This window comes from Proteus sp. TJ1640, assembly GCF_003144445.1.
Lineage (GTDB): Bacteria > Pseudomonadota > Gammaproteobacteria > Enterobacterales > Enterobacteriaceae > Proteus > Proteus penneri.
In genome coordinates this window covers 57,672-115,342 of record NZ_PENY01000024.1, presented here as the reverse complement: position 1 = coordinate 115,342, position 57,671 = coordinate 57,672, and the positions used below count along the sequence as shown (strand labels likewise).

Genomic DNA, 57,671 nt, shown 5'->3' with positions numbered 1-57,671 from the left:
TATGTTCCTTTTTGCTTATTCATTATATTGATAAAGGAAACCAATAAATAAATTTAGCATTTAAGGTTATTAGATAGAGCTAACAGGTCTTTAATTCACCTTCTAGTCGTGGGATACCCTCTCAATATTAGAAATATTATCGAAGAACAATAAAGCACAGATAAGTGCTTCGCTTTTTTAAGGCAGGATAAATGAGCAATCAACCTCCATTATTATCAATGCTTCCATTAACACCGGAGCAATTGAGTAAATTACAGGACGCAACAAAAGATCTCTCAACAGCGCAAATTGCGTGGTTATCTGGCTATTTGTGGGGGCAACTTAATCCTTCTGTCGTATCTGCATCGACAACGGTTACTCCCGTGCAAGTACCAGAACAGGAAACTATTACCTTGATCTCTGCTTCTCAAACCGGTAATGCACGTCACCTTGCAGAACAGTTACGAGATCATCTGGTTGCTCATAAATTGAATGTAGAACTATATTCTGCAGGTGAATATAAATTTAAGCAGATCCATAAAACAACAACCTTGATCATTATTGCATCGACGCAAGGTGAAGGTGATCCTCCCGAAGAAGCGATTGCTTTCTATAAATACCTGCACTCTAAAAAAGCATCTGAAATGAAGGAAACGTCTTATGCGGTATTCGGTTTAGGTGATACCTCTTACGAACATTTCTGCAAAGCAGGTAAAGATTTTGATGAGCGAATAGCACAACTGGGCGCAACACGTTTATTACCAAGAGTTGATGCCGATGTTGAATATCAAGCCGTTGCAGATGAATGGATAAAACAGCTTACTGAACTCTTAAAAGCAAAAGTACCAGCACAAAGTACACAAGTTTTACAACAAACACAGTCAGGTACGACGGATACGATTGAGGCTTCTATTTATCATCGAGATGCGCCTTTTACTGCCACATTACTGACTAATCAAAAAATTACAGGTAGAAATTCAGATAGAGATATTCGCCATATTGAAATCAGCCTTGAAGGTTCTGATTTGCAATACCAACCGGGCGATGCGCTGGGCGTTTGGTTTAATAACTCGCCTGAAAAAGTCGATGAACTTATTGCGTTATTGTGGCTAAAAGGTGATGAACCTGTCACATTAAAATCTCAAACATTCACCTTAAAAGAAGCCTTATTACATCATTGTGAATTGACTCAAAATAGTGCACCTATCGTAAAAGCCTATGCGCAATTGACGCGCCATGAAGATTTATTGTCATTAGTGTCTGATAAAATCAAGCTTCAGCAATATGCAGATAAATACCCTATTAATGAGATGGTACGCCAATATTGTGCTCAACCCACTGCACAAGATTTTGTTGATATTTTACGTCCACTAACTCCTCGCCTTTACTCCATTGCATCGTCACAACAAGAAGTAGAAGACGAAGTACATCTTACTTTAGGGGTTGTGCGCTATGACGTTAACTCACGTGCTTATACTGGTGGAGCCTCTGGTTTTTTAGCGGATAGCTTAAAAGAAGGCGATAGCATCAATGTCTTTATCGAAAAAAATGCACATTTTCGCCTGCCTAAAGATAACACAGCACCTGTCATTATGATTGGCCCAGGTACAGGTATTGCACCTTTTAGAGCCTTTATGCAACAGCGCGAAAATGACGGTGCAACAGGTAAAAACTGGTTATTTTTTGGTAATCCTCATTTTGTTGAAGATTTTCTCTATCAAGTGGAATGGCAACGCTATGTCAAAAGCGGTTTGTTAACTCATATCGATTTAGCATGGTCACGGGATCAAGCACATAAAATTTATGTACAAGATAAATTGCGTGAGCGTGGTAATGAGATTTGGCGATGGTTACAACAAGGCGCTTATCTTTATGTCTGTGGTGATGCATCACATATGGCAAAAGATGTTGAACAGGCGTTGTTAGAGATTGTGATGGAGTATGGCAATAAAAATAGTGAAGAAGCAGATGAATATTTAAGTGAGTTACGCCTAGAACGGCGTTATCAGAGGGATGTCTATTAAATGAAATCACATACTCAAGCGCCCTTAGTGGTTGAAGGGAAACTGGCTGATAGTGAACGCATGAAAAAAGAGAGTCACTTTTTACGCGGCACTATTACAGAAGACTTACAAAACGGTTTAACGGGTGGGTTTGAAGGTGATAACTTTCTATTGATCCGCTTTCATGGCATGTATCAACAAGATGACAGAGATATTCGTGCTGAACGTGCAGAACAAATGTTAGAGCCTCGTCATGCCATGATGCTACGTTGTCGCTTGCCTGGTGGTATTATTTCGCCTAAACAGTGGCTTAGTATTGATCAGTTTGCGACTGAAAATACGCTTTATGGCAGCATTCGTATTACTAATCGTCAAACATTTCAATTTCATGGCATCTTAAAAGGCAATGTAAAACCCGCACATCAAATGCTAGCAGCAACAGGGCTAGATTCTCTAGCAACAGCGAATGATGTAAACCGTAATGTGTTATGTACTTCAAACCCAGTGCAGTCTTCATTACATCAAGAAGCGTATGAGTGGGCGAAAAAAATATCAGAACACTTATTACCGCGCACCCGTGCTTATGCAGAAATTTGGTTAGATAAAGAGAAAGTTACAACAACAGATGAAGAGCCTATTTTGGGAGAAACCTATTTACCGCGGAAATTTAAAACCTCGGTGGTGATCCCGCCTCATAATGATGTTGATCTTCATGCTAATGATATGAACTTTATTGCAATTGCTGAAAACGGGCATCTAATTGGGTTTAACGTGCTGGTGGGGGGCGGTCTTGCAATGACGCATGGCGATAAGAATACCTTCCCTCGCTTAGCCAGTGAGTTTGGTTATATCCCTATTGAAAAAACCTTAGCAATTGCTGAGGCGATTGTGACGACCCAGCGTGATTGGGGAAATCGTACTGAGCGTAAAAATGCAAAAACAAAATACACATTAGAACGTGTTGGAATAGAAACATTTAAGCAGGAAGTTGAACGTCGTTCTGGTGTTATTTTTGATGCTATTCGACCTTATGAATTTACCCATAGAGGTGATCAAATTGGTTGGTTAAAAGGTGTTGATGATAAATGGCATCTTACTTTATTTATTGAAAGTGGCCGATTAATTGATAAACCTGATGCTCAGTTAAAAATGGGGGTTGCTGAAATTGCTAAAATTCATCAAGGTGATTTTCGTCTTACAGCTAATCAGAATTTAATTGTGGCGGGTGTACCTGAAAATGAGAAAGCAAATATTGAAGCTATTGCTCGCCGATATGGATTAATTGATGACAAGGTGACCCCACTGCGCGAACATGCAATGGCCTGTGTTTCTTTTCCAACATGCCCATTGGCGATGGCAGAAGCTGAGCGCTTTTTACCCTCATTCACCGACACACTAGATAGCTTAATGACAAAACATGGTGTGAGTGAAGAGCATATTGTTGTTCGTGTAACAGGATGCCCAAACGGTTGTGGTCGAGCTATGTTGGCAGAAGTTGGGCTGGTGGGTAAAGCCCCCGATCGTTATAACCTACATTTAGGCGGTAATCGTATTGGGACACGTATCCCTAGAATGTATCGTGAAAATATTACTTCGCAAGAAATTATAGCAATACTTGATTCATTGATTGGTGATTGGGCCATTTCTCGCCATAACAATGAAGGTTTCGGTGATTTTCTTATTCGCACTAATGTTGTTAAACCTGTACTAAATTCAGCAATTGATTTTTATGAAGTACAGGAGGCAGTATGAATCTATTTCAGCTTGCTTCGCTAAAACAGTTATCGGTTGAAGAGCAGACACATGCTTTGAGCCAGATTAATCAACAGCTAGAGCAATTAAGTGCCATTGAACGGGTTACTTGGGCTTTAGCATATTTGCCTAAAGCCTATGTATTAAGCTCTAGTTTTGGTATTCAAGCAGCAGTATGCCTGCATTTAATCACTCAGCAATATCCTGATATTCCTGTGATTTTGACCGATACGGGTTATTTGTTTCCTGAGACGTATCAGTTTATTGATACATTGACGCAACAGTTACAACTTAATTTAAAGGTGTATCGAGCTGAATTATCTTCATCTTGGCAAGAAGCGCGTTACGGAAAACTTTGGTTAGAAGGGATTGACGGTATTGAGCGTTATAACCAGATAAACAAAGTAGAGCCAATGGAAAGGGCACTAAAAACATTACAGGCTCAAACATGGTTTGCAGGTCTTCGCCGACAACAAGCTAAAAGTCGTGAACATTTACCTGTGCTTTCAATCGCAAAAGGGATCTTTAAGTTTTTACCGATAGTAGATTGGGATAATAAGCAAATTCATCAATACCTTAAAGAAAACAACTTACCTTATCATCCTTTATGGGAGCAAGGATATCTCTCTGTGGGAGATACTCATACAACCCGAAAATGGGAAGAAGGTATGAGCGAAGAAGAAACACGATTTTTTGGCTTAAAACGTGAGTGTGGGTTACACGAGTAACGTTATTATCTACCAATAAATAATCGGGGGAATAGCGCTTGTCTATTGCCCTTTTTGTCATTTAAAAAAATTAACTATTTGAAATTATTTGTTTTTCCCTTATTCCTTTCTGTTCCATCACATAGCTTTTTGTCATTTCATAACCCCTAAAGCACCTTTTATAGTCGTTAGTTACAAAGTGAACAACGAAGGTGAAATGCGCGTATGGATTACCTACCCTTATTTGTGGAATTAAAAGAACGCCCAGTGTTATTGGTGGGTGGTGGCCATGTTGCTGCGCGTAAAGCTTTGCTGTTGTTAAGAGCCGGCGCTCGCTTAAGAGTGATTGCACCTCATTTATGTGATGAATTACATCTTGCTTATCAGCAAGAGAAAATTGAATGGGTATCAGCCAAATATCAATCTGAACATTTATTAGGAATGATGCTGGTGATTGTTGCAACTGATGACAGTGCACTTAATCAGCAAGTTTATCTTGATGCACAAGTTCGACATATTTTTGTCAATGTGGTGGATTCACAGCCTCAATGCTCATTTATCTTTCCTGCCATTATTGACAGAAACCCTATTTTGATTGCGATTTCCTCTGCGGGAAAAGCACCCGTTTTAGTGCGTATGATCCGTGAGAAATTAGAAGCCTTATTACCAAATTCATTAGGTACAATGGCGACAATAGCAGGAAAATGGCGCCATAAAGTGAAACAACACTTAGATACGTTTCAAGCGCGTTGTCGTTTTTGGGAGCAAGCCTTCGGTGGTAAATTTGCCACTTTAGTGGCGAGTGATCAATTGGTTCAAGCAGAGGCCCAACTTGAACAACAACTAAAACAAAAAGAGAGCCAACAAGGTGAACTCGCATTAGTTGGGGCTGGCCCAGGTGATGCTGGTCTATTAACACTGCGTGGTTTACAGGTTATTCAACAAGCTGAAGTTGTTCTGTATGACAGTTTAGTGAGTCCAGAGGTTTTAGAGCTTGTACGACGCGATGCTGACACTATTTGTGTCGGTAAAAGAGCGGGGCACCCTAGTGTTTCTCAAGAAAAAATCAATGCACTGATCGTGAAATATGCGCAATTGGGTAAACGTGTTGTCCGATTAAAAGGCGGCGATCCCTTTATTTTTGGCCGTGGTGGCGAAGAGCTAGAGATTGCAGTACAACATGGTATTTCATTCCAAGTTATTCCCGGTGTTACTGCGGCAAGTGGCGCAAGTGCATACGCTGGTATTCCATTAACGCATCGTCAATATGCCCAAAGTGTCACCTTTATGACTGGGCATTGTAAAGCTGATGGAATTGAACCGGATTGGGCATCATTAGCACAAGCTAATCACACTCTCGCGATTTATATGGGAACGACAAAAGCAGAGTTTATTAGCCAGCGTTTAATCAAACTCGGACGTTCTCCACTAACGCCAATTGCGGTGATTAGCTGTGGTACACGTCGTGAGCAACAAGTCTTCACGGGAAATCTAACGCAATTAGCGCAATTGGCAGAAAAAGCACCGACTCCAGCTCTATTGATTGTGGGGGAGGTGGCTGCATTACACCATCAACTTGCGTGGTTTGGCGATAGACACGCATATCCGTCTTTACCTTCGCACCATTCATCTTTGGTTCATTTTGCCTAAACGAGGTTGCTATGAATGAAACACAATTAACCCATCTTCAGCAATTAGAAGCAGAAAGCATTTATATTCTGCGCGAAGTCGTCGCTGAATTTGAAAATCCCGTCATGCTTTATTCAATAGGCAAAGATTCCTCGGTGATGTTGCATTTAGCACGCAAGGCGTTTTATCCCGCTAAATTACCTTTTCCTTTGCTACATGTTGATACTGGCTGGAAATTTCGAGAAATGTATGATTTTCGAGATAAAACAGCTAAAGAATATGGTTTTGATCTTAAGGTTTATCGCAATCCACAAGGTGAAGAGCTTGGAATTAATCCGTTTATTCATGGTAGTGCAAAACATACGGATATCATGAAAACAGAAGGGCTAAAACAAGCCTTAGACAAATATGGTTTTGATGCGGCATTTGGTGGTGCGCGCCGTGATGAAGAAAAATCACGAGCTAAAGAGCGTATTTATTCGTTTAGAGATAGAAAGCATCGCTGGGATCCGAAAAATCAACGGCCTGAATTATGGAAAAACTATAACGGGCAGATTAACAAAGGTGAAAGTATTCGCGTATTTCCACTATCTAATTGGACGGAACTCGATATTTGGCAATATATCTATTTAGAGAATATCGACATCGTTCCTCTCTATTTTGCCAAAGATAGACCTGTTATTGAACGTGATGGCACCTTAATTATGGTAGATGACGACAGAATTGATCTAAAGCCGGGTGAATTGATCGCTCAGCAAAAAGTGAGATTTAGAACTTTAGGATGCTGGCCATTAACGGGTGCGATACCTTCACAAGCAGAAACGCTACCCGCCATTATTGAAGAAATGCTGATTTCCACCAGCAGCGAACGACAAGGGCGTTTAATTGACAGTGATCAGTCTGCCTCGATGGAACTGAAAAAGCGCCAAGGTTATTTTTAATCGGAGGAAATATGGGACTTTTAGCCGTAAAAACGAATCAACTTGTCGCGGGAGAAATCGCACAACAGGGTGGCGTCGAGCGCTATCTTAAAACTCAACAAAACAAAGGATTACTGCGATTTCTAACTTGTGGGAATGTCGATGATGGAAAAAGCACATTAATAGGACGTTTACTTCATGACACAAGGCAGATCTATGAAGATCAGCTTTCTACATTACAAAATGAAAGTAAAAAGATCGGTACCCAAGGTGAAAAGCTCGATCTGGCTTTGCTGGTGGATGGATTAGCGGCAGAAAGAGAGCAAGGGATCACTATTGATGTTGCTTACCGATATTTTTCAACATCAAAGCGTAAGTTTATTATTGCTGATACACCTGGGCATGCGCAATATACCCGTAATATGGCGACAGGTGCATCAACAAGTTCACTTTCTATTCTGTTGATCGATGCTCGAAAAGGCGTACAAGAACAAACACGACGACACAGTTTTATCAGTACACTTCTTGGGATCCGTCACTTGATTGTTGCAATTAATAAAATGGATCTGATGGATTACCAGCAAGCGATCTTTGATTCGATCCAGCAAGATTACCTTCATTTTGCTGAGCAGCTTCCAACGGATCTCACTATTCAATTTGTCCCTATTTCTGCCCTTGATGGTGACAATGTGGTTTCTCCCTCATTGAATATGCCTTGGTATCAAGGAAAAACATTGCTTTCATTATTAGAGGATGCGCCTGTTAAATTGGGTTCAGATGTTCAGGCACTGCGTTTCCCGGTGCAATATGTGAATCGCCCAGATTTAGATTTTAGAGGATACAGCGGTACAGTGTCTTCAGGTGTGCTTTATCAGGGGCAGCAAATCAAAGTATTACCTTCAGGAAAACATACAACGATTAAACGTATTGTCACGTTTGATGGTGATTTAACGCAAGCCAAAGCAGGGCAAGCAATCACACTGGTTCTGGCAGATGAAATTGATATTAGTCGTGGGGATATTATCGTTGATGATAACGATACAACCGCCAAGATTAGCACTCATGCATTAATTGACGTGGTGTGGATGTCAGAGCAACCTTTAGTCCAAGGTCATACTCTAGATATCAAGATCGCAGGTAAAAAAAGCCGCGCCAAAATAGAGAATATTCATTATCAAGTAGATGTAAATAAACTCACTCAACAAGTAACAGATAATTTAAATTTAAACGCGATTGGTAGTGTCGAAGTCTCATTTGAAGAGCCGCAGGTGCTGGATAACTATCAAATTAATGCTGATACTGGAGGCTTAATTCTTATTGATCGACTAAGCAATGTTACCGTAGGCGCTGGTCTTATTCGAGAAACGAGAGATAACGCGATACAAACTATGACACAATATGATGCTTTTGAAGTCGAGTTAAATCAGCTTATTCGTCGCCACTTTCCCCATTGGGGAGCGAGAGATCTTCTTGGAGGAAAATAGTGGTAATTAGCAACGATATTGTTTGGCATCCGCATAAAATTGGATTAAGTGAACGTGAATCACAACAAGCACACAAAGGATGTGTGCTTTGGTTTACGGGGTTATCTGGCTCAGGTAAATCTACACTTGCCGATGCGCTAGAACAAGCGCTTTATCAGCACTCACAAAAGCATTCTCCCATTCATAGCTACTTATTAGACGGGGATAACTTACGCCATGGATTATGTTGTGATCTTGGATTTAGTGCAGAAGATAGGCACGAAAATATTCGCCGTGTGGGGGAAGTGGCTAAATTGATGGTAGATGCGGGACTTATTGTCTTAACGGCTTTTATCTCGCCTTACCAAAAAGACAGACAACAAGTTAGAGATCGCTTTGAGAAAGGAAGATTTATTGAGATCTTTGTTGATACCCCACTTTCTATTTGTGAATCCCGTGATCCGAAAGGGCTTTATCAAAAAGCAAGGCGGGGTGAGATAAAGCAATTTTCAGGTATAGACTCGCCTTATGAACAGCCTATTGCTCCTGAATTACATTTAGACGGCACTCTTTCTATAAGTGAACTCATCCAACAAATCCTCGCATATCTACGGCAAAAACAAATTTACTGCTAATTTTATGATGACATTAAATTATCTCTGCACGAACCCTCCATAAAAGGGGGGGAATGTGTAGAGATAATGTATGCAACAGAGGAAAAAATAGTTATTTCGGTATGCCTTTTAAAATACAAATCACGCTTTAATTGAGCATTCATTTATTGATAAATGAACCCCATAGCATTACCTCTTAATAAGAAAAAATCAAACCTTTGTCTGAATTTTACAGAAGTTGCCCACGTTTATAGTGAGGAGAATAGGAATAATAATGTAATATATTCCAGCACTTTTGTGGCGTCTGTGGTTGAGTTGTGGGATGATTAGCCCATTAATCTTGGGGGTGGTAATGGGGAAATTAACAGTCTTACTTCTGATTTTACTTGGCTGGCTACAATATTCATTGTGGTTAGGTAAAAATGGTATCCATGATTACAATAAAGTAACTCAAGAAGTTGAATCTGCATTGGCGCAAAATACGCAGTTAAAAGAGCGTAATGATCGTCTATTTGCAGAGATTGATGACCTCAATGGCGGGCAAGAAGCGTTAGAAGAACGCGCTCGTAGTGAATTAGGAATGATAAAGCCTAATGAGACATTTTTCCGTATTGTGAGCGATAAATCTCAACCACGTCGTTAATTTATTGAATTAATAGTGTGTCCTGATACAAATATCATAATGAATATAATAAACTCTACTCTTCCTATTGTTGCTGTTATTCCTGCGGCCGGTATTGGAAGTCGAATGCGATCAGTCCGTCCAAAACAATATTTGAAGATTGGCGGATTGACTATTCTTGAACATACCATTAATGCCCTATTAAAACACCCACGCATAATGCAAATTATCGTGGCGATCAGTCCTAATGACAGCTATTTCCACACTTTACCTTTAGCGCAAGATGAAAGAATAATTACGGTTAATGGTGGAGGTGAACGCGCTGACTCTGTATTGTCAGGTTTAGAGTATGTCACACAACATTTTTCTGAAAATACATGGGTGTTAGTTCATGATGCAGCAAGACCTTGCCTGCATTTTGGCGATCTTGATCATCTTATTAAATTAATCGATGAAAACGTTATGGACCCACAATTTTGTGGTGGCATTCTTGCAACACCCGTTCGCGATACAATGAAACGTAGTCATCAACAAGATAATCATATTGAACAAACAGTAGAAAGAACAACTCTATGGCATGCTTTAACGCCACAATTCTTTCCTGCCTTTTTATTAAAACAAAATATAGAAAATGCACTCTCACAAAAAGCCATGATCACGGATGAAGCCTCTGCGATGGAGTTTGCAGGATATGAACCTTTATTAGTTAAAGGTCGTGCGGATAATATCAAAGTTACTCAGCCAGAAGATTTAGCGCTTGCAGAGTTTTTCCTCTCACGTCAAATCACCAGTATAAGGAACACATAATAAAATGAGAATTGGACACGGTTACGATGTACATAAATTTGGCGGTGAAGGCCCTATTATTATTGGTGGCGTTAGAATTCCTTATGAACAAGGTCTGATAGCTCACTCTGACGGCGATGTTGTATTACATGCGGTTACAGATGCAATTCTAGGCGCTATTGCTATGGGTGACATTGGCACATTGTTTCCTGATACTGATCCAGCATACAAAGGCGCAGATAGTCGTGTACTCCTTCGTGAAGCGTTCTCACGTGTAAGAGCAAAAGGTTACCGAATTGGTAATTTAGATGTCACGATTATTGCTCAGGCCCCCAAAATGCTACCTCATACACCGCAAATGCGCGTCAATATTGCAGAAGATCTTCATTGTCATATTGATGATATCAATGTGAAAGCGACCACAACAGAAAAGCTTGGATTTGTTGGTAGAAAAGAAGGCATTGCCTGTGAAGCAGTTGTTTTATTAATCAAAGAGTCATTATCTGAATGAGTGATTTACCTGAACTCTACTGGTTACATGGAAAACCACAAGCAACAGGTTTATTAAAGTCAATTCCTGAAGATTTTATTGTCTGTGAAGATCTTGGTTTCACTCTTGATGGTGAAGGCGAGCATGTCATGGTAAAAATCAGAAAAACAGGTTGTAACACGGCTTTTGTTGCTGAAAAACTGGCAAAATTTGTGGGTATTCACCCTAGAGATGCAAGCTATGCTGGACTAAAAGACAGAAATGCTGTCACCGAACAATGGTTTTGTCTGCGTATGCCGGGTAAAGAGATGCCCGATTTTAGTCAGTTTGTTTTAGACGGTTGTGAAATTCTAGAAACAACTCGTCAACAACGTAAACTACGCATAGGAACGCTAAAAGGTAATCACTTTACATTGGTGTTACGAGAAATTTCTGATCGCAATTTTGTTGATGCTCGATTAGCGCAAATAAAAGCGAAAGGTATTCCTAACTACTTTGGTGCTCAACGATTTGGGCGTAATGGTGAAAACTTACGCCAAGCGATGCGTTGGGCAACCGATGAAATTCGTGTTAAAGAGCGTGGTAAACGCAGTTTTTATCTTTCAGCAGCACGCAGTGCGATGTTTAATCATATCGTCAGCAAAAGATTAGAATGTGATTTATATTCAAAAGTGATTCTCGGTGATGCAATGCAACTTCATGGAAGAGGTAGCTGGTTTGTTGTTGATGAGGCAGAACTGGCTCAAACACAAACTCGTTATGAAGAGCATGATGTTCATATTACGGCTCCTTTACCAGGTAAAGGTGATTTAGGTACACAATCACAAGCATTGGATTTTGAGACTAAAAATCTGGCAGAATATGAAGCCTTCTGGTCGTTAGCTAGACAAGAACGAGTTGATAACACAAGACGCGCTATCAATCTATTACCAGAAAATATGTCATGGAATTGGTTAGACGACACCACTGTTACTCTGTCATTCTTTTTACCCGCAGGGAGCTTTGCAACTAGCGTTGTACGTGAATTAATTTTATTAGGGAATGATGATGCTGAAAATATTGGTGAGTAATGACGATGGTGTGATGGCAAAGGGGATACAGACTCTCGCTAAAGCATTGCGCCAGCGTTATGATGTACAAGTTGTTGCACCCGATCGCAATCGTAGTGCTGCATCTAATTCTTTAACAATTGACAGACCTCTACGTAAGCAAGAACTTGAGAATGGGGATATTGCGATTGTTGAAGGGACACCAACAGACTGTGTTTATCTTGGGGTAAACCATTTAGTACGTCCTCGTCCTGATATTGTGGTTTCTGGTATTAATCATGGCCCTAATTTGGGCGATGATGTTATTTATTCAGGTACTGTTGCTGCGGCAACAGAAGGGCGTTTTTTAGGCTTACCTGCCATTGCTGTTTCACTTGATGGCGAAACGCATTTTGAGACTGCCGCTCAAGTGACTTGTGACGTTTTGGCAATGTTACAACAAGTACCTTTAAGAGCAGGAAATATTCTCAATATTAACGTACCTGATATTCCTCTTAATGAAGTAAAAGGTTTTCGTATTACGCGTTGTGGTAGTCGTCATGCTTCACAACATGTTTATACACATACCGATCCTAGAGGAAATAGTCTTTATTGGATTGGGCCTCCAGGTGAAAAAAATGATGTAGGTCCTGATACAGATTTCGCTGCCGTTGACGAAGGTTATGTTTCGATAACTCCATTACATGTCGATTTAACAGCCTATAACGCACTCGATTTATTACAAAATTGGTTAAATAAAGCAGAGGTCAAAAAAACATGTTAAGTCGGTCAATGAAAGACTTACTGACAATGTTAAAACAGCATGGCATCAAGGATGAGAGCTTGCTGGAAGCAATGAGTAAAGTACCAAGAGAGCTTTTTATTGATGAAGCGCTTTCTCATAAGGCTTATGAAAATACGGCTTTGCCTATTGGCAATGGGCAAACTATTTCACAGCCTTATATTGTTGCTAAAATGACAGCACTACTGGAATTACAAAGCTCTGATTCTGTATTAGAAATTGGTACAGGCTCGGGATATCAAACGGCAGTATTAGCAAATTTAGTCCATCATGTTAGTTCCGTTGAGCGTATAAAGATATTGCAATGGCAAGCTAAACGACGTTTTAAACATCTTGATTTACATAATATATCGACACGTCATGGTGATGGATGGGAAGGGTGGTCATCAAAAGCCCCTTTTAATGCCATAATAGTGACTGCATGTGCAGCAGAAGTACCTCAACAGTTATTGATGCAGTTAGCCGATGGTGGCAGGATGATAATACCTGTTGGTGAACAACAACAAATACTGAAGTTTATCCGTCGTTTAGGTAATGATTTTCACTATCAATCTATAGAAACTGTTAGATTTGTTCCTTTAATCGCAGGTGAGTTAGCATAACTTCCAGATAAATCTGACCGTTTTTTATTACTGCTTTTTAATAGCTTGTCGTAATCTGCACTAATAAATGAAACATTTTCAAAAAATTGCAGTCTTTTTGTTTAACTCGACAAATTGCTAGACGCTAATGCCTTTTTAAAGGGAGAAGGAAGTATGAATTCAGAAAGCCCAATTAAGCATGTCCGCTGGGCAATCATGTGTTCGGTAATTGGATTTGCATTAACAGGCTGTGCAGATACACCTTATCGTCCTGCACCCATTACCTCTGTAAATGATAGCTCTTCAAATAACACGGTTTCAACCGCGCCTGTGATGACTAACAGTAATGCGACACCGGTTGAAAGAACGACACCTTTACAATCGTCACCTCCTCCTTCAATTAAGGTGAATAGTGCTTCATCTAATGGAGGCACATATCAGCCTCAAAATCAGCCTCGCCCACAAACATCAGTAGCGACTCAAAATGTGAGCACAGATGGCTCTGGTCGCATTGTGTATAACCGTAACTATGACAGTATTCCGAAAGGAAACTACAATGGTAACACGTACACAGTAAAACGCGGTGATACCATGTTCTATATCGCTTGGATAACAGATAGTGATGTAAAAGAACTAGCATCAATGAATAACATCCCAGAGCCTTATAGTTTAAACGTAGGGCAGGTGTTGAATATCGGTAACCGTCAGGTCAACACGGGCACTAATACTAATGTCAACACATCAGTTATTAATCAATCAAGTAGTGCGGGTGTTCAAACGGCACACACCAAACCAACAAACAATGGCGCTATGGGACCATTGATTACTAAACCAACAACACAACCAAAGGCAACAACTCCGCCATCAACAACAAATACGAATACTACAACTTCGGCAACGCCGGCACCAACTGCGGCTTCTGGTAAGTGGATTTGGCCTGCTCAAGGTAAGATCATCGAAAGCTACTCAAGTGCTCCTGGTGGCAATAAAGGCATCGATATCGGTGGTACAAAAGGCTCACCAATTGTTGCAACAGCTGCGGGTAAAGTGGTTTATGCGGGGAGTGCATTACGTGGTTATGGCAATCTCGTTATCATTAAACATAATGACGAATACCTCAGTGCATATGCACATAACGACACTATTTTGGTGCGTGAACAACAAAATGTGAATGCGGGGCAGCAAATTGCCACAATGGGTAGCTCTGGAACCAGTTCTGTCCGATTACACTTTGAGATACGCTATAAAGAAAAATCACTTAACCCAATGAGTTATTTACCTAAGAAATAGATAAGTGGTTTTTTACATGTATAGCGAATAATCCTAAAGTTAAGCCCTCTTCTTTACAAAAAGAAGAGGGCTTTTTTTATCTGTAATTAATTAATATATTGAAAAAAAATAAATTTAATCTAAGTACAACTGCTTATTTGAAGGTCATTAAAAATGAGAGGTCAATATAAAATCATAGATAACGTAAAATTAGACAGTTGATTATCAACCAATGAATGCGTATGCTAAAAATTGTTATATAAAAAATGAATAAAGACTCACTGTTATTAAAAGATGGACTATAAAATAACCCTTTGTTTAGGTGGTATTTTTTTATTCGATTATCTTTTTAATAATGGTATGTAATATTAATTATTAGATATTATCATGGGTTTTTGTTTGTTTTTTTTAGATGTAAATAGTCACAAATAGTACATCAAATAGAGTACTTTCACGTATAGATAAATATACGTGGAATATAATAAAAAAACTGTTAATAACCTACACTCAATAGTTAAGTTATATATTGAGTAAAGAAAGAATAAATTAACAGTAAAATAGATTATGTTATCTTTTATTTTGTAATTCGTTACAAGGGAAAATCAGTAAACCCGTTGTGTCGTGACACAGCGATAAACTGGTAAATAGACTTTAGTCATGAGTCGTTTACCTAAATTATCAAGGGTAGGAGCAGCTGATGAGCCAAAGTACGCTAAGAGTAGACGAGTTATATACAGATGAAATTGAAGAGAACATGGAAGAGTTCGATGAAGTTGCTGCAAAAGAGGAAGAAAGTGAGTCTGATGCTCAAGATGAAATTGAACTTATTGAAGGAGTCAACCAGCGTGCGCTCGATGCAACTCAGCTTTATTTAGGAGAAATTGGTTATTCTCCGTTGCTGACTGCTGAAGAAGAAGTTTTCTTTGCTCGTAGAGCGTTGCGAGGTGATATTCCTTCAAGACAACGAATGATAGAAAGTAACCTACGTTTAGTTGTTAAGATCTCTCGTCGTTATACAAACCGAGGTCTTGCCCTGCTTGATTTAATTGAAGAAGGGAACTTAGGACTTATTCGTGCTGTTGAAAAATTCGACCCTGAAAAGGGTTTCCGTTTTTCAACTTATGCGACATGGTGGATACGTCAAACTATTGAACGTGCCATTATGAACCAAACTCGTACTATCCGTCTTCCCATTCATATCGTTAAAGAGCTGAATGTTTATTTAAGAACGGCAAGAGAGTTGGCACATAAACTCGATCATGAACCGAGTGTTGAAGAAATCGCAGAATCACTTGATAAACCCGTTGAAGATGTGAGTAAGATGCTACGTTTAAACGAGCGCATTACTTCTGTTGATACTCCAATTGGTGGTGATTCAGATAAAGCATTACTCGATATTATCTCTGACGAAAATGAAGAAGGGCCGGAAGCAACAATTCAAAATAATAACCTCAAGGAAAATATTATAAAGTGGTTATTTGAATTGAATCCAAAACAGCGTGAAGTATTGGCACGTCGTTTTGGGTTATTAGGCTATGAAGCAGAAACTTTAGAAGATGTTGGTAGAGAGATTGGTCTGACAAGAGAAAGAGTTCGTCAAATTCAAGTTGAAGGACTACGTCGCTTAAAAGACATTCTACAAAGTCAGGGGTTATGTATTGAAGCTCTTTTCAAAGCATAACTAGCCTTTATTTCTGTCTACAGCTTCCGTCTACTGTTATTACCAAAGCCGATTAGTAAGTTGCTAATCGGCTTTTCTTTATCTTGTATTATGTCATTTAACAAGATAAAACAAGCGCGTGGTGTTGCATCTTGTTAATTGGGTAAAAAAGATAAAGGAAGATATGAAAGATTATTTTTTAAACGTCAAATTAGAGAGTTGCCATTTTGACCCAAATAAAACCTCACCGAAAGGAATGGTGAGATTAATAGCATCAGGCAAAGTGTTTTATCTTAATGAAGATGATTTCACTCACTCTCATGATTTTCTGAAGCGTTTAAAACAAGGTGATGAGCTTAAAATTTGTGCCGAATCATTGAAAGATGGCAGTTTATGGGTGCAATGGATTTATCATAATAGCAAAGGAAGGCTTGAGCCAGAAAGAACCTTTAAACTTACCACTAAACAGAAAAAATGGTTATTGCTTGCATTTATTCTGACGTTTGTTGGCAGTTATTGGAGTTATTTTTCGATTCTTCATCTTGACGTGAATTTTTTTATCGTTGTTTCCACGGTTATTGCATTCGGTGCAATGATGATGGGTATTAGTTATATCGGAGAAAAGGCTTATCGTTACTTTCAGCGTATCAGGCCTAAACATAGAAAGAGAATAAAGGCGTTAGATAAAGTCATTGCCAAACAAGATATTATTGCTTCAGATGGTGAACAACTGATTATTCCCGAAATAAAAACAATACCACTGTTAAAGCATATAACACGTAAAACCCCAACCTTCCATATCAAACAAAGTAAAGTACAGCGAGTACGAGGGAAAATAAAGCTTCATCATGTTGATAGAATTAAAATACACACCCGTAATGCAGAGAGTGTGGTGATGCAAATATCTTGTCAGATTGATAAACATCCTTTTATATTTAGTTATAAAGAACGTTTATTTTATTCTGATCATAATTTATTTTTGACTGATGGTGATGATATTGAATTGTTCTTTTGGCAAGCAGAAGATAAGAACTCTGGGCCTGTTGTCTTAGGGGTTTATAATCATACAGATAATGGCGCTTATTCAATTTCAGGACAAATGTATATTGGGCATCAACGTACTAAGCGATTATCGTTGTTAATTACAGGCTTGATCAGTGCCTTTATTTTTTCTATTTTTGCCATTTTATCTATTTCGGATGTTTATGATAATGGTAATTATTGGGATAAATGGGATTGGTTCTTTATTGGTGATACCTTTTTAGGAATGGGGATTATCTTCAGCTTAATTATCACTGGATTTGCTTTTTTAATTGCCTTATTTTCAAATCTTTATATTTTGTTATCAAAAAAAGGTAATAGTAGTTATCAAACCTATTTTTTGCTTCAACAGCAATGTGTTGAAAATAACAAAGTGGGTTATATTACGGAGTTAAGTCAATGAATCCTTTTTTCCGTAAGCCTTTTATTATTATCACTAGCTTATTTATTTTAAGCTTAGTACTTTTTTATGGTGTACTTTTTCATGGTTTTGCCTCTAAGTGGCAATGGAAAAATGAAAACGCCTCGGTGTTATCATCATACCCCTATTCTCGTTATGATTGGCGTAAAACCTTTAATTCATCAAATGGTATCCTAATTAAAACTGAATCTGATAGTGGGCGATATGATGTAGATATTTATGGTCGACTTTATCGCCAAGATAATCAGAGAAAATATACGCTGTACTATTCTGATAAAGAAGGCGTACGATTTGTATTACAAGGGCAAGGTAGCTTTTACAACGCTTATTGTGCTTTTGATAAATGTGTTTTATTTACAGAGCAGGGACGTCAACATATAGATTTAGCAGAGTTTACAGTAGCAGATTTAATTCCTTGGCAAGAGACTAACGATGGTTATTATCGTTTCCCTTTAGCATTAATTGGCGGAAAATTACTCTTTTCACAAACAACATCACAATTAATTTTAGTTGATAATAAGACGATACTGACAAGTTTAGATGAAGGTGAAAGTTGGGAATACTCAGTTAATACCGAAGATCTGGTAAAGCAGTATTACGCTGAAGATTTCGGTGAATTTACACAATTTCATTATGCTCTTTCAGGTGATTCTCTTATTATTTTTTATAATCATCATTACACAACAAACACGTTAGAAATTACGTTAAATTTAGTGAATAAAGAAGTAACAAAAACACGCTGGCTTCCATTGCGTGTTAAAGAGGTTGCTCAAAATGATAAAGGTGAGATTTATTTAATTGCTCAACAAGCATCTCGTGATCTCTATTCTGTTGTTCAACGTAAATCTGATGGAAATTTAGAAACTTTCTATGAAAGTGGTTATAAATATTTGAGTGATTTGATGATAAGTAATGATGATCTAATTTTAAATAAAGGTCATAACGATGATAAAGTTACGCTAGTTTTTGCATTAAAAACAAAAAAGTATACTTCTTATGAGAAAATTAATGACGATATGATGTTTAATCCAGCTTTATCTTCATTTATTCGTTTATTTGACAATTACAGCGATGAAGACACTTTACTGTTATTGGGCGAAAGGCTGAAATATAGCCATGCTTTAATTAAGTAGAGTTATATTTATCTTTGATTGAACTATTATTAAAATGGCGCTGTGAAAATAAACATAGCGCCATTTTTCATATTTATGCCTTATTTGGCCATCTCTTTTAAACGATAGAGTTGTTCTAACGCTTGTCGTGGTGTTAAGGCATCAGGATCAATTTTATCTAACGCTAATTCAATAGCAGAGGGTTCAGCTTCTGTTAATAACATCAGTTGTGAAGTTTCAACATGACCAGCGCCAGTGTGACCTGATAGCAATTCAAGCTCTTTTAACTTCTGTTTAGCACGGCGGATCACCTCTTTTGGGACACCCGCTAACGATGCTACAGCTAAACCATAGCTTTTACTTGCTGCACCTTCTTGAACACTGTGCATAAAGGCAATGGTGTCACCATGTTCAACCGCATCCAAATGAATGTTTGCAGTACCTTCAAGTTTTTCAGGCAGTGTGGTTAATTCAAAATAGTGGGTTGCAAAGAGTGTCATTGCTTTAATGCGATTTGCTAAGTTTTCAGCGCAAGCCCAAGCTAGAGATAATCCGTCATAAGTTGATGTACCTCGACCAATTTCATCCATTAAGACTAAGCTGTTTTCCGTCGCATTATGCAAAATATTGGCTGTTTCGGTCATTTCCACCATAAAGGTAGAACGACCTGAAGCAAGATCATCAGAAGCTCCCACACGGGTAAATATACGGTCAACAGGGCCAATTAATGCCTTTTCTGCGGGAACAAAGCTACCAATATAAGCAAGTAAAGTAATTAATGCTGCTTGGCGCATATAAGTACTTTTCCCGCCCATATTCGGGCCAGTAATGATTAATAAACGGCGTTGAGGTGCCAATTGTAATGGGTTAGAAATAAAGGGTTCGCTAAGAACTTGTTCAACAACAGGGTGACGTCCCCCTATAATTTGAATACCTGTTTTTTCACTTAATTCTGGGCGTGTGTAATTTAATGATTCTGCACGCTCAGCAAGGTTCGCGAGCACATCTGTTTCTGCTAAAGCTTCAGCACTAATTTGTAATGCCGTAAGGTGAGGTAATAGCTTTTCAAAAATCTCTTCATAGAGCATTTTTTCGATAGCTAATGCCTTACCTTTAGAAGTTAATACTTTATCTTCATACTCTTTTAATTCAGGAATGATGTAACGTTCAGCATTTTTCAATGTTTGACGACGAACATAGTGCATAGGTACTAAATTACTTTGCCCACGACTGACTTGAATGTAATAGCCATGTACACCATTAAAGCCAACCTTAAGTGTATCAATACCCCATTTTTCTCGTTCACGAATTTCAAGTTTATCAAGGTAATCATTTGCGCCATCGGCTAATGCTCGCCATTCATCTAATTCAGCATTATAGCCTGAGGCAATAACGCCACCATCACGGACTAATACAGGTGGTGTTTCAACAATGGCATTTTCAAGTAATTCACATAATTCATCAAACTGACTAATACGCTTTTGTAATTCTTTAATATAAGGCATATCAGTTTGTTCAAGTACTTGATGAATATCGTAATACTGCTGAAAAGCATGACGCATACGAGAAAGATCACGAGGGCGTGCTGAACGTAATGCTAAACGAGCTAATACACGTTCTAAATCACCGACTTGGCGTAAAAAAGGCTGTAACTCAAAATAGAGAGGTTGTAATGCACTAATTGCATCTTGTCGTTTAACGAGTTGTTCACGTTGGCGTAATGGTGTGTGTATCCAACGTTTTAGCATACGGCTTCCCATTGGGGTAACGCAAAGGTCAAGTACAGATGCCAGCGTGTTATCAGTACCTCCAGCAAGATTTTGTGTTAATTCTAGATTACGACGAGTTGCCGCATCTAAAATAATTGAATCTTGAGGGCGTTCCATAGTGATGTTACGAATATGAGGCAATGCAGTCCGTTGTGTATCTTTCACATATTGTAATAAGCATCCAGCAGCGCAGAGTGCTAAATATGCATTCTCAACACCAAAGCCCGTTAAATCACGAGTACCAAATTGCAGATTCAGTTGTTGCCTTGCAGTTTCTAGTTCAAATTCCCAAATAGGGCGGCGACGCAAGCCTTGCTGGCGCTCAATCAGTGCCATTGATTCAAAAGTTTCTGGGTAGAGTAATTCAGCGGGATGGGTGCGTTGTAATTCAGCAAGCATACTTTCACTATCGGGCATTTCCGTAACACGAAAACGTCCTGATGTGATATCTAATGTTGCATAGCCAAATGCGCCATTTTTATCTTGCCAAATAGCAGCTAAAAGATTGTCTTGGCGTTCTTCAAGTAAGGCCTCATCAGTGACAGTACCCGGTGTAACAATACGAATAACTTTGCGTTCAACTGGGCCTTTACTGGTTGCAGGGTCGCCTATTTGTTCACAAATAGCCACGGATTCCCCTAATTGAACTAATTTAGCGAGATAGTTTTCAACAGCATGATGTGGAACCCCTGCCATGGGGATCGGTTGGCCTGCGGACTGGCCCCGTTTAGTTAATGAAATATCTAATAAGCGAGAGGCTTTTTTAGCATCATCAAAAAACAGTTCATAAAAGTCACCCATACGATAGAACAGTAAAATTTCAGGATGCTCTGCTTTAATTTTCAGATACTGCTGCATCATTGGTGTGTGGGAGTCTAAATGTTGAATGTCAGTCATGTTGTCGTCTGTCTTAACGTATTGAATTTTGGGTATTTGTGAAAATTTATTGTTACACTGAATGTCGTTTTATTTCACAAGCATTGTTCGATCATATCACAAGGTTTCGGTCTGTTGTTTTAATGATACAAATATCTTTTTAGACCAAAAGAGAAATAATTTTATTCACTATAATATCGTTGATTAACCGTTAATGACAATCTGCACTTTTTCTGAAAATTTTTTAGCTTTAATTTATTACATATTGATTTAAATAATATTTTATTACACTAATGGAAATGATCATATGGACATTATGGCAATCTGTTATTTTAAGCAGATAGTATATTGAGTGAGTGTCTTACTACAATTTAGAATTAGAAAATACTGACATGCACCAAGATGAAGACAATTATTACCATTGGAACCTGAATGATGTCAGTAAAACTATTTTGCTCAGTCAGAGAAGTTAATATTTGAGATGAATGATAATGAGCAAGAAAATCAAGCTATTTTTTTCTATGACGAGTGACAACCGGGTGCATGAAATACCCATAGTGATATTAACAAACAAAAAATCGAAGCATATTAATATCGGAGTTAAAGTTCGTAGGTTTTACTTAATAATGCTCTTAATACCAAAATATTAAATTCTATTGTTATCTTATTCTGACTGTTCACTCACTATATTGTTGCGAGGTAATTATTAGGTAAAATATTGAAAAATTTATTTTATCTTGTGAGCAAGGAAGAAATAATCAATATGAAAACTCGAATTCTAAAATTAACTTTATTAGGTGCATTAGCATTACCTTTAGTGGGATGTAGTGATGCAACACCTAACTGTAATAGTACTGAAGCCAAAAATTTAGTGATTGATATTACAAAAGATGAGTTACGCGATCAAAAAATGGCAGCATTGATCGATCAAATTAAGATCAAAGTAGAAAGCGTACGCACTCGTGAACATGATGAGAAAAGAGATACTTACTCATGTGCTGCTGAACTTTCTTTTGAAGGTAAAGGTGGCAAAAATTCAATTCCGATTACTTATACCATTGAAAGCACAGATGATGGCAAAGAATTTTACGTTAATGTTTTTGGCTTATAATTCTTCTAGATAAAAATCTATCATAAAAAAGTAGATATAGTAGATATATAAGTAGCAAGCCTATATATCTACTTTTAATAAATTACGCTATATCATCTAGAAATTCAGGTGATGGAACAAAGAATAATGTACCTGTTATAGGGGTACTGAATTTCAGTAATTTATCCGTATGGCCTTCAGGTGTGCCTGAAAACATATTTTCTAACATTCGATTAGTTGTTGAAAAATAACGTGCATAACCAATAAAGTAAGTGCCATATTCATTTTTTGATGGATTAGAAAAAGGCATGTTGGCTCTGACTATTTTTAAATCATTGCCGTTCTCATCTTGAATATTGGTTACAACATTATGTGAACCAGGTTCTTTTTCTTCATCGGTTAACTCCACATCATTGAATTTGTGTCTACCAATGACTTTTTCTTGTTCGATAAGAGGCTGTTTTTCCCATGCTTCCATATCGTGAATATATTTTTGTACAAAGGCGTAACTACCACCTGTAAATTCAGGATCTTCATCGCCAATAACGGCATAAGAAGCTCGCTCATCTTCATACTCTGGGTTTTCAGTTCCATCGACAAAACCAATAATAGAACGTCCGTCAAAATATCTAAATCCATGAACTTCATCAACGGGCACAACAATATTCTTTAGCTTTTGGCTGATAATAGATGCTAATTCGTAACAAGCCGAAACTTTGAGAGCCCGAATATGGAAAAAAAGATCGCCCGGAGTAGAAACTGCAGTATAAGTGTTACCTTTAATTTCTTTAAAAGTATTTAGCTCTTTAGGCTTTGGCTGGTTGGGAAATAACGTAGTCCATGCATTTGCACCGAACCCCATTACACAACTTGTTTCCAATTCAGGAAAACGAGTTTTCATACTACGTATTAGGCCAGAAAAATTATTACAAAAATCGATTAGAATATCGCGGTTTTCAGGTGAGTAGTTGAGGTTAAAAACTAAAAAATAAGCATTCTCACAAGGTGATTTAGTAACATCTTGGTATTTCATAGTGATCCCTAAATGACTAACAATAGATGAATAGTAATTAAGTCATATATACAAAATATTGTTTTCGTTTTACACCAAAACCCTCTTTATTACAAAGAGAGGGTGAGATTTTTATCTCTATTTTTAGTATGTTAATGTGATGTATCAATTTAATTGTTCATCTGAAATATCATATTTTACAACTACACTATTTTCATAAAGCAATTCTGATGTAATTAATTGAGGAAAAGCGCCCACATTGTTTTTAGTGTAAATATCTCGCCAAATTTCATTACAACGATATACATGCTCTCCCTTTTTGATAAAAGAGGATGACTTTTCATAAATATGATAACGATATTTTCTTTCTTCACTACAAAGGAGTTCACCTTCTAATTGATGTTCAGCGACATGTAATCTAATTTGGTAATTATAAGGCGTTGGATTATATAAGATTAGATCTACGTAGTTATAAAAAATAGCGGCTCCTGAGCCAAAAGGAAGTACTCTACCTTCATCAGGAAAGGGATCAAAACTATGATTTGCCTTTTCAATCACTTTTAATTCAGAGTGTAGTGCTAACCAATGTATTAAATTACTGGCCTGACAAATTCCACCACCTACGCCTTTTCTTGCTTCACCATATGAGAGTTGCATACCATCAATAAAACCTCGTTTATAGCTAGGTTTACCGACTAAATAACAAAAAGAGAAATACTCTCCAGGTTTTATTACGATACCATCTAACGCTTTTTCAACTAATTTAAGATTCGTTATCTTATTGTATTGTAATTGAATATCACTTTCGCCACGGCGACTAATTAATTTAGATGTATGTTTTAGGTAACGATATGAAAGTCGTTGTTCTGGTTGAACATTTTTGCTGTATTTTCGACCTGAAAATCGCCAACTAAGGGAACGAAATAAACGACGTTGTGCCACTCTCAAGGTATAAAGAATAGGGTGATAAGACGAGAATGTTCTACGCATAAAATCCTTTTAAACAATAGGGAATAGAAAGAGGTAAACGTGAGTATGATAACGATTTAATGATAATATTGATATGCTGATATCTTTAAAATAATAGGGATAAGAATTTGATCAATAAGTTTATTTATTGATTTTAATTCTGAAAAAGCACCAAAATTTGAAGCTTATAACATTGGCTCTTATCTGCCAGATAAGAATGTCGCAGATTAAGATTTAATAAGAAGTAATTTTTAAATTAATCTTAATATTCTATAAAGATATCTAAAAAAACTCCGATACTAAATCAGAGCAAGGGAAACTTTGCTCTTTTTTTGTATATAACAATGAAAAACAAAATCATATATTTTATATGCAATATTTCTCATCCATTTTATGTTTATTTTTCAACTAATAATTTAATTGAAACTTCATAAAAAACACATGCTAGCTCTTTAAAGTGATGAATTGATATAAGAGAGTGAAAATAGAGATTGATGATTTATTTGGTTTACACAATATGAGTTATAAAATAAGATAAAAAATCTCTTTATTATTAAAAATAGTATTTAAATTTTATTTTCACTTAACAATGTTGTATCTAAATATGAATAATACAATTAATTAAAAATAAGTTTTAATTATTAACTAATAAAGTGTTTAACCAGATTTAAATCCTGTTTTATTTTTTGTTTTCGTACATTATACCGCTATAACCAAAACTTGTTTATTTTAAAAAATAATATAATAATACTCATATATTGAGTTAATTGCTGATTTTCAATTGGTAAATAAATTAATCAATATATTAAAATAATATTAATAAATATATTAATAATGACTCTTTGGAGAAAAATAAATGAAGAAAAATTTACTTGCAATATTCATTGCTAGTGGTTCTATTTTTGCAGTTAATAACGCTTTAGCTGAAGATGGTACTATTGATTTTACAGGTGAAATTATAGATAACGCTTGTGAACTCGCATCGGGTTCTGATGCGTTAAAAGTGAATTTAGGTAAAGTATCTAAAACTGCATTACCAACTACTGGTAGTACGGCTTCGGCAACACAATTCACAATTAAGCTAATTAATTGCCCTGCAACAGCAAGTAGTGCAGCAGTAAAATTTGATGCAGATAATTATTCTGGTGATAATACTGTTATTGCTCTGAAAAATGAAGCTAACGTAGCAAAAGGTGTTGGTATTCAAATTACAGATGATACAAATAAGGTTATTCCGTTATTTACTGAATCGAAAAAATACCCATTAAAAACAGGGGCCAATGTTGTTAATAATTTGGACTTCCGTGCGCGTTATATTGCTAAATCCGATACCGTAACTGCAGGTCTTGCAAATGGTAATGCAACATTTACTATCAATTATAATTAAAGATTAATTAAAAAATAAAAAGGTTTAAAGGGATTTGAACCTTTTTACTCAATTAATGGTGGGGATATGAAGGCTATTATTTATTCTTTTATTTCTTTGTTTATTTTTTTAAATACCGCAAATGCGGGGGTTGTTATTGGTGGTACTCGTGTTATTTATGATGAAGGAAAAAAAGACGTCAGTATTAGTGTCGAAAATCCAGACAATATTCCCTATTTAATTCAGTCTTGGATAGATGATATTAATGAAAAAAAACAATCAAATTTTACTATAACTCCTCCATTATTTAGATTAAATGGCAGTAATACTAATACATTAAGAATATTTCTAACTGAAAATAATTTACCTAGCGATAGAGAATCTCTTTTTTGGTTAAATATAAAAACAATTCCTGCAACAGAGAGAACAGAGAATTCTTTGCAAATCGCATTTAAAACGCAGATGAAATTAATTTTTAGACCTAAAGAATTAAAGAATGTTAATTTTATTGAAGAACAGAAAAAGTTAGAGTGGTCAAAAGTAGGAAATAAAATAAATGTAAAAAACCCAACACCTTACTTTTTCAATTTTCAGACAATTAAGTTTAATAATAAGACTGTTGATGATGTTTCTTATGTTGCTCCTTACTCAATAAAATCATTTGATATTAATAGTGAGGAGCTACATGGCACTATTAATTGGGAAGTCATTAATGATTATGGTGCAGTTACTGATTTATCAGAGATCAAAATATAATCTTCTATAAATTTAGGTTTTAATATGAAAATGAATAAAATATGTATTAGCCTAATTTTATATTTAGGCTATACAGCCTCGCTGTATGCGGAAGGGTCTAATTTAGATAATCTTTACTTTGATCCTGATTTTTTAGAATTACCTAATAAAAGCTCAATTGATTTATCTCAGTTTGAAAATAATGAGCAGTTACCCGGTAATTATTATGTTGATATTTATGTTAATACTAATTTAATTGGTACTGAAAATATAAAATTTGAGAAAATAGATAATGGCAAGTTAATCCCCTGCTTATCAATATCCGATCTCACTAAATTTGGTGTTAAAACAAGTGAATACAATGGGTTAGAAGAAAAAGGAAATAACTGTGTTAATTTGTCAGCGATCCCTAATGCAACAAGTGAATTTAAATTTAATTCTCAACGCTTGTATTTAAGTATTCCTCAAATAGCGATGAATAAAAACCCTAGAGGATTTGTTGATTTAAATAATATAGATAATGGTATTACTGCACTGTTATTAAATTACAGTTATAGCGGTTCAAAAAATTATGATCGTAAGAGTAATGGCTCAAATACAACATCAAACTATATTAATTTAAGACCTGGAATCAATATAGGCCCTTGGCGTTTGAGAAATTATACAACTTGGTCTAATAGTGATGATAAATCTAGTAAATGGGACACTGTTTATACGTATTTATCGCGTAGCATCAATCAACTTAAAAGCCAATTAGTTTTAGGGGATGGAGTCTCACCTTCTTCTGTTTTTGACAGTGTTCCTTTTAGAGGTATTCAACTCGGTACTGATGATGATATGTATCCTGAAAGTGTTCGTGGGTATGCGCCTGTAGTACGTGGTATTGCGCGTAGTAATGCTCAGATTACGATTAGACAAAATGGTTATACCATTTATCAAACAGAAGTGGCAGCAGGCCCTTTTGAAATTAATGATCTTTATCCAACAGGAAGTAGCGGTGATTTATATGTCACAATCAAAGAATCAAATGGAAGTGAACAACACCAAATAATACCCTTTGCTTCTTTACCCGTTTTACAACGTGAAGGTTATGTTTCTTATAGTATTACAGGAGGGGAATATCGTGCTTATGATAAAGAAATTGAAAAACAGAAATTTGGTCAATTGACATTAATTTATGGTTTGCCTTATGGAGCAACGGCTTATGGTGGAAGCCAACTTAGCAACAATTACCAAGCGTATTCTATTGGTGTAGGACAAAACTTAGGTGCATTAGGCGCAATTTCAATAGATGTTACTCAAGCAAACTCAAAATTAAATAATGGTGATACATCGCGTGGGCAGTCTTATCGTTTCAGATATAACAAAAATCTAAATACGATTGGAACGAATATAGCCCTAGCAGGCTACCGTTATTCAACTGACGGATATTATAGTTTGGCGGAGGTTTTTGACGAATATCGAAATGGTATCAGTGCACCTGAAATAGAACGCCGTCGTAATCGAGCGGAAATTACGATTAATCAGAATTTGGGAGAGCAATACGGTTCTCTTTCTATCGGATATGTCAGAGAAAACTATTGGAATAGTGATAGAAAAACGCAGTCAGCCACTGTGGGATATAACAACAGCTGGCAGGGTATTAGTTACGGTTTAAATTATACCTATAATAAAAATACAAATAATTATTCTTATAGATCGAGCAGTTACTCTAAAAGTAGTGATGACCACCAATTAGCGCTATCGGTAAGTGTACCTTTTAGTGTTTTTGATGATACGTTTTATTATAACTTCAACACTAATAGCAGTAGTCAAAGTCCAAGTACAGGAAGTGTGGGGCTTTCTGCATCTCAATTAAATAATCGATTAAATTGGAGTCTACAACAAGCATTTACAAACCAAGATCAAGGATCTTCTGGAAATTTAAATGCATCGTATAAGGGTAAGTACGGTGAAATGACGGGAGGGAGTGGATATAGTAAAGATAATTATAATTTATATTATGGTGTTAATGGTAGTTTAGTCGCGCATTCTGGCGGTGTTGTCTTAGGTCAACAGCTTGGTGAAACCTCGGCGATTGTGAACATTCCTGAAGCTTCTGATGTTGCTGTTTTAAATCAGGCTGGGGTAGAAACTAACAGTTATGGTTATGCTTTAGTGCCTTATATTACACCATACCGTAAAAATACGATTGATATTGATACTTCAGCATTACCAGAAAATACGGAAATGGCGTTAACGAGCCAGACTGTTTCTCCTAGTCGTGGTGCATTAGTAAAAGCCAATTTTTCTGCAAATGTTGGTTATCGTGCATTAATTGCATTAACGTTGGAAAATGGTGAATTAATTCCTTTTGGGTCACAAGTTATTTTTAAAGATAACCCACAATTAAATAACATCGTAGGTAATGATGGTGAAGTTTATTTATCTGGGTTAGGTGAAAAAGGACAATTTATTGTTAAATATAATAATAAACAATGTAGTGCAAATTATAACTTATTAGGCGTCTCTCATTATTTAGGACTTTATAAAACTACCGTAGTTTGTCATAAATAAATGATATAAATACTTTATTAATTAATTGCATTATTACAGCTAATTTAAATATAGCTGTCGATATCTGCTACGCGTAGGAAATGAAAATGAAAAATATAATCAATAAGTTATTTTTGATAAATGTTCTAATAATAAGCCCAACATCGTGGGCTTCAGACAGCGTTAACTTAAATTTTACAGGCAATATTAGAGTGGCTACATGTAACATTTCTAATGGAGATAACGTTAATGTTGATTTAAAAAATATACCCGCTGCTAATTTTGAACAGGCAAATTCTGGCTCTAATTGGAATGATTTTTATATTACTTTTACAGATTGCTCTACAGCGATTAATCAAATTAGTGTTACTTTTTCAGGTATTTCTGATACGGCTGATATAAATAGTTTATATAAAAATCAAGGAACTGCTAAAAATATTGCAGTGCAACTAGAAAATGGGCCTGGTTCAATAAAGCTTGGAAACAAAAAATCATTGGTTGTTACATTAAATGGACGAAACGATGTCAGATTATGGTTACGAACCCGCGCTTTTAGTCCGTCAGGAAAAGGAATGCCAGGAACAATCTCAGCGAAAGTAACTGCAAATATCGTCTATTTATAGAAGAGAAATAATATGAAAACCACGATCTTTTTATTTTTGTTTTTTTCATCTATGGCCATGGCTAGCTCAGTTAATATCAATATTTATGGGAAAGTAACTATATCTCCTTGTGAGATCGAGAATAAGAACTATTTAATCGACTTTAAAAAAGTAAATATTAGAGATTTAAAAAATAACCAGAACACAGATTGGATCAATTTTTCAATAAAACTAAAAAATTGTCCAATAAGCACACAAAAAGCGACGCTAACGATAGCGGGAACAGCAGATCCTAATAATGGAAATTATTTTATTAATAATGGAACTGCAAAAAATATCGCACTAAATTTAGTTGAAAATAGAAATAAAACCATAATAAAGAATGGTAGTAAATTAGAGGCGATAATTAATAGTCAAACAAAAATGGCAGAATATCCATTAGCGGCAAGGTTAATTAAAACCGGTGATGGAATAAGTACGGGAACATTTAAAAGTCATCTTGAGTTTACATTAATTTATAATTAAAAACTACTTAACCTAGGAGTGGAAAGTGATTAATCGCTATCCAGTATCAAAAGCAATAGGTAGAAAAATTACTTATTATAGAAAAATGAAGGGGATTTCATTAGACGAATTGGCTGCACTAATTGGAGTTAGCCAACAACAACAATCAAGATATGAAAGAGGAGTTAATAGAATTAATCTGGATAGGCTTAATCAATATGCAGAAATATTTAATATTCATATAAAAGATTTTTTTATTTTAGATGAAAAAGATGATTATGAAATTAAAACTATCCTGTTAAAAAAGAGTGAGGCTAAAAATGGAAAATATAATAATTAAGCCATTATTATTAGGTGGAATATTAATTTACTCTACTTATTCTACAGCGGCATGTATACAAAATCCAAATTACAATAATGTGATAGTTGATGTACCAAATCGTGTTTTTAATATTCAATATGATGATTTGACGACAAGAACACTTGCTACAATTACACTTAATTATAGGCCGGCTAATATAACTTCATTTAAAGGAAATAGTGGTGAGTGCGGAAGAAATGCTTTTATTGAAGGTGATTTTATTAATGGATGGATACCTAATTCTAATCGGATAGCGGCAACTAATATTCCAGGAATTGGAATAAAAGTAAAAATGAATAATATGGGTTATATCAATCTTAAATATACTGGCGCTAACCAGCCTAGCAATGCAATTATAGAGAAATTTCAGATTATTAACCCTGCTTGGACGGTGGAAATAATAAAAACAGGCAGGGTAACTCAATCGGCTGTATTAAAGGGCGGAAATTTAGCACGAATGATACAACATAATACTTTACCTGCTAATCACCAATGGATTTTATCAACATTAAGAATTCCTGTTGGTGCAATAAAAGTAAACTCATTAAAATGTACAACAAAAGCAGCTAGCTACAATATAAATTTAGGTACGTGGTACGACACACAGTTTAAAAATATTGGAGATGTGAGTCAAAATGTTAATGTTCCTATTACGTTGAGTTGTGCCGCTGGAACAAATATTAAAGCAACGGTGACAAGTAGTGCAGGATATATTGATGCAAATACAGGAAAATTAAATTTATCGGGTTCTAACCGTGCAACAGGTATTGGCATCCAAATAGTTAATAGTAATAACAATCCAATTAAATTAAATACAAAGCTTAATTTACAAAATAATGTTCCTTCTGGTGATTATATTTTTAACTGGAAGGCGCGTTATATTAAGACTGGCAATAAAATAACTGCAGGTACAGCAAATTCAGTCGCAACAGTCAATATTTTATATGAATAATATATTGTATTTTATTTGTTTATGAGGAAGTTTGCTATGAACAAGAAAATATCAAAATTAGTTGGAAAAAAGATCCGAAGTCTGAGAGAGATGTATTGCATGACTGGGGATGAACTCGGTGCATTACTTGGTATTAGTCAACAACATCAATCACGTTATGAAAATGGGGAAACGAACATTCACGCTGAAACGCTCTATTGTTTATCTTATTTTTTTGATGTTGAACCTGAATACTTTTTAAGTGATTTGCTTATTGAAGATAATAAGCTTGAGAAAGATAAAATCGATAGTAAAAAGAATCGCTACATGGCTGAAGTGCTATTTATACAATGAAGCTTTTTTAAAATAATGCCTAAGATGTGACTCATCATTTGAATAATGGTGTGATCACGAATACTTAGGCATTAATATATTTTGGGAAATTTATTCCTACCAATACCCCAATACTTTCCACCATACGCTGCCAAGCGTGATCCAGATGATAAGATTAACTACACTCATTACAAAGCCTGTTTTCCACCATTCACCTAATGTGGCATAACCTGAACCAAAAATAATGGGCGCAGTACCTGTACCATAATGTGTTAATGACATCATTAATGAAGATGAGAATGCCAAAATCAGCCCTAATAACATTGGTGGTGCACCAAGGGCTAAACCTGCAGCATAAAAGGCGGCAAACATTGCCGTAATATGCGCGGTGGTACTGGCAAAGAAATAGTGAGAATAAACGTAAATTAGTACCAGTAATATCATGCCACTGACCCAACTTATTCCCATACTATCAATACTTGCCCCAACACTGAGTGACAACCATTTAATTAATCCTAATTTTCCTAAGAAGGATGCCATCATAACTAATGCAGAGAACCAAACTACGGTATCCCATGCACCTTTATTTTTTAAAATATCATCCCAGTTTAAAACGCCTGTACATAATAAAATCGACAAACCAATAAATGCTGCTGTTGTTGCATTAATGCTAAATCCATCACCAAATAATAATGCTGGGACACCAGCCCACATAATTAATAATAGGGCGAAGACTGCAAGGGTTATTTTTTCAGGTAATGAAATAGGCCCTAATTGCGCTAAACGCTCTTTAGCAAAATGAGGAGCATTCGGGGTACTGGTTATTTCAGGTTTATAAAGAAGGTAGATAACAATTGGCATTAATATTAATGAAACAATAGCGGGCACAAACGCAGCAATTGCCCACATAGACCAACTAAGCTCATGTGTAGGATCAGTTTCACTGATAATTAAACTTACAATAAGTGGGTTAGGAGCTGTTGCCGTAATAAACATGGCAGAAGTAATTGGATTTATATTGTAGTTCACTAAAGAGAGGTAACGACCTATTTTACCACTTGTACCATCTTCTACTTTAGAGTTAAAACTGTCTGAAATTGAACGCATAATTGGGTGAATAATACCACCACCCCGTGCAGTATTACTTGGCGTTACTGGTGCTAATATTGTTTCGGCAATGGCTAATGAATAGGCTATTCCAATCGTTTTTTTGCCAAATAGTGAAATAAAATAATAACCAATTCTGGCACCAAGCCCAGTTTTATTTAGGCTCATAGAGACCATAATGGAAATACCAATTAACCAGATAAGATCATTGGAAAAACCACTTAATGCATCACCGATAGCAGCTTTAGTTGAATTTGGATTAGTAACACCTGTAACAGCCACTAATGCAATAGCAATAATAGAAACAGCACCGATAGGAAGTGCTTTACCGATAATAGCAGCGATAGTACCGACAAAGAGTGCTAATAAATGCCAAGCATTGGGGTCAACACCTTGTGGTACGGGGATAAGAAACCAGATAATGAGGGTAATAGAAACGGCGATTAATGTAGAGATGGGACGTAATGGAGTTAATTTATTCATCAGGTTATTCCATTAAGTTGCAGGTTAAATAAATAATCAGAAGTAAAAAGTAAAGTTAATAAGTATTTTATTAAAGATAATCTTATTAACATATTATTAAATATTCATTGATTGGTGTCATAAAAACAAAATTATTTATTAACTTAATTTTAAAATAAGCGGGTTTATGTAACTTAATGTTATTAAAATATGGGGTGATTATAATGTTATTAACAATGGATGAATAATCGGAAATAATATTTTCTACTATTTTTTGACGTAATATCGGCACCTGAAACAATTCAGCAAAATATTGAAAATAACCTAATAGGTGATACACAATGAATGGTCTCTACTATTTTTGAAAGTCATTGGGTTGCTGATTTATTGTTTTGCATAATATTTTTCAACGCTATTTTGCCAAAATAATTAAGATGTAACTAAGTTAACTTTTTTAAAAGAATAAGCTATACAGTTTGTCTGTGAATGTTTTACTAACAATATGAAATTAAGAATTTAATTTAAAACTATTAAGCAGTAACTTAAATCATAAAATTTATATTCTTTTTATTTTAAACCCATGTTAAATACAAGGTTTTATCTTATGGATTTAAATAAAATTAAAAATAATGGATAATTTAAAAAGTTAAAATAAAAATATAGTTTTTTATTTGTTGATAATAATTTCTTACCATTGTATGTTATAAAATTGTAAACTCAATATCGTTTATATTTGTTTTAAATGAGCTTTTCATTACAATAAATGTTTCTTTTTTGTTAAATTCATCTCTTCGTTTTTAGGTTCTATTCCTGAATTAATAAACTTTTCTCATCATAATTTATTTAATAAATACCGTTCGATTAAATAAAAATTTTTTACAATAAATAAGTGTGACTTCTGTCACTCTACATTTCAATATTTCTTCAGTATGTTTATACACAGAGATTAGAAATTAATAAATCAGACATTTATTTATATTGCTTAATAATTTAAGCAAATAGGCTTCTTATTATCAAAAAAACGAAATGCAAATAGATATGTGCTGTTACATATATTAAATGCGTTAAGGATATCATAATGATCCATGCTTTTATTAAAAAAGGGAGCTTTCAGGATTCAGTAAGCCTGATGATTATTTCCCGAAAATTAAGTGAAGCCCCAGAGGTGGAAGAAATTTCCGTCATGATGGGAACACCAGCGAATAAATCTCTTCTCGATGTCACCGGTTTCTGGCATGACATGTTTAACGAAGCAACACCGAATGACATTTGTGTTTCGATTAAAGCGGAATCAGACGATCCTGCCATTATCGATATGATTTCTACAGCATTAGAAGAAGCTCTTGCAGAAATTGCAAGTGGTCAAAAAGGTGGTAACAAATTAACGACAGTACGTAGCTGGCGTACTGCTAAACAAAAAAGCACTAATGCCAATATGTTACTTATCTCTATTGCTGGTGAATATGCCGCGGAATTGGCTGACACGGGCTTAGAAGATGGTTGTAACGTTATGCTGTTCTCTGACAACGTTTCTATCGCAGATGAAAAAGCATTAAAAGAAAAAGCAGCTGCAAAAGGTCTGATTGTGATGGGACCTGACTGTGGTACGGCAAATATTGCAGGAGCTCCTCTTGCTTTCGCTAACATTGCACCGAAAGGCTCAATTGGTATTGTTGGCGCATCAGGGACAGGTATTCAAGAAATTACCTCTCAAATTGTTTTACAGCGCCAAGGTATTTCTCATTCAATTGGCCTAGGTGGCCGTGATTTAACAGAGCAAATTGGTGGTATCAGTGCGATCACTGCTATCAATATGTTGGCGGCAGATCCTAATACGCGTGTTATTGCTTTTGTTTCTAAGCCACCAGCGCCTGCTGTTCGCCAAAAAATTATTGCCGAAATGAAACGCCATAATAAACCGATTGTGGCGCAATTCTTAGGTACAACACCTGAGAAATTCCAAGACGACAATATCTATTTTACTCGCACGTTAGATGAAACGGCGCGCATTGCGGCTGAATTAGCACGTGTTGAAGATATCGCAGCGGAATTACCAAAAGTTACAGGTAAGAAAATCATTGGTCTTTATGCCGGTGGTACGTTAGCGGCTGAATGCGCCATGTTGTTATCTGAAAAACTTAATGTTGAAGTCGATAACGAGCATAAACAAGGCACGATGCTAGATGCTGATGGTCACAAAATCATCGATATGGGTGATGATTTTTATACACAGGGTAAACCACACCCAATGATTGACCCATCTACTCGTAACAAATTTATCAGTGAGCTAAGTAATAAAACAGAAGCTGGCGTGTTACTGGTTGATTTTGTTATTGGTTATGGTGCAACTCAAGATCCTGCCGGTGCGTTAATTCAAGAAATCAAAAAACTGAATGAAAAACGTGGCGAAGCTAATCCATTAATCACCATCGCAACTATCACTGGTACTGAAGACGATCCACAAAACCGCAGCGAACAGCAAAAACAGCTAAAAGAAGCGGGCATTATTGTCATGGATACGTTGCCAGAAGCGGTTTTATTAGCAAAAGAATTAATCCAGCCACATCCAGCAGAAGCACATGCTGAAGTGCCACAACTGCTTAACGGGATCTCTGTGATCAACGCAGGATTACGTAGCTTTGCAGACGATCTGCAATCAAGTGGCACCCCTGTTGTGCATTATCAGTGGGCACCTGTCGCAGGTGGCAATAAAAAACTGGCTGAAATATTAAAGAAATTGAAATAAGGAATTGCAGATATGTACTCAACTATCGAACAAGCGAATGAAGCAGTTATCGAACGTATCCGTGAAGCCCGTCCTCACTGGTGTGATGTTAGCTTAGCAAAAGAAGTTGTTCCTGCTTTAGAAACGGGTAAAAAATTACTTCACGCAGGTCCACCAGTAACTTGGGGTGAAATGAGTGGTCCTGTTCGCGGTGCATGTATCGGTGCTTCTTTATTTGAAGGCTGGGCAGAAACTGAAGAACAAGCATTAGCGATGTTAGAAGCGGGGGAAATCGAGTTTATTCCTTGCCATAACGTGAATGCAGTAGGCCCAATGGGCGGTATTACTTCTGCTCATATGCCAATGCTGGTTATCAAAAATCACATTCATGGTAACTACGCTTACTGCAACATGAATGAAGGTATCGGTAAAGTGATGCGCTTTGGAGCTTATGGCTCTGATGTGCAAGAGCGTCTACATTGGATGCAAAAAAGCTTAGCGCCAGTATTAAAAGCAGCGATTGCCACTTTCGAAAATGGTATCGACCTGACTGCAATTATGGGTCAAGCAATTACTATGGGTGATGAATTCCATCAACGTAATATCGCAGCTTCAGCCCTGTTACTGCGTCAATTGGCACCAGTATTAAGTACATTAGATTTTGAAGATGCTGAAATCACAAAAGTGACTAAATTCCTGAGCATTACCGATCAGTTCTTCCTGAACTTAGCAATGGCTTACTGTAAAGCGGCGATGGATGCAGGTGCTCAAATCAAACAAGGCACTATCGTTACCGTTATGACTCGTAATGGTAGCAACTTTGGTATCAAAATCAGTGGAATGGGCGACCAATGGTTTACTGCCCCAGTAAATACACCACAAGGTCTTTTCTTCTCTGGTTTTAGTCAAGCAGATGCAAATCCAGATATCGGTGACAGTGCAATTACTGAAACTTTCGGTATTGGTGGCGCAGCAATGGTTGCCGCACCGGGTGTAACACGCTTTGTTGGTGCATCAGGTGGTATGGATGCAGCACGTGAAGTGACTGAAGAAATGGCTGAGATCTACCTTGCTCGTAACATGATGTTGCAAATTCCAACTTGGGATTTCCAAGGTGCATGTTTAGGATTAGATGCTCGTCGCGTTGTTGAAACGGGTATTACACCACTGATTAACACGGGTATTGCACATAAAGAGCCAGGTGTTGGCCAGATTGGTGCAGGTACTGTACGCGCACCTTTAGGTTGCTTTGAAAAAGCGATTGTTGCATTAGCAGAAGAGTTAGGCATCGACGCTTAATCGTGCTTTGTAACGATAAATCACAGCAATAAAGGGGGCATTATGCAAATTCAAGCACTTCAAACCAGCCAGCATATCACTGACTTTGAAGGTGAGATTAAATGTGTGGGCATTTATGATCATGCTTTGAATTTCATTTGTCCTCAACAACGCTTAATCACTTTTCATCGCGAAGGAAGAGGATTAAGCCCGATGGGATGGTTATTGAAACAAGATGATTTCGATTATTTTGCTAAACAGTGCCATCCCTCGGTCATGATGAGTCTAAAAGATCATCAAGCCATACTTGCAAATAAACTCACTTTACTCGCAGGTCAGAGAGAGGATTTACGTTTACAAGATAAAGCGGAACTAGATTTGCGTTGGTTAGAAAGTTTTTTTTCTCTGCTCTCACCCTCGATTGCGACAGGGTTATATGGGCCATTAAAAAATTATCGCCAAATCGCGCAACTTAATGAAATTAAATTATTAACTAAGCTATTTCATAATCAGTTATTAGGCAATGCTGTTAATTGGGCTATTTTTACAGGGAAAGGCCCCGGGTTAACACCAAGCTCAGATGATATGCTGGTGGGTATGTTATTTGCGCATTATTTAGCAGAGCCAGAAAATAAACTTAATAATTTTTTTTATAACACACCGCCTTTATCTGAATTGACCACCGTTGTCAGTAAGCATTATTTGGAATATGCCACCCAGGGAATATTTTCTACCTATCTCATTCAACTAGGTAAAAAAATAAAGAATAAAGAGATTATTTTTAAGGATATGTTGGAAATACTCTCTATTGGTCATCATTCCGGTGCAGATACATTACTGGGATTATGGATTGGTTACCAAACTAAAAAACAACAACAGCATATTTATTAATTTTTTTTAATAAAAGAATTTATATAAACATTCGGATACGGATAATTATGAAAACAATTGTTATTGCTTTAGGCGGAAATGCATTATTGCAACGCGGAGAAATTTTGTCTGCTGAAAATCAATATAAAAATATTGAATTGATGTCAGAGACAATTAATAAATTAGCTAAAGAGTATCGTGTTGTATTAGTACACGGCAATGGGCCTCAAGTTGGATTGCTTGCACTACAAAACCTGGCATATCAAGCTGTTCCAGCCTATCCGTTGGATATTCTAGTGGCTGAAAGCCAAGGTATGATTGGTTATATGATGATGCAAAAAATTAATCAAAATAACCCAAATCAAGCTATTACAACGGTAATGACACGTGTTTCTGTTGATATTAATGATGAAGCATTTAACGATCCAAGTAAATTTATTGGCCCTATTTATGATGAAGCTGATAAAGAAGAATTAATTGCGAAGTATCAATGGACATTTAAACAAGATGGTAAACATTACCGCCGTGTTGTGCCATCACCAACACCGAAAAAGATTATTGATATCGAAGCAGTAAGACTTTTATTAGATAAAGGTCATATTGTTATTTGTGGTGGTGGTGGTGGTATTCCAGTTAACAACACAAATAATGAATTTATTGGTAGTGAAGCGGTTATTGATAAAGATTTAACAGCGGCTTTAATTTCTCGTGAATTAAACGCAGAACACTTTGTTATTTTAACAGAGGCTGATGCTATTTATAAAAATTGGGGTACACCAGAACAAGCTGCAATTCGTGAAGCAACACCAGAAGAACTTGCACCAATGGCTGTCGCTGATGGCGCAATGGGACCAAAAATTATGGCGGTGAGTGATTTTGTTAATGCAACAGGGCAACAAGCTCATATTGGTGCATTACAAAATATTCAACAAGTTATTGAAGGTCAGTCTGGCACTTTAATTTATAAGTCTTAATAAAAATTCTTTCAGGAGCGTCATTATGAACGATGCACAAGTGAATGAGAAAGGCAAAGTCCCTTATTGGGTCAAACTGACCATTATCTTCTTCTTTGGTTGGATTGCACTTTATGGTAGCCGCGCCATTGTCGGCCCATTAATGGTAAATATTGGTGCTGAGTTTGATCTTACTAAAGCTCAACTTGGTTCTATCATGAGTATTTTCTTTATCGGATATACTGCACTCAATATTCCATCAGGCATGATTGGTGACTATTTAGGTAAGAAAAAAGTATTAGTAACAGGTGTTGTGCTCTTTGGTGGGTTCACCATTATTGCGGGTATGATGCCAACTTACGTGACCTTTATGTTTGCATGGGTCATGGTGGGGATCTTCCAAGGCTTCTATTATGGCCCTCAGTATGGCTTATCTTCGGAAGCGATACCGAAACATCGTATTACGCTAGGTAGTGCGATTATCAATAGTGGTATGGCATTTGGTCTGTCTATTGGTTATTACATCTCAAGTATTTCTGTTGGTGAGATGGGAATGAGCTGGCGTGCGCCGTTCTATATTATTGGTGTGCCAATTATCATTATTGGTTTGGTGATGTTATGGATCATTAAAGATAAACCCAAAGCACAACCTGCGACAGAAGCTGGCGCACCAAAACAGAAAGTTAAACTGACATTTAAAGATTTATTTGGTAATCGCAATATCAACCTTGCGTATGTCACTATCTTCTGTTCAATCTATGGTTTCTTTGTATTAGTCACTTGGTTACCGTACTACTTAGAAACTGAGCGTGGAATTACCGGGACACAAATTTCAACTATCGCATCATTAATGCCGTGGTTTGCTATTCCTGGTTCACTTCTTTTTAGCTGGGTTTCAGATAAAATTGGTCGTCGTAAACCGGTATTACTGATTATGTTACCGTTGTCATTAGTCGCTATTTTGGCTGTACCAATGTCAGAATCAATGCCTGTGTTAATTGGTGCACTGATCCTTTATGGTATTGTAGGTAAAATCAGTACAAACCCAGTATTAGTTGCTGTAGTTGCTGATAACTCACCACGACATGCGTTAGGTACATCGTTTGGTGTTTATAACTGTATTGGTATGTTGGGTTCGGTTTTTGCGCCAACACTAACGGGTTTCTTATCAGATAAAACAGGAAGTATGGACTCAGGTTTCTACTTTGCCGCTATTCTGATTTGTATTGGTATTGTGGCAAGCCTCTTTATTAAAGAAAATAACAATAATGAAGAAGCAAAAGTGTAGTCCGTTATCCAGATATTTACTGAATTAGTAGCAAAAGGGCAAACTTCTGTTTGCCCTTTTAATTTAAAGGATCGTAAAACGATTGCACGCTGGGATGATTTTGCTTAAATAATTCCACTAAATAACTGACTACCGCACCTTTTTTATCTTCACACCAAGCTAAAGAAAGTGGTGAATTATGACGACGATTTCTTACTTCTTTGGCAATTAGCTGCCCACTATCAATAAGTGGTTTGCACAAACTTAATGGTAAAAATCCGATACCGACGCCTTTTAAATGACAGGCTAATTTGGTGTGTAAATCAGGAACGCGAATTTCGTGCTGACCCGATAAGCGCCATGCTGTACGTTTAGAAAGATGGCGAGACGTATCCTCGACGTTTACTGCAGAATACATACGCATTTGATCATCACTTAATACACCACTGATATTGGCTAAAGGATGATTAGGCGCGACAACAAATTGCCATTGAATTTCGCCCATAGCACATATGTTAATATTATTCTTAAGGGATTCATTACCCGTCACACCGATAGCAAAATGATAATCTTCGTTAATAAGCGCATCCCAAACCCCCATATAGACTTGGCGAGTAATATGAAATTGGGTAGACGGAAAACGTTGATGAAGACAAGCCAACATACTGGCAACAGCAGTGCGATCATAGAGAAGATTATTAATGACAATATTGACCTGATGTTCGACACCTGCGTTCATTTGCTGAAGTTCCACAGGCATTGATTCTAACCATACAATCCATTGGCGACATTTCTCTAATAGATATTCACCCGCAGGTGTGAGAGTCACGGTTCTTGTGGTGCGATTAAAAAGTTGGGTGCCGATATTTTCTTCTAATGTTTTTATACGGTAACTAATCGCAGCTGATGTCTTGTGAAGAACATCTGCTGCTTTGGTAAAACTTTGGCAATCGGCAACCTGAATAAAGGTACGGATCATTTCTTGGTCTAACATATCTTTTGTCCTGGTAATAAGAGAGGCAAAATATCAGCAGAGAATGCTGAATTTAAAAAAGCAAATAGAGCAAAGCTTACCTATTTTTTCTTAGGCCTATACCGCAAAGTAAGACAACTTCTTATCGTGTTAATGGATGTTATTATTTTTGACTTATTGTTGTTTGCCGTATGAAGTTTTGATTATTTATAGATAAGCGATAGAGCATACTAACAAAAATTTCACCAGATGATGGGCGCAAATAAGAGTATCTGTGTTCTATTTATGTGATAGCTTTCACGTTTCACTTATCCTTTTACTGATGAAGTTAAGATATCAGTAAAAGGTAGTGAAGATCAGAATAAAAAATAAAGATCACGCTATTTTAAATGGGTAAGTAAAAAAGAGCAGGTGAGTCAGATTAAGCGCAAAGTGAAATAGCGTTGAAACCCAAAGCCGACCACTCCACATCCAGGCTAATCCATAAATAACGCCTGCCAACGAAGCGAAAATAACTAATAGTATTCCTCCTGCAATGTGCGCAAGGCCAAAGATTATCGCTGCAATTAATAGCGCAACATAAGGAGGAAGGTAACGTGATAAGGTTTGCTGAATAACACCTCTAAATAATGCTTCTTCAGCAAGTGATACAAAAAAGAGGTTTGCGAGAATAAATGCAGGTAACCATGATGGTAAATGCAATTCAATTGCTAATCCTCCCAGTTTTACAGCGATTAATAGCAATGCAGGAATGGTAATAATTAGCATTGCCCACTGTAATTTATTTGCTTTTTTTAATGGTTCGCAAACAAAAAGCGTAGGAATAAAGATCAGAAAAATAAAAGGTAATAATGCTTTATCGGCATTGAAATAAAAAGAAAAAGGGGCGCTTTTCATCCCTATAATAGCATGTGAAAGGTAGCGTAAATTGTTAAAACCAGGAATAAGATGAAAGGCTAAGCCACTAGCAATGATAATAAGAGCAAGAATGATAATTGCCCGAAGCAGTGGTTGTGTTTTATAACGGGAATAAGCAAATGTTAATAACAGAATACTAAAGATAATCGGCAAAGCTTGCCATGTAATAACATCTGTTATAAACGCGCTAAGTGCTGTAAAAATGAGTGTAATAAATGCAATAGTGCGATTAAAACCCAAAAATAACAAAGAAAAAGCAAGAAGTATCCAAGTGATCATAATTTTAAAGGAGCTAAAATGAAAAGGAGCGCTAGGGTAAAAGATAGCAGCCTTCTAGGCTATCATTATAAATAAAATAGTAGAGAAAGCAGACCTCTTTATTCACAATGTTTTTATTTAATTATTTGATTTATATGTAAAATACTTAGTATTGATTTTTAATCTAAAATTAAAACAAATGTTTAATTTATATAATGATTGTCAATTTGTGATATTGAATTAGTATGAGAAAAAAGATGAGTATAAAAATGCCGATAGTTTTAATATCGGCATTTTAGTCTATATAGGATAGTTTACTTTTGATTAAACAAAGTAAAACTAAACGTAAAAATAGCGAATAACATGGAAGAAAATAGGGGCTGCAAAACAGAGGGAATCCATTCTATCCATCATGCCACCATGACCTTCTATCATTGTGCCAAAGTCTTTTACACCACTGTCTCTTTTTATCGCTGACATACATAAACCACCAGCAAAACCCGCCAATGTAATAACTAAAGAGAGTAAAAATGCTGCCCACCATGAGAAAGGCGTTGCCCACCACAACATCATACCAATAAGGCTAGCCGAGATAATGCCGCCAAAAAAACCTTCGACTGTTTTATTTGGGCTTAATTTAGGCACGATAGGATGTTTGCCAAATAATTTACCAAAGACATATTGGAGTACGTCAGAAACTTGTACCACAATCATTAAAAAGAGCAGTAAGTTGATATTACGACCTTCAAAACCTTCAATTGGCAACATTAATAGTGCAGGAGCATAACTTAGGCAATAAATGGCTATCATTACACTCCATTGCACTTTTGCCATACGCTCTAAGAAATGGCGGGTATCACCTGAAAGTGCCATGCGAGTTGGGATTAATAAGAAGGCGTAAACAGGGATAAATACCGCCATTAAGTTATACCATTGCACGCCAACAAGAATGTATTGGAGAGGCAATATAACGAAGAAACACCAGAAGAGCGCTTCATGATCGCCACGATGTGTGGGGGTTAAGGTGATAAGTTCGCGTAATGCAAGCCATGAGATAATAGCAAATAGGATGACAGATCCAATTGCCCCAATCCCTATTGCAACACCTGCAATAATACACATTACCCACCATGCGTTGATCCTTGAATTAAGATTTTTGATAGTGGATGTTGGGCCTTTTACTGCCGCTAAAATAGCGCCAATAATGCTGGCGATAATTAAGAAAGAGAAGAGTCCGATAAATATCCAGAGGACTTCGTTATTAATACGTTCCATTGTGTAGCTCCTCTAACGCATTTTTTGCTCTTACCAGAAACTCTTGTTTACTTTCATTTTCATGAGTTGATCCAATAGGGGCACCAAAAATTGCACTACAAATAACGGGAACAACTAAGCGAGAGCCTTTAGGTAGGACTCGATTTAAGTTTTCCAGATAAATAGGGACTAATTGCACATTCGGATTTTTACGAGAGAGATGCCAAAGTCCCGCTTTAAAATCTTGAATAGATTCACCATTACCTCGGGTACCTTCTGGAAAAATAATTAAAGAGTCCCCTCGGTCTAAAATTTCTTGCATCAGAGCAAGTGCATTGGTTTTATTTGGTGCAGATGATGCCGAGTCATTAGCGGGTTGTTTTACAACCTCTTCGCAAGAATTTTCCTCTTGTGGAAAATTCATTTTGGCAGCATGACGAGGAATAAGGATGGCTCTAAAGATACGACGAGATAAATAACGACGTAAACGGTTTTTATTCCAATAATCTTCAGCGGCAACTGGATGAACATAAGGGCGAATATTGGGCGAAAGACAAGACCAAATAACTAAGCCATCAAGATGGCTAGAGTGGTTAGCGTAATAAATGCAAGGTGTATCTTTTGCAATAGGCGAGGTTTGTTTAGCGCGAATACCTGTTAAAAATCGACAAATAGAGACTAAGACGGATGATACCACTTTTGCATCGAAAGCAAGTTTTCCATTTTTCATTAATCAGACACCTTGTGCTAAATCCCGTAAAATTCGACGGGTTCTGAAAATTGTGGTCAGCGTTGAACCTAAAATAATAATCCATAATGAAATAAAAAAGAGCCATATTCCCCAAAGACTGGGAATAAATGCAGCAATAACAGCAACAGAGGTTAATAATGCCATTCGGTGTTGTTTTGCCATTGGGCCTGTAAATTGTTGCTCTAACCCACAAGTTCCACCTAATACGCGAACATAAGCGGTCATTACAGCAAAAAAAGCTCCCACCCAACTCAACGTGATGGCCATAGAAAAGTCAGGAGATAACCCATAACCAACACCCAAAATAATTAAAGTATCGGCAATTCTGTCTGGTAATTCATTATAAACAGCACCTACTGGGCTTTTCATACCTCCTTCGACGGCAACCATACCATCTAATAAATTACAAATCAGGCGACCTTGGATCATGATAGCGCCAAGGATCAGTAAGATTGAGCGTAATAATCCAGATGTGTAAAAGAGAGCACAAAAAAGTGATAAGGCTGCAAGTAATGCAAATACGACGCTAAATACGGAAATACCGTTTGGGGTCGCCCCTTTTTGTTGTAAGTAGCGACTACACTTTGTGGCCCAGTTTGTTTGCCTTGCTTTTATAGGACGGCGGTTTTTATCTTGAGCGTTCATTTTTCTTTTTAAAAAACGAGTTGGAAGGGTATAGCATAAAGGTATTTGGACAAAGTGAGAATAAGAATAAACGTATAAATTTGTCTTATGTTTTTTTGTGTGGATTAATTTATTCTTGTTATGTTCTTATTAAGACTATAAAACAATCATTAATATTCATTTGTTTTTATAGGTGTTAATACTTGTTCATAGCTAGTATATTCTACTTATACAAGACGATCATTTAATGACATTCTTTATTTGACTGTTATTAAGTAGAAATAATAAGTGATGTATTACATTAATTAAACTATAAAGAGAATAAATTTTTTAAGTGAAATTGAGTATAAATGGAAATACTTATTATTATTTCTCATTTTACAGTTTAAATAATCACAATTAAAACGTTTTGGTTAGAATTTTCTTATAAAGATATTCTTGTTTAGAGCTAAAATTAAAACGCATAAATAGTCTTTAAATGGGCATAAAAAAAGAGACGAGGATTTCTTTTGTATTATTTTTTAATCATTAATAATTTTCTTCGTGAAATAAGAATAAAGAAAATGATAAATTAAAAAATAAGAATAATCATCTTTATAGCAAGTAAAAAATGATTTATATCAAATTAATGCTTTCATCTTTTCTTGTGTTTCTATTGTTAATAAAGAAAATCATAATAGTTATTAATAATAGAGATTATGAAAATGAGATATACGAGTGTTTTAAATTGAAATTAAACGACCCCTAATGAAAGGGGGCATCAAAATAAGTTGCCACCCTTTATATCGTAGAATGGTGTCTAACGTATTAATTATTCCCATATTAGGTGTAAATCATCCAAAATAGAATATTTTTAAAAGTACAGCTTTCTATCATTAATAAAAGATAATGAAAGTTAAACAGGTCATATCGTTATATCGCTAGATAATACAACCTATTGATAAATAGAAGTCACATTGTAAATTAGTTTGTTCTTAAGTCATATTTCTTAAAGAAATCATATTCTTGAACTAATTGTGGTAGTGATCTTATTCTCAATTTTGTATACATGTTTGAACGATGTACTTCAACTGTTCGAGGCGATAGCGAAAGTTTTTCTGCTGCTTCTTTACTCGTATTTCCTTCAAGGATCATCTCCATAACCTCTTTTTCTCTATTAGATAACTTACTAAATTTATCTTTTAGAGATATATATGTTCGGAATTGCTCAACTTCACTTTCATAATGTAGAAAAGATTCCGAGACAATATTAAGAAGTTCATTCACATTTAGAGGACGAGTTAAATATTCAAAAGCCCCTGATTTAAATGCGTTACGACAACTTTCAATGGAACTATCCCCAGAAATAATAATTATAGGGATAATGTTTTTCAATTTGTTGAGTTCTTTAATCAGTGCAATTGAGGGGGCTGCACTGCTTTTTGTATTAATTATGATGCACTCTTTATGAGCTCCTTTTGTCGATGAAAAATAGTATTTTAAGAAGGCCTGTTCATTTGAATAGGTTTTCACATTAGCCGCTAAAGAAGAAAGAACAGCTTTAAGTTGAACTTTTGTACTGTCCTCTTCAAAAGTGATTAAGTGGATTATTGATTCCATATGTTGCTCCTGATTTTACTTTGCTCTTACACTAAAAGTGAATGAGTAACGAAATTTGACTAATTTATAAGTTTTTTGTGTAGGGTAACATCCATGCAACGGAGCTATATTCAGAATATATCAAATTAAAAATGGTTAATACTTCTGTATTATATTATAGATAAAATATCAGAACTTTGTTTTGTTTCAATATTTGTATTTTATAGATAAGAATAATTAATTTCTATAATGAAGGGAGAAATAACTATTATTAATTGTAACTAAGTTTTTTCTAGTAAGTGATTTTAACTATATTAAACTCAATTGATAAGTAAAAAAATAATATATTTAGGTGTCTTTTTATGAATTAATTAATAGTCGCAGGTGGTTACAATACAACACCCTTTGTGGCTTTTTGACTTTACTTCTTGTAAAATAGTACTTTATTTCTATTGACCCTTTTTAATAAACCAATCGAGCCAATACTATGGCGTCACTGAAAGATGTAGCTCGACTTGCATCCGTTTCTTTGATGACAGTCTCAAGAGCGATTAATAACCCTGAGTTATTAAAACCAGAAACACTGAAACAAGTCCAAGATGCGATTGATCAACTTAACTATGTTCCAGATTATTCTGCACGAAAAATTCGTGGACAAGGAACAAAAGTATCATCAATTGGTGTTCTAGCAATTGATACCGCAACGACACCATTTTCGGTGGAAATGATTTTATCGATAGAACAAACCGCAAGAGAATTTGGTTGGAGTTCATTTGTTGTCAATTTGACTGCACAAGATTGTTATGAAAATGCAATTTGGCAACTTTTGGCTCAACGTCCAGATGGTATCATCTATACCACTATGGGGTTGCGTGAAATCACTGTACATGAAAAGTTGTTTGATAAGAATTTAGTGCTAGCAAACTGCTTGGATAAAACGCACGTTTTTCCAACTTATATTCCCGATGATTATCATGGGCAGTATTTTGCGATGAAAAAAGTCATCGAAAAAGGGTATCGCCGTCCTTTGTGTTTTTATATACCTGAAGAGTCAGTTGCAGGTCCTATTCGTCGTAAAGCGGTTGAAGATGCTTGGCTAGAAGCTGGGTTGCCATTGGCAGATCTGCAACAATATACGATGATATTTGGAGATGAGCACTATCGTGATGTGATTGAAATATTGAAAAAGCATTGTGTTCATCAAAAAGCTGACTTTGATATTCTCATTTGTGGTAATGACCGTATTGCATTTTTAGCTTACCAAGTTTTACTTTCTATGGGTTTACGTATTCCAGAGCAAGTAGCTGTTTTGGGATACGACAATATGATTGGTACAGGAGAGTTGTTTTATCCACCATTAACAACAGTACAACTTCCTCATTATGAATTAGGTAAAGAAGCGACATTGCATATCATTCAAGAAAGAAACCATAGAAATATCGTACACGTACCTTGCCAATTAGTTGAACGTGAGTCTATTTAAAGACTCACGTCTTACTTATCTTCTCAATATCAGTAAATACTATTTAGTTGCCAATATTCACCATTAATCAGTGTTGCATCACCATTCATGGCAAAAAGATGTAAAGCTTGGATATCTTGTTGAGCATAATATCGACTACTAAGGGTAAATTCCCCTTTGTTTACAAAGACTTCAATTGATGAGCGATCAATAAAAATACGTAAATTTAATTCACAACCTTCAGGCAATGGAATGCTTCTAGCCCCACTTATATTATGCTGAGGGTAATGACGATTAAGCACTAAACGGTTTGATTGATTATCTACAAAAAGCTCAAGCCCTTCACCTAGCCATAAGCCAAACTTCTCGGCTTGGCTGTCTAAAGACCATGTTAAATCGAGTTCGATAGTTGATGTGTTATCAATCAACTCTATAGATTGATGGCTTAATGTGAGAGGTTTGATGGTGTTTTTTTCTTGGCGTAATGATTCAATTTCTTTGACTGGCACCATACGTAAACGATTTTTGCTCTTATCAAAGGTAATTTCGCGAGGCAATGTGAAGCAACCAGCCCAAAACTCTGCTTTTGATGGCATAGGTGAATTCCACATATCCATCCAGCCCATAGAAACACGACGACCATCAGGAGTCATAAATGATTGTGGAGCGTAATAGTCATGGCCATTATCAAGTTCAATAAAGTGTCCTTGTGGTTTAAAAGGTTGATTTGGTGACCACTTGCCAATTAATGCACCTGATTGAAAGAGGTTGCGATATTGATAGCCTTCAGCACGTTTTCCTTGTGGTGAGAAGACGATTGCATATTCATTTTCTTGACTAATAGGAAAGAAATCTGGGCACTCCCACATATAGACATTTTTATCATCTGTTTTTCCTAAAACAGTGTAATCGTTGTTCCACTGCTGGCCTTCGACAAATAAATTTTCGCTAGAGAAGAGTAGGACTTGTCCTTGATCTTTTTCATCACGCGCACCAACAACCATCCACCATTTACCTTCTTGATACCAGACTTTAGGATCACGAAAGTGCATATAGCCTTTAGGGGGTTCTAAAACGATGCCTTTTTTCTCAAAATGAATACCATCTTCACTGATAGCAACACATTGTGCTTCATAGATTTGGCTATCATCCCCTTCGGTGGCTAACCAATTGTGTCCTGTATAGAAAAGATAGAGTTTGCCTTCATGGCTAATGGCTGATCCTGAGAAACAACCACTTTTGTCGTACTCATCTCCCGGCGCTAACGCGATGGGTTGGTGTTGCCAGTGTATCATATCGGAGCTAGTGGCATGTCCCCAATGCATTGGCCCCCAATCTTGAGAATAAGGATGGTGCTGATAAAAGGCATGATATAAACCATCATGATAAATAAGACCATTAGGGTCATTTAACCAACCCGCAGGCGCAGCTAAATGAAACTGGGGATAAAATTTATTGCCTCGTTTTTCAATCAAAGTATTTAAGGCGTTTGTTGATTGTTCTAAGCGGTGTTTCATATCATTATCCTTATTCTATTTTAGAGTTATTAGTGTGTTTTTAAGAGCACAGAAAAGGTAAAGAACAGACTAATCACACTATTACTCTTGTTGTTAACGATAATATTCAGAGCGAAAAAAATACGATGCATGAGATTGACTTTATCATATTATCTTATTATGTTAACGTTATCAGTGTGGATTTACGAGCAATATCTTTACTTATTCGTTATGAATAGTCATAAAAACAGAATATAGTTAAGAAAAATAATTGCTTATCTTCAGGAGAGATTATGAAAGTCTGGTCTTTAGGTGACGCTGTTGTTGACTTGATCCCATTGCAAAACATGCAATATGAAGCATGCGCTGGTGGCGCGCCTGTCAATGTTGCTGCGGGCGTCGCTAAGCTTGGTCAACAAAGTGGTTTTATTGGACGTGTAGGTGAAGATGCGTTCGGCCATTTTATGCAAAAAACATTGTTTGATCTGGGTGTCGATACTCGCGCAATGGAATTTGATGAGTTTCACCGTACCAGTACTGTTCTTGTCTCTTTACAAGAAAATGGTGAGCGTGATTTTACTTTCTTAGTTGCTGAGTCTGCTGATCAATTTTTAACGGAAAAATCTTTACCTGCGTTTGAAAAAGATATTTTGCATTTTTGCTCTTTAGCATTAGTGAACTCCATTTGTCGTTCAACTTTGGATACGGCGATTAAGAGTATTAAAGAAACGGATTCATTGCTGAGTTTTGATATTAATTTACGCCCTCAAATGTGGCGTGATCACGAAGAAATGCGCGAAGTTATCGATAATTATGCGCATAAAGTTGACATATTAAAATTATCAGAAGATGAGCTTACGTGGATGACACAAGAAGTGACATTGAATAATGCCCTTAAAAAATTAGAAGATTATCCCGCGCGTTTAAAAGTGATCACCCAAGGCTCTAAAGGTTGTTTAGTTTTAACGCCAAATACTCAAATCGCATTGAGCGCTTTTACCGTTGAGTGTGTAGATACTACAGGGGCTGGTGATGCCTTTATGGCTGGTTTATTAGCGGCGGTGGCAGAATATGGTTTTGCAGAAGATGAGCAATATTTATCGAAAATAGTGACGCAAGCGGCGGCTTGTGGTGCTTTAGCCACGACTCAAAAAGGGGCGATAGCCGCGGCACCAAGTCGTAAAAAATTACGTGATTTTGTTCAGCAGCAACCACCTTTACATGTTAGGGAGATTTTCTAACAACTTACCTATTTTTTCTGGTTGTGGTTTTTACCACGGTTTTCCCTTAATGGTATTTTCCAACTCTCCATTTATAACTACTTTTCTCGGCGTCGTTATTTGTGGAGATTTTTTTTATCTTGTCTATGTCATCGTACTGATGTTTGATCAATCAGCGATGCTGATCATATTGTTCTATCTATTTTAAGCGTATGATATTAAACCTTATTGACTTTTATTGATGGAACATTAAATGTGGGCTCAATCGGGCGCAGTATTAGCCATTTTTTCTTATATTCTTTGGGGAATAACACCACTGTTTTATCGGCTGTTACCCGGAGCGCAACCGTTAGAAATGTTGGCTCAACGCTTGATCTGGTCTATCCCTCTTTTATTACTCGTACGACTCTTTATTAAAAATAGGACACGATGGCGCGTTGTTTTGCAGGATAGGCGCTCTATTTTTATGTGCCTATTTAGCTCAATGGCCATGGCCGTTTCTTGGTGTACATTTACCTATGCATTAACACATCAACAAGTATTAGAAGCGAGCTTGGGATATTTTATTAATCCACTTTTCTCTATTTTATTAGGTGTCATCTTTCTTAAAGAACAGCTTAATCTAGCAGAAAAATGGGCTGTTACCTTAATTTGTGCCGGAGTGGGGTATCAATTGTGGATGTACGGTGAATTACCTGTACTCGCTATCATGATGGGGGGCGCATTTGCTGTATATGGTTTGATCCGTAAGTTTATTCGTTTTGATGTGATCACTTCTTTATTTATGGAAACACTCTGGTTAATGCCATTAGCAATAGGCGTGACCATTTGGTTGTTTATGACAGATAAAAGCGCGCTACCTTCTGCAGATAATCTGACTCGTTTTTATTATGTTTTAACCGCACCTGTTACCATATTGCCATTATTGTTTTTTACTGCAGCCGTGAAACGAACGACGTTAACCGTTATTGGACTAGCGCAATATATAGAACCTACTATTCAATTTTTACTAGCTGTTTTCTTATTCCATGAAGCTTTTGATGAAGTTAAAGGTGTCAGTTTTTCTCTAATTTGGCTGGGGCTTTTATGCTGTATCTTGGCACTTATCCGAAAACGCCTTAATTATCTAAAAATCCAAAAAGGAAAACGCAGCCAAATTTTGTAATGGTTTTCTTTCTTCGATTGATTATTTTTGCCTGCCTATTTTTCTATCAAGTAAAATCCGTTATGCTACGCAAATGCAATCGTTTGCGTCATTGTGTTTTTGATAAATAGTGAGGATGAAGAATGACTGTGTTGGGTACGGCTCTTACCGCTAATGCGACAAAGGTAATGCTATTAGGTGCAGGTGAACTGGGTAAAGAGGTGGCTATTGAATGCCAGCGCCTAGGTATTGAAGTGATTGCAGTTGATCGCTATCCCAATGCACCCGCGATGCATATTGCACATCGCCATCATGTGGTGAATATGCTTGATAGCAATGCATTAAAGCTCATTATTGAACAAGAGCAACCTGATTTTATTGTTCCTGAAATTGAGGCGATAGCAACTTCGTTATTGGTTGAATTAGAACAAAAAGGGCAAAAAGTTGTTCCTTGTGCCCGCGCTGTAAAACTCACAATGGATAGAGAGGGGATCCGTCGTTTAGCTTCAGAAACATTACTTTTACCAACATCAAATTATCAATTTGTCGATGATGAAGTGAGTTTTAAAAAAGCCGCTTTAGATATCGGTTTTCCTTGTATTGTCAAACCAGTTATGAGTTCGTCGGGGAAAGGGCAAAGTGTTATCCGTAGTGAAAATGATTTAGCACATGCTTGGGCCTATTCTCAAGAGGGCGGACGAGCAGGAAAAGGGCGTGTCATCGTTGAGAAAATGATCCCGTTTGATTTTGAGATCACGTTATTAACTATTCATGCTGTTGATGGTATCCATTTTTGTGCTCCCATTGGTCATCGGCAAGAAAAAGGAGATTATCGTGAGTCATGGCAACCTCAAAAAATGAGTGATATAGCCCTTGCTAAAGCAGAGCATATTGCGAGTAAAGTGGTAAAAAATTTAGGGGGTTATGGATTATTTGGCGTAGAGCTATTTGTGCAAGGTGATGAGGTGTTTTTTAATGAAGTGTCTCCTCGTCCTCATGATACAGGATTGGTGACGCTAATCTCACAGGACTTATCAGAGTTTGCTCTTCATGTTCGCGCTTTTTTAGGTTATCCCATTGGTGGTATTCGTCAGTTAGGTAACTGTGCTTCAGCTGTGATTTTGCCAGAGCTACATAGCTCAAATATCGTTTATTCCGGTATTGAAAAAGCGTTGAAGGCGAACCGTCAAATTCGTCTTTTTGCGAAACCTGAAATTGCCGGCTCTCGCCGTTTAGGTGTTGTGCTTGCTCATGCTGATACAATAAAACATGCATTAGATGAAGCAATCGCAGGTGCCAACGCTATCATTGTTAATGACGCTCAAAAATAGCAATGTAACACAAATATTTTCTTATTTACCGCTAAGTAAACGCTATTAACTTAGCGGTAAAATCTGGCTTCTAGCCATTGAAGTATAAATATTCTGTAATTAAAAATATTGAGAAAAGTCATTTCACATTTTTATCTCTCTTAGGCATTTAATCAATTTTATTAGCTTAATTTTTTACTCGACCCTTGAAACTAGCTTAACTATCCCCACTTTTTACTCATATTGTTTTTTTCGCCAAATTAGGATTAATTGAGGTAAAAATGAGTATGAAAGGTCAGGAAACAAGAGGATTTCAGTCTGAAGTTAAACAACTTCTTCAATTAATGATCCATTCTCTTTACTCCAATAAAGAAATTTTCCTTCGCGAATTGATTTCTAACGCATCAGATGCGGCAGATAAATTGCGTTTCCGTGCATTATCAGATGCAGCGCTTTATGAAAATAACGGCGAGTTGCATGTGCGTATTTCCACTGATAAAGAAGCGCGTACTTTGACTATCAGTGATAATGGTATTGGTATGACTCGTGATGAAGTCATTGATAATCTGGGTACTATCGCAAAATCAGGAACAAAATCATTTTTAGAATCTATCGGACAAGATCAAGCTAAAGATAGCCAACTAATTGGTCAGTTTGGTGTTGGGTTCTATTCCGCGTTTATCGTTGCAGATAAAGTGACCGTACGCACTCGAGCTGCGGGCGAAAGCGCAGATAAAGGTGTTTTTTGGGAATCTGAAGGTGAAGGTGATTACACCGTTGCTGATATTGAAAAGGCTGATCGTGGTACTGACATCACACTTCACTTACGTGAAGGCGAAGATGAGTATTTAGATGACTGGCGTCTGCGTAGCATTATTAGTAAATATTCTGACCATATTTCTTTGCCTGTTGAAATTGAAACGAAAAATGAAGAAGACGGCACAGTAACGTGGGAAAAAATTAATAAAGCGCAAGCACTGTGGACTCGTAATAAAGCCGAAGTGAGTGATGAAGAGTATAAAGAGTTTTATAAACATATCTCTCATGATTTTGCCGACCCATTAAGCTGGGTACATAACCGTGTAGAAGGTAAGCAAGAGTACACAAGCTTATTATATGTGCCTTCAAAAGCACCTTGGGATTTATGGAATCGTGAACAACGTCATGGCTTAAAACTGTATGTACAGCGTGTTTTTATTATGGATGAAGCTGAGCAGTTTATGCCTAATTACCTACGTTTTATCCGTGGGTTAGTGGATTCTAATGATTTACCGTTAAATGTTTCTCGTGAAATTTTACAAGATAGCTCTGTTACACGTAATTTACGCAGTGCATTAACTAAGCGTGCATTACAGATGCTACAAAAACTGGCAGAAAACAAGCCAGAAGAATATCAAGCATTCTGGAAAGAGTTTGGTTTAGTCTTAAAAGAAGGCCCAGCAGAAGACTCATCTAACATTGAAACAATTGCTAAATTACTACGTTTTGCGTCAACGCATAACGACAGTGATGCTCAAACTGTTTCACTGGAAGATTACGTTAGCCGTATGGTGGAAGGTCAAGAAAAAATCTATTACATCACTGCTGACAGCTATGCTGCTGCGAAAAATAGCCCTCATTTAGAGCTGTTCCGCAAAAAAGGCATTGAAGTATTGCTGTTATCTGATCGTATAGATGAGTGGATGATGAACTACCTGACTGAGTTTGATGGCAAATCATTCCAGTCTGTTAGTAAAGCAGATGAATCTTTAGATAAACTGGCTGATGAAGAGAAGCATGCAGAGCAAGAAGAAACAGATAAACAATTAGCTCCTTTCGTTGAACGCATTAAAACCTTGTTGGGCGACAAAGTTAAAGAAGTGAAATTAACACACCGCTTAACAGATACCCCAGCGATTGTGACAACCAGTGCGGATGAAATGACCACACAAATGGCGAAATTGTTTGCGGCAGCAGGGCAAGAAGTGCCAGAAGTAAAATATAACTTTGAGCTAAATCCAAATCATCCATTAGTGAAACAAACAGCAGAGTTAACGGATGACGCTTTATTTGCTGATTGGGTCAATTTATTACTGGATCAGGCTTTATTTGCTGAAAGAGGCTCTTTAGAGGATCCAAACCAGTTTATTCGCTTAGTAAATCAACTTTTAGTTCAAAAAGCGTAACTGTTTTCGTTTTCAAACATTTAAACCACGTTTCTCTGAAGAGAGAGCGTGGTTTTTTCTTTTTCGATAAAAATAAAATGCAATCGCTACCGTGATTTCTTGAGCGATGACCTCACAAAATGGTATGGTAATGCGTTTTCGAGTTTAAATATAAAAAATTAAATGCAAGGGGATTTACGCGATGCGTATCATTCTGCTAGGCGCTCCAGGCGCTGGTAAAGGCACTCAGGCTCAATTCATTAAAGAAAACTATGGTATCCCACAGATTTCAACTGGTGATATGTTACGTGCTGCAGTAAGTTCAGGTTCAGAGCTAGGACTGAAAGCAAAAGCACTGATGGACAATGGCCAGTTAGTTACAGATGAATTAGTTATTGCGTTAGTTAAAGAGCGCATCAAACAAGACGATTGCCGTAATGGTTTCTTGTTGGATGGGTTCCCAAGAACAATTCCACAAGCTGATGCAATGAAAGAAGCAGGTATCAATGTGGATTTCGTACTGGAATTTGCTGTACCTGATGACATCATTGTTGAGCGTATCATTGGTCGTCGTGTTCACGCACCATCAGGTCGTGTTTATCATGTGAAATTTAATCCACCTAAAGTGGAAAATCGTGATGATGTGACGGGTGAAGAATTAACAACACGTAAAGATGACCAAGAAGAAACCGTTCGTAAACGTTTAGTTGAATACCATACTCAAACAGCACCGTTAGTTTCTTATTATCAAAATGAAGCTAAAGCAAGCAATGCGAAATACTTCAAAGTTGATGGTACACAAAAAGTAAGCGAAATTAACGCTGAACTGAAAAGTATCCTTGGCTAATTTGTCATTGTGATGATTAATCCCGGTTGAGCCGGGATTTTTTTTATCTCTAGGAAAAGGTAAAAAGTCCGATCCAATAAATTGACAAGCACAATCTATTATTTTCCTTTATTCTTCTACACTTTGGTTATCCTAATAAAATAACTCTAAGGAGTCATAGTATGAATGATGCTAAGTATGGTGTTCTTTTGGTTAATCTTGGCACACCTGATGCGCCGACAACGGGGGCTGTTCGACGTTATTTAGCACAATTTCTTAGCGATCCTCGTGTTGTTGATGTTTCTCCTTTGATTTGGAAACCAATATTACAAGGGGTGATATTACCGTTTCGTTCACCTAAAGTAGCTAAGTTATATCAACAGATTTGGATGGATGAAGGGTCTCCTCTTTTAGTTTATAGCCGAGCGCAACAACATGCTGTTGCGCAGCGATTATCTAATATTCCCGTGGAGTTAGGGATGTGTTATGGTAATCCATCCCTAAATGAAGGGGTTGAAAAGCTATTACAACAAGGTGTTGAGAACATTATTTTGTTACCACTTTATCCTCAATACTCTTGCTCGACTTCTGCTGCGGTATTTGATGGTGTCAGTCGAATTTTTAAAGACATGCGTACAATACCCTCTCTTCACTTTATTCGTAGTTATCCTACACATCCGCTTTATATCAAAGCACTTGTCACCTCTATTGAGAAAAGCTTTCAGCAATATGGTAAACCTGATCGTTTAATTCTCTCTTTCCACGGTATTCCGGAGCGTTTTATCAAAACGGGGGATATCTATTATGACGAGTGTTGTCTAACAACAGAAAAACTAAAAGCACAATTAGAAGAGCAGTTAGGTTATCCTAAAGAACAGGTTATGTTGACATTTCAATCACGCTTTGGTCGTGAACCTTGGCTATCACCTTATACAGATAAAACGATGGAAAAGCTGGGAAGTGAAGGGGTTGAACACGTGCAGGTTGTATGTCCAGGATTTTCATCTGATTGTTTGGAAACATTAGAAGAAATTAATGAACAGAACCGAGAGTTCTTTATTCATGGTGGTGGCAAACAGTACGAATATA

General features: G+C 36.7%; 49 protein-coding genes (1 of these 49 only partly in view). 38 read left to right on the top strand and 11 right to left on the bottom strand.

The annotated features are described in order from the left end of the window. Positions 1–191 precede the first annotated feature (191 nt). The 17 genes from cysJ (at position 192) to DK861_RS11645 (ending at position 18,900) form a co-directional block, all read left to right on the top strand. Positions 192–2,003 carry an NADPH-dependent assimilatory sulfite reductase flavoprotein subunit gene (cysJ, locus tag DK861_RS11725; protein WP_109400216.1) on the top strand — a complete coding sequence of 604 codons (1,812 nt, stop codon included), beginning with the start codon at positions 192–194 and terminating at the stop codon, positions 2,001–2,003. Further along, entirely contained in the window at positions 2,004–3,734 is a 1,731-nt protein-coding gene (gene cysI / locus DK861_RS11720; protein WP_109400215.1) for an assimilatory sulfite reductase (NADPH) hemoprotein subunit, read from the top strand. It abuts the gene before it with no gap. Continuing rightward, positions 3,731–4,462, top strand: a complete 732-nt coding sequence (locus DK861_RS11715) for a phosphoadenylyl-sulfate reductase (protein WP_109400214.1) — start codon at positions 3,731–3,733, stop codon at positions 4,460–4,462. Before cysI ends, DK861_RS11715 begins: the two co-directional genes overlap by 4 nt. A 204-nt stretch (positions 4,463–4,666) precedes the next feature. Beyond that, entirely contained in the window at positions 4,667–6,091 is a 1,425-nt protein-coding gene (gene cysG, locus DK861_RS11710) for a siroheme synthase CysG (protein ID WP_109400213.1), read from the top strand. 11 nt (positions 6,092–6,102) lie between these two features. Continuing rightward, complete coding sequence (gene cysD / locus DK861_RS11705) at positions 6,103–7,011, top strand: sulfate adenylyltransferase subunit CysD (protein WP_109400212.1); 909 nt, start codon at positions 6,103–6,105, stop codon at positions 7,009–7,011. An 11-nt stretch (positions 7,012–7,022) separates the two neighbouring features. After that, positions 7,023–8,474 (top strand): sulfate adenylyltransferase subunit CysN, encoded by a 1,452-nt coding sequence (cysN, locus tag DK861_RS11700; RefSeq protein WP_109400211.1) that lies wholly within the window; start codon positions 7,023–7,025, stop codon positions 8,472–8,474. Further along, on the top strand, positions 8,474–9,088 hold the full coding sequence (gene cysC / locus DK861_RS11695) for an adenylyl-sulfate kinase (RefSeq protein WP_082147393.1): 615 nt from the start codon (positions 8,474–8,476) through the stop codon (positions 9,086–9,088). Before cysN ends, cysC begins: the two co-directional genes overlap by 1 nt. Positions 9,089–9,419: 331 nt before the next feature. Beyond that, the gene (gene ftsB / locus DK861_RS11690; protein ID WP_036913758.1) at positions 9,420–9,710 is read left to right on the top strand and encodes a cell division protein FtsB; all 291 of its coding nucleotides are present in this window, start codon (positions 9,420–9,422) and stop codon (positions 9,708–9,710) included. A gap of 39 nt (positions 9,711–9,749) precedes the next feature. Next, a complete protein-coding gene (ispD, locus tag DK861_RS11685) occupies positions 9,750–10,496 on the top strand; it encodes a 2-C-methyl-D-erythritol 4-phosphate cytidylyltransferase (RefSeq protein ID WP_109400210.1) in 747 nt (248 codons plus the stop codon). A 4-nt stretch (positions 10,497–10,500) separates the two neighbouring features. Further along, a complete protein-coding gene (gene ispF, locus DK861_RS11680) occupies positions 10,501–10,986 on the top strand; it encodes a 2-C-methyl-D-erythritol 2,4-cyclodiphosphate synthase (RefSeq protein WP_109400209.1) in 486 nt (161 codons plus the stop codon). Then, the gene (gene truD, locus DK861_RS11675; RefSeq protein ID WP_109400208.1) at positions 10,983–12,035 is read left to right on the top strand and encodes a tRNA pseudouridine(13) synthase TruD; all 1,053 of its coding nucleotides are present in this window, start codon (positions 10,983–10,985) and stop codon (positions 12,033–12,035) included. Before ispF ends, truD begins: the two co-directional genes overlap by 4 nt. Beyond that, a complete protein-coding gene (gene surE / locus DK861_RS11670; RefSeq protein ID WP_072065141.1) occupies positions 12,013–12,777 on the top strand; it encodes a 5'/3'-nucleotidase SurE in 765 nt (254 codons plus the stop codon). The genes truD and surE overlap by 23 nt, the downstream gene beginning before the upstream one ends. After that, complete coding sequence (locus tag DK861_RS11665) at positions 12,771–13,397, top strand: protein-L-isoaspartate(D-aspartate) O-methyltransferase (RefSeq protein ID WP_109400207.1); 627 nt, start codon at positions 12,771–12,773, stop codon at positions 13,395–13,397. The genes surE and DK861_RS11665 overlap by 7 nt, the downstream gene beginning before the upstream one ends. A 153-nt stretch (positions 13,398–13,550) precedes the next feature. Next, positions 13,551–14,666, top strand: a complete 1,116-nt coding sequence (nlpD, locus tag DK861_RS11660; protein WP_109400206.1) for a murein hydrolase activator NlpD — start codon at positions 13,551–13,553, stop codon at positions 14,664–14,666. 676 nt (positions 14,667–15,342) lie between these two features. Next, positions 15,343–16,326, top strand: coding sequence for an RNA polymerase sigma factor RpoS (gene rpoS, locus DK861_RS11655; RefSeq protein ID WP_006534072.1), 984 nt, complete (start codon positions 15,343–15,345; stop codon positions 16,324–16,326). A gap of 163 nt (positions 16,327–16,489) precedes the next feature. Beyond that, positions 16,490–17,749 (top strand): hypothetical protein, encoded by a 1,260-nt coding sequence (locus DK861_RS11650; protein WP_109400205.1) that lies wholly within the window; start codon positions 16,490–16,492, stop codon positions 17,747–17,749. After that, positions 17,746–18,900 (top strand): hypothetical protein, encoded by a 1,155-nt coding sequence (locus DK861_RS11645; protein WP_109400204.1) that lies wholly within the window; start codon positions 17,746–17,748, stop codon positions 18,898–18,900. The genes DK861_RS11650 and DK861_RS11645 overlap by 4 nt, the downstream gene beginning before the upstream one ends. An 80-nt stretch (positions 18,901–18,980) precedes the next feature. On the opposite strand, the gene mutS is transcribed toward DK861_RS11645, so the two are convergent. Next, a complete protein-coding gene (gene mutS, locus DK861_RS11640) occupies positions 18,981–21,545 on the bottom strand; it encodes a DNA mismatch repair protein MutS (protein ID WP_109400203.1) in 2,565 nt (854 codons plus the stop codon). A 742-nt stretch (positions 21,546–22,287) separates the two neighbouring features. Between mutS and DK861_RS11635 the strand changes: the two genes are divergently transcribed. Next, positions 22,288–22,635, top strand: a complete 348-nt coding sequence (locus DK861_RS11635; protein WP_072065135.1) for a hypothetical protein — start codon at positions 22,288–22,290, stop codon at positions 22,633–22,635. An 82-nt stretch (positions 22,636–22,717) separates the two neighbouring features. Here DK861_RS11635 and DK861_RS11630 read toward each other — a convergent pair whose 3' ends face one another. After that, the gene (locus DK861_RS11630) at positions 22,718–23,647 is read right to left on the bottom strand and encodes a Dyp-type peroxidase (RefSeq protein WP_109400202.1); all 930 of its coding nucleotides are present in this window, start codon (positions 23,645–23,647) and stop codon (positions 22,718–22,720) included. A 144-nt stretch (positions 23,648–23,791) separates the two neighbouring features. Continuing rightward, the gene (locus tag DK861_RS11625; protein ID WP_167426092.1) at positions 23,792–24,616 is read right to left on the bottom strand and encodes a VanW family protein; all 825 of its coding nucleotides are present in this window, start codon (positions 24,614–24,616) and stop codon (positions 23,792–23,794) included. A gap of 835 nt (positions 24,617–25,451) precedes the next feature. Between DK861_RS11625 and DK861_RS11620 the strand changes: the two genes are divergently transcribed. The 8 genes from DK861_RS11620 to DK861_RS11585 all read left to right on the top strand — a co-directional run bounded on the left by DK861_RS11620 (position 25,452) and on the right by DK861_RS11585 (position 31,983). Then, positions 25,452–25,982, top strand: coding sequence for a fimbrial protein (locus tag DK861_RS11620; RefSeq protein WP_006534062.1), 531 nt, complete (start codon positions 25,452–25,454; stop codon positions 25,980–25,982). 66 nt (positions 25,983–26,048) lie between these two features. Further along, entirely contained in the window at positions 26,049–26,717 is a 669-nt protein-coding gene (locus tag DK861_RS11615) for a molecular chaperone (protein ID WP_109400201.1), read from the top strand. Positions 26,718–26,741: 24 nt separating this feature from the next. Then, a complete protein-coding gene (locus tag DK861_RS11610) occupies positions 26,742–29,252 on the top strand; it encodes a fimbria/pilus outer membrane usher protein (protein WP_109400200.1) in 2,511 nt (836 codons plus the stop codon). A gap of 86 nt (positions 29,253–29,338) precedes the next feature. Beyond that, positions 29,339–29,854, top strand: a complete 516-nt coding sequence (locus tag DK861_RS11605) for a fimbrial protein (protein WP_072065130.1) — start codon at positions 29,339–29,341, stop codon at positions 29,852–29,854. A gap of 12 nt (positions 29,855–29,866) precedes the next feature. Further along, the gene (locus tag DK861_RS11600; protein ID WP_072065129.1) at positions 29,867–30,358 is read left to right on the top strand and encodes a fimbrial protein; all 492 of its coding nucleotides are present in this window, start codon (positions 29,867–29,869) and stop codon (positions 30,356–30,358) included. Between the two features lie 25 nt (positions 30,359–30,383). Further along, positions 30,384–30,677: a helix-turn-helix transcriptional regulator gene (locus DK861_RS11595; RefSeq protein WP_082147392.1), complete on the top strand. Its 294-nt coding sequence runs from the start codon at positions 30,384–30,386 to the stop codon at positions 30,675–30,677. After that, a complete protein-coding gene (locus tag DK861_RS11590; protein ID WP_109400199.1) occupies positions 30,658–31,650 on the top strand; it encodes a fimbrial protein in 993 nt (330 codons plus the stop codon). Before DK861_RS11595 ends, DK861_RS11590 begins: the two co-directional genes overlap by 20 nt. A 21-nt stretch (positions 31,651–31,671) precedes the next feature. Further along, positions 31,672–31,983 (top strand): helix-turn-helix transcriptional regulator, encoded by a 312-nt coding sequence (locus tag DK861_RS11585; RefSeq protein WP_342341996.1) that lies wholly within the window; start codon positions 31,672–31,674, stop codon positions 31,981–31,983. A 96-nt stretch (positions 31,984–32,079) separates the two neighbouring features. Here DK861_RS11585 and DK861_RS11580 read toward each other — a convergent pair whose 3' ends face one another. Continuing rightward, positions 32,080–33,552, bottom strand: a complete 1,473-nt coding sequence (locus DK861_RS11580; protein ID WP_109400198.1) for an anion permease — start codon at positions 33,550–33,552, stop codon at positions 32,080–32,082. Between the two features lie 1,057 nt (positions 33,553–34,609). On the opposite strand from DK861_RS11580, the gene DK861_RS11575 reads away from it, so the two are divergent. Genes DK861_RS11575 through DK861_RS11555 form a run of 5 tightly spaced genes read left to right on the top strand, consistent with a single transcriptional unit; the run spans position 34,610 to position 40,645 of the window. Further along, on the top strand, positions 34,610–36,277 hold the full coding sequence (locus DK861_RS11575; protein ID WP_109400197.1) for an acyl-CoA synthetase FdrA: 1,668 nt from the start codon (positions 34,610–34,612) through the stop codon (positions 36,275–36,277). 12 nt (positions 36,278–36,289) lie between these two features. Beyond that, entirely contained in the window at positions 36,290–37,555 is a 1,266-nt protein-coding gene (locus DK861_RS11570; RefSeq protein ID WP_109400196.1) for a DUF1116 domain-containing protein, read from the top strand. Between the two features lie 42 nt (positions 37,556–37,597). After that, complete coding sequence (locus DK861_RS11565; RefSeq protein WP_072065123.1) at positions 37,598–38,425, top strand: DUF2877 domain-containing protein; 828 nt, start codon at positions 37,598–37,600, stop codon at positions 38,423–38,425. A 47-nt stretch (positions 38,426–38,472) separates the two neighbouring features. Then, positions 38,473–39,378 carry a carbamate kinase gene (locus DK861_RS11560; RefSeq protein WP_109400195.1) on the top strand — a complete coding sequence of 302 codons (906 nt, stop codon included), beginning with the start codon at positions 38,473–38,475 and terminating at the stop codon, positions 39,376–39,378. 25 nt (positions 39,379–39,403) lie between these two features. Next, a complete protein-coding gene (locus DK861_RS11555) occupies positions 39,404–40,645 on the top strand; it encodes an MFS transporter (RefSeq protein WP_109400194.1) in 1,242 nt (413 codons plus the stop codon). Between the two features lie 58 nt (positions 40,646–40,703). Here the strand turns inward: DK861_RS11555 and allS are convergent, their stop codons facing one another. From allS to DK861_RS11525, 6 genes are all read right to left on the bottom strand, one after another. Beyond that, positions 40,704–41,618: an HTH-type transcriptional activator AllS gene (gene allS, locus DK861_RS11550; protein WP_006534047.1), complete on the bottom strand. Its 915-nt coding sequence runs from the start codon at positions 41,616–41,618 to the stop codon at positions 40,704–40,706. A 354-nt stretch (positions 41,619–41,972) separates the two neighbouring features. Continuing rightward, positions 41,973–42,794, bottom strand: a complete 822-nt coding sequence (locus DK861_RS11545) for a CPBP family intramembrane glutamic endopeptidase (RefSeq protein ID WP_109400193.1) — start codon at positions 42,792–42,794, stop codon at positions 41,973–41,975. A gap of 318 nt (positions 42,795–43,112) precedes the next feature. Continuing rightward, the gene (locus DK861_RS11540; RefSeq protein WP_109400192.1) at positions 43,113–44,048 is read right to left on the bottom strand and encodes a phosphatidate cytidylyltransferase; all 936 of its coding nucleotides are present in this window, start codon (positions 44,046–44,048) and stop codon (positions 43,113–43,115) included. Next, a complete protein-coding gene (locus DK861_RS11535; protein ID WP_072065119.1) occupies positions 44,035–44,757 on the bottom strand; it encodes a lysophospholipid acyltransferase family protein in 723 nt (240 codons plus the stop codon). Before DK861_RS11535 ends, DK861_RS11540 begins: the two co-directional genes overlap by 14 nt. 3 nt (positions 44,758–44,760) lie before the next feature. After that, entirely contained in the window at positions 44,761–45,423 is a 663-nt protein-coding gene (locus DK861_RS11530) for a CDP-alcohol phosphatidyltransferase family protein (RefSeq protein ID WP_109400191.1), read from the bottom strand. 942 nt (positions 45,424–46,365) lie between these two features. Continuing rightward, positions 46,366–47,001, bottom strand: coding sequence for a LuxR C-terminal-related transcriptional regulator (locus DK861_RS11525; protein WP_109400190.1), 636 nt, complete (start codon positions 46,999–47,001; stop codon positions 46,366–46,368). Positions 47,002–47,467: 466 nt separating this feature from the next. On the opposite strand from DK861_RS11525, the gene DK861_RS11520 reads away from it, so the two are divergent. Next, positions 47,468–48,463 (top strand): LacI family DNA-binding transcriptional regulator, encoded by a 996-nt coding sequence (locus tag DK861_RS11520; RefSeq protein ID WP_109400189.1) that lies wholly within the window; start codon positions 47,468–47,470, stop codon positions 48,461–48,463. Between the two features lie 29 nt (positions 48,464–48,492). Here DK861_RS11520 and DK861_RS11515 read toward each other — a convergent pair whose 3' ends face one another. Further along, a complete protein-coding gene (locus DK861_RS11515) occupies positions 48,493–49,959 on the bottom strand; it encodes a glycoside hydrolase family 32 protein (RefSeq protein ID WP_109400188.1) in 1,467 nt (488 codons plus the stop codon). A 272-nt stretch (positions 49,960–50,231) separates the two neighbouring features. Here DK861_RS11515 and DK861_RS11510 point away from each other — a divergent pair, with 272 nt between their 5' ends. The 6 genes from DK861_RS11510 to hemH all read left to right on the top strand — a co-directional run. After that, the gene (locus DK861_RS11510; RefSeq protein WP_072065114.1) at positions 50,232–51,179 is read left to right on the top strand and encodes an aminoimidazole riboside kinase; all 948 of its coding nucleotides are present in this window, start codon (positions 50,232–50,234) and stop codon (positions 51,177–51,179) included. Positions 51,180–51,411: 232 nt separating this feature from the next. Continuing rightward, positions 51,412–52,323: an EamA family transporter RarD gene (gene rarD / locus DK861_RS11505; protein WP_109400187.1), complete on the top strand. Its 912-nt coding sequence runs from the start codon at positions 51,412–51,414 to the stop codon at positions 52,321–52,323. Positions 52,324–52,445: 122 nt separating this feature from the next. After that, a complete protein-coding gene (purT, locus tag DK861_RS11500) occupies positions 52,446–53,633 on the top strand; it encodes a formate-dependent phosphoribosylglycinamide formyltransferase (RefSeq protein WP_109400186.1) in 1,188 nt (395 codons plus the stop codon). 260 nt (positions 53,634–53,893) lie between these two features. Continuing rightward, positions 53,894–55,777 carry a molecular chaperone HtpG gene (gene htpG, locus DK861_RS11495; RefSeq protein ID WP_109400185.1) on the top strand — a complete coding sequence of 628 codons (1,884 nt, stop codon included), beginning with the start codon at positions 53,894–53,896 and terminating at the stop codon, positions 55,775–55,777. Positions 55,778–55,958: 181 nt separating this feature from the next. Continuing rightward, a complete protein-coding gene (gene adk, locus DK861_RS11490) occupies positions 55,959–56,603 on the top strand; it encodes an adenylate kinase (protein ID WP_006534026.1) in 645 nt (214 codons plus the stop codon). 161 nt (positions 56,604–56,764) lie between these two features. Further along, positions 56,765–57,671, top strand: partial view of a ferrochelatase gene (gene hemH, locus DK861_RS11485; protein WP_109400184.1) — the 5' portion only. 74 nt of this gene lie beyond the right edge of the window; 907 of the gene's 981 nt are visible here — the first part of the coding sequence; the start codon lies at positions 56,765–56,767; its stop codon lies beyond the right edge, outside the window.

Bases quoted from the DNA above. Each gene is read 5' to 3' on its own strand.
- DK861_RS11570 (WP_109400196.1), top strand. From the start codon at position 36,290: ATGTACTCAACTATCGAACAAGCGAATGAAGCAGTTATCGAACGTATC.
- DK861_RS11665 (WP_109400207.1), top strand. From the start codon at position 12,771: ATGTTAAGTCGGTCAATGAAAGACTTACTGACAATGTTAAAACAGCAT.
- ftsB (WP_036913758.1), top strand. From the start codon at position 9,420: ATGGGGAAATTAACAGTCTTACTTCTGATTTTACTTGGCTGGCTACAA.
- DK861_RS11715 (WP_109400214.1), top strand. From the start codon at position 3,731: ATGAATCTATTTCAGCTTGCTTCGCTAAAACAGTTATCGGTTGAAGAG.
- DK861_RS11650 (WP_109400205.1), top strand. From the start codon at position 16,490: ATGAAAGATTATTTTTTAAACGTCAAATTAGAGAGTTGCCATTTTGAC.
- ispD (WP_109400210.1), top strand. From the start codon at position 9,750: ATGAATATAATAAACTCTACTCTTCCTATTGTTGCTGTTATTCCTGCG.
- DK861_RS11515 (WP_109400188.1), bottom strand. From the start codon at position 49,959: ATGAAACACCGCTTAGAACAATCAACAAACGCCTTAAATACTTTGATT.
- cysI (WP_109400215.1), top strand. From the start codon at position 2,004: ATGAAATCACATACTCAAGCGCCCTTAGTGGTTGAAGGGAAACTGGCT.
- DK861_RS11580 (WP_109400198.1), bottom strand. From the start codon at position 33,552: ATGAATAAATTAACTCCATTACGTCCCATCTCTACATTAATCGCCGTT.
- DK861_RS11545 (WP_109400193.1), bottom strand. From the start codon at position 42,794: ATGATCACTTGGATACTTCTTGCTTTTTCTTTGTTATTTTTGGGTTTT.
- adk (WP_006534026.1), top strand. From the start codon at position 55,959: ATGCGTATCATTCTGCTAGGCGCTCCAGGCGCTGGTAAAGGCACTCAG.
- DK861_RS11630 (WP_109400202.1), bottom strand. From the start codon at position 23,647: ATGAAATACCAAGATGTTACTAAATCACCTTGTGAGAATGCTTATTTT.
- DK861_RS11610 (WP_109400200.1), top strand. From the start codon at position 26,742: ATGAAAATGAATAAAATATGTATTAGCCTAATTTTATATTTAGGCTAT.
- DK861_RS11540 (WP_109400192.1), bottom strand. From the start codon at position 44,048: ATGGAACGTATTAATAACGAAGTCCTCTGGATATTTATCGGACTCTTC.
- cysJ (WP_109400216.1), top strand. From the start codon at position 192: ATGAGCAATCAACCTCCATTATTATCAATGCTTCCATTAACACCGGAG.
- surE (WP_072065141.1), top strand. From the start codon at position 12,013: ATGCTGAAAATATTGGTGAGTAATGACGATGGTGTGATGGCAAAGGGG.
- DK861_RS11530 (WP_109400191.1), bottom strand. From the start codon at position 45,423: ATGAACGCTCAAGATAAAAACCGCCGTCCTATAAAAGCAAGGCAAACA.
- ispF (WP_109400209.1), top strand. From the start codon at position 10,501: ATGAGAATTGGACACGGTTACGATGTACATAAATTTGGCGGTGAAGGC.
- DK861_RS11510 (WP_072065114.1), top strand. From the start codon at position 50,232: ATGAAAGTCTGGTCTTTAGGTGACGCTGTTGTTGACTTGATCCCATTG.
- rarD (WP_109400187.1), top strand. From the start codon at position 51,412: ATGTGGGCTCAATCGGGCGCAGTATTAGCCATTTTTTCTTATATTCTT.
- purT (WP_109400186.1), top strand. From the start codon at position 52,446: ATGACTGTGTTGGGTACGGCTCTTACCGCTAATGCGACAAAGGTAATG.
- DK861_RS11635 (WP_072065135.1), top strand. From the start codon at position 22,288: ATGAAAACTCGAATTCTAAAATTAACTTTATTAGGTGCATTAGCATTA.
- DK861_RS11645 (WP_109400204.1), top strand. From the start codon at position 17,746: ATGAATCCTTTTTTCCGTAAGCCTTTTATTATTATCACTAGCTTATTT.
- htpG (WP_109400185.1), top strand. From the start codon at position 53,894: ATGAGTATGAAAGGTCAGGAAACAAGAGGATTTCAGTCTGAAGTTAAA.
- DK861_RS11565 (WP_072065123.1), top strand. From the start codon at position 37,598: ATGCAAATTCAAGCACTTCAAACCAGCCAGCATATCACTGACTTTGAA.
- cysG (WP_109400213.1), top strand. From the start codon at position 4,667: ATGGATTACCTACCCTTATTTGTGGAATTAAAAGAACGCCCAGTGTTA.
- DK861_RS11590 (WP_109400199.1), top strand. From the start codon at position 30,658: ATGGAAAATATAATAATTAAGCCATTATTATTAGGTGGAATATTAATT.
- allS (WP_006534047.1), bottom strand. From the start codon at position 41,618: ATGTTAGACCAAGAAATGATCCGTACCTTTATTCAGGTTGCCGATTGC.
- cysN (WP_109400211.1), top strand. From the start codon at position 7,023: ATGGGACTTTTAGCCGTAAAAACGAATCAACTTGTCGCGGGAGAAATC.
- DK861_RS11600 (WP_072065129.1), top strand. From the start codon at position 29,867: ATGAAAACCACGATCTTTTTATTTTTGTTTTTTTCATCTATGGCCATG.
- DK861_RS11560 (WP_109400195.1), top strand. From the start codon at position 38,473: ATGAAAACAATTGTTATTGCTTTAGGCGGAAATGCATTATTGCAACGC.
- DK861_RS11525 (WP_109400190.1), bottom strand. From the start codon at position 47,001: ATGGAATCAATAATCCACTTAATCACTTTTGAAGAGGACAGTACAAAA.
- mutS (WP_109400203.1), bottom strand. From the start codon at position 21,545: ATGACTGACATTCAACATTTAGACTCCCACACACCAATGATGCAGCAG.
- truD (WP_109400208.1), top strand. From the start codon at position 10,983: ATGAGTGATTTACCTGAACTCTACTGGTTACATGGAAAACCACAAGCA.
- DK861_RS11555 (WP_109400194.1), top strand. From the start codon at position 39,404: ATGAACGATGCACAAGTGAATGAGAAAGGCAAAGTCCCTTATTGGGTC.
- DK861_RS11535 (WP_072065119.1), bottom strand. From the start codon at position 44,757: ATGAAAAATGGAAAACTTGCTTTCGATGCAAAAGTGGTATCATCCGTC.
- rpoS (WP_006534072.1), top strand. From the start codon at position 15,343: ATGAGCCAAAGTACGCTAAGAGTAGACGAGTTATATACAGATGAAATT.
- DK861_RS11585 (WP_342341996.1), top strand. From the start codon at position 31,672: ATGAGGAAGTTTGCTATGAACAAGAAAATATCAAAATTAGTTGGAAAA.
- DK861_RS11520 (WP_109400189.1), top strand. From the start codon at position 47,468: ATGGCGTCACTGAAAGATGTAGCTCGACTTGCATCCGTTTCTTTGATG.
- DK861_RS11605 (WP_072065130.1), top strand. From the start codon at position 29,339: ATGAAAAATATAATCAATAAGTTATTTTTGATAAATGTTCTAATAATA.
- DK861_RS11620 (WP_006534062.1), top strand. From the start codon at position 25,452: ATGAAGAAAAATTTACTTGCAATATTCATTGCTAGTGGTTCTATTTTT.
- DK861_RS11625 (WP_167426092.1), bottom strand. From the start codon at position 24,616: ATGCGTAGAACATTCTCGTCTTATCACCCTATTCTTTATACCTTGAGA.
- cysD (WP_109400212.1), top strand. From the start codon at position 6,103: ATGAATGAAACACAATTAACCCATCTTCAGCAATTAGAAGCAGAAAGC.
- DK861_RS11575 (WP_109400197.1), top strand. From the start codon at position 34,610: ATGATCCATGCTTTTATTAAAAAAGGGAGCTTTCAGGATTCAGTAAGC.
- DK861_RS11615 (WP_109400201.1), top strand. From the start codon at position 26,049: ATGAAGGCTATTATTTATTCTTTTATTTCTTTGTTTATTTTTTTAAAT.
- nlpD (WP_109400206.1), top strand. From the start codon at position 13,551: ATGAATTCAGAAAGCCCAATTAAGCATGTCCGCTGGGCAATCATGTGT.